Genomic DNA, 57671 nt, shown 5'->3' on the forward strand with positions numbered 1-57671 from the left:
GCGACCTGCTGGCGACCATCGACGACCGGTCGATCCGCGCCAGCCTGGACCAGGCCAGGGCGCAACTGGGCGAAAGTCAGGCGCAACTGCAAGTGGCCCAGGTCAACCTCAAGCGCTACAAGCTGTTGAGCGTCGACGACGGTGTTTCCAAACAGACCTACGACCAGCAACAGGCGTTGGTCAACCAGCTCAAGGCCACCGCCCAGGGCAACCAGGCTTCGATCGACGCGGCCCAGGTGCAGTTGTCGTACACGCAAATTCGCTCCCCGGTCAGTGGCCGCGTCGGAATTCGTACAGTGGATGAAGGAAACTTCCTGCGCATGACTGACACCCAGGGACTGTTCACGGTGACCCAGATCGACCCGATCGCCGTGGAGTTCTCCCTGCCGCAGCAGATGCTGCCGACCCTGCAAGGCCTGATCAGCGATCCACAACGCGCCCAGGTCAAGGCCTACATCGGAGCCGACACCGACGGCGAAACCGGGAACCTGCTGGGCGACGGCCACTTGACCCTGATCGACAACCAGATCAACGCCAACACTGGCACCATCCGCGCCAAGGCCGAATTCAACAACGCCGGGCAAAAACTCTGGCCGGGCCTGTTGGTGACGGTAAAAATCCAGACTGCGCTGGATAAAGATGCATTGGTGGTACCTCCCACCGTCGTACAACGTGGCCTCGACCAGCACTTCGTCTATCGGGTAAAGGGCGACAAGGTTGAAACCGTGCCAGTGCAGATGGTTTACCAGGGCAGCGGCCAGAGCATCATCAAGGGGGTGAAAGCGGGTGACGTGCTGGTCAGCGACGGTCAGTCGCGACTCAAGCCCGGTGCCACCGTACAAGTGCTGACCGAACCGCCGCAGGTCGTGCAATCGGAGACGGCGCCATGAAAGGCCACGGTTCGATCTCCGCCTGGTGCATCGACCACCCGGTGGCCACGATTCTGCTGACGTTCGCCCTGGTGCTGCTGGGGGCCATCGCGTTTCCGCGCCTGCCCATCGCGCCGCTGCCGGAAGCAGAGTTTCCGACGATCCAGGTGGCAGCCCAACTGCCCGGTGCCAGCCCGGAAACCATGGCGTCATCGGTGGCCACGCCCCTTGAAGTGCAATTCAGCGCCATTCCCGGTGTAACCCAAATGACCTCGAGCAGCGCCCTGGGCTCGACCAACCTGACCCTGCAATTCACCCTCGACAAAAGCATCGATACTGCGGCCCAGGAAGTCCAGGCCGCTATCAACACCGCGGCAGGCAAATTGCCCAAGGACATGCCGAACCTGCCAACGTGGCGCAAGGTCAATCCGGCCGACAGTCCGGTGCTGATCCTCAGCGTCAACTCGTCGCTGATGCCAGGCCCTGAACTCAGCGACCTGACGGAAACCCTGCTGTCCCGTCAACTCAGTCAGGTCGACGGTGTCGGCCAGGTGTCCATCACTGGCCAGCAACGTCCAGCGATCCGTGTCCAGGTGTCCGCCGATAAGCTCGCCGCCATCGGCCTGACCCTGGCGGACATTCGCCTGGCGATCCAGCAGACCAGCCTCAACCTGGCCAAAGGCGCGCTGTACGGCGAATCGAGCATTTCAACGCTTTCGACCAATGATCAACTGTTCCACCCCGACGAATACAGTCAGTTGATCGTTTCCTACAAGGACGGTGCACCGGTTCACCTCAAGGATGTCGCGAAAGTCGTCAACGGTTCGCAAGATGCTTACGTCCAGGCCTGGGCGGGTTCGCAACCGGGCGTAAACCTGGTGATTTTCCGTCAGCCAGGCGCCAACATCGTCGAGACCGTGGATCGCATTCAGGCCGCGCTGCCGGCGCTGCAAGCGATGTTGCCAGCCTCGGTGCAGGTCAAGGTGCTGATCGACCGCACCCAGACCATCCGCGCGTCGCTGCACGAGGTGGAAATCACACTGATGATCGCCGTGATGCTGGTGGTGGCGGTGATGGCGCTGTTCCTGCGCCAACTGTCGGCCACATTGATCGTCTCGGCAGTACTCGGTGTGTCGCTGATTGCCAGCTTTGCGCTGATGTACGTGATGGGCTTCAGCCTGAACAACCTGACGCTGGTGGCGATCGTGGTGGCCGTGGGGTTTGTGGTCGACGATGCGATCGTGGTGGTGGAGAACATCCACCGACATCTCGAGGCCGGTGACGGCATGCGCGAGGCGGCGATCAAGGGCGCCGGCGAGATCGGATTTACCGTGGTCTCGATCAGTTTCTCGCTGGTGGCGGCGTTCATTCCACTGCTGTTCATGGGCGGCGTGGTTGGCCGGCTGTTCAAGGAATTTGCCCTGACCGCCACCTCCACCATCATGATTTCGGTGGTGGTTTCCCTGACGTTGGCGCCCACCCTGGCAGCGCTGTTCATGCGCGCGCCTGAGCATCACGCCCAGGGTAAACCCGGCTTCGGCGAGCGCCTGCTGGCGTGGTACGAAAAAGGCCTGCGCCGTGCCCTCGCCCACCAGACATTGATGATCGGCGTGTTCGGTTTGTCACTGGGGTTGGCGGTGGCCGGCTACATCTTTATCCCTAAAGGCTTCTTCCCGGTCCAGGATACTGGCTTCGTCCTCGGTACCACCGAAGCGGCGGCCGATATTTCCTACGGCGACATGGTAAAAAAACACCTGGCGATGGCCGAAATCGTCGCCGCTGATCCTGCGGTTCAAGCGTTCTCTCACTCGGTGGGCGTGTCGGGCAGCAACCAGACCATCGCCAACGGCCGCTTCTGGATCGCCCTGAAAAAACGCGGCGACCGCGATGTTTCAGCCAGCGAGTTCATCGACCGTATCCGCCCCCAATTGATGAAGGTGCCGGGCATCGTCCTGTACCTGCGCGCCGGGCAAGACATCAACCTCAGCTCCGGCCCGAGCCGGGCCCAGTACCAATACGTGCTCAAGAGCAACGACGGGGCGGTGCTGAGCACCTGGACCCAGCGCCTGACGGAAAAACTGCGCGGCAACCCGGCCTTCCGCGACATTTCCAACGACCTGCAACTGGGCGGCAGCATCACCCATATCACCATTGACCGCAGTGCCGCCGCACGCTTTGGCCTGACCGCCAGCGATGTGGATGAAGCGCTGTACGACGCTTTCGGCCAGCGCCAGATCAACGAATTCCAGACCCAGATCAACCAGTACAACGTGATCCTGGAGCTGGACACCCGGCAACGCGGCAAGGCCGAAAGCCTCAATTATTTCTACCTGCGCTCGCCCCTGAGCGGGGAAATGGTGCCGCTGTCGGCCCTGGCGAAATTCGATGCGCCCACGGTGGGGCCGCTGTCCATCGCCCATGACGGCATGTTCCCGGCCGCCAACCTGTCGTTCAACCTGGCACCCGGCGTGGCGCTCGGCGATGCGGTGATCATGCTCAACCAGGCCAAGGTCGACATCGGCATGCCCGCGGCCATCAACGGTAACTTCCAGGGTGCGGCCCAGGCGTTCCAGAGTTCGCTGGCCAGCCAGCCATGGTTGATCCTCGCGGCGCTGTTGGCGGTGTACATCATTCTCGGCGTGCTCTACGAGAGCTTCGTCCACCCGCTGACGATCATCTCGACGCTGCCCTCGGCCGGGCTGGGTGCGGTGATCATGCTGTGGATCTGCGGCCAGGACTTTTCGATCATGGCACTGATCGGGCTGGTGCTGCTGATCGGTATCGTCAAGAAAAACGGCATCCTGATGATCGACTTCGCCCTGGAAGCGCAGCGCAAGGGCGGCTTGTCACCGGAAGAAGCGATCTTCCAGGCGTGCATCACGCGGTTCCGGCCGATCATCATGACCACCCTCGCCGCCTTGCTCGGCGCCCTGCCGTTGATGCTCGGCTACGGCACCGGCGCCGAACTGCGCCAACCCCTGGGCATCGCCGTGGTCGGTGGCTTGCTGGTGAGCCAGGCACTGACGCTGTTCACCACGCCGGTCATATACTTGTGGCTGGAGCGTTTATTTCATAGGCACACTCTCCCACCAGCAGCTTCGCCCGTACCGGCGCTGGCGACCACAGACTGAGGCGGGGTCATGCGCGTCCTGATTATCGAAGACGAGGAAAAAACCGCGGATTATCTGCACCGCGGCCTGACGGAACAGGGTTACACCGTGGACCTGGCGCGGGATGGGGTCGAAGGCCTGCACCTGGCGCTGGAAAGCGACTACGCGGTGATCGTCCTCGACGTGATGTTGCCGGGCCTGGACGGCTTCGGCGTATTGCGCGCCTTGCGTGCGCGCAAGCAGACCCCGGTGATCATGCTCACCGCCCGCGAACGTGTGGAAGACCGCATCAAGGGCCTGCGCGACGGCGCCGACGATTACCTGGGTAAACCGTTTTCCTTCCTTGAGCTGGTGGCACGCCTGCAGGCACTGACCCGGCGCAGCGGTGGCCACGAACCGGTGCAGGTGAGCATCGCCGACCTGTGGATAGATCTGATCAGCCGCAAGGCGACCCGCGGTGGCACACGGCTGGACCTGACGGCCAAGGAGTTCTCGCTGCTGAGCGTGCTGGCCCGGCGCCAAGGTGAAATCCTCTCGAAAACCGCCATTGCCGAGATGGTCTGGGACATCAATTTCGACAGCGACGCCAACGTCGTCGAGGTCGCGATCAAACGCCTGCGGGCCAAGCTCGACGGGCCATTCGAAGAGAAATTGCTGCACACCATCCGCGGCATGGGTTATGTGCTGGAGAGCCGTGGTGTCCAGTAATTCAATTGCTCTGCGCCTGAGCGGGATGTTCACGCTGGTAGCGCTTCTGGTGTTCTTGTTGATCGGTTGGGCGCTCTACCAACAGGTCGACAAAGGCCTGGGATTGTTGCCCGAAGCCGAACTGGACGCGCGCTACAGCGTGCTCGAATCCACCGTCGGCCGCTACGGCACGCCTGAACACTGGGTGAAGATCAACAACAAGCTCAAGCTGCTCGGCGAAGAAGACAAGCGCATCAGTTTCTGGATCATCAGCGGCGATCCGAACTACGAATACGGCAATCCGACACCGAGCATCCGTGCGTTTGCCAAAGGGCCGCTGGGCATGCGCGACATGCAGCTGGCAGACCACCCCTACCCGCTGAAAGTGCTGGTCAGCGAATTCCCGGCCAAGGATCAGCGCCCGCCCCTGCGCTTCATGATCGGCATCGACACCGAGACGTTTTTCCATACCCAGCACCAATTGCTGATCGCCCTGGTCAGCCTGGCAGTTATCGGCGTACTGATGGCCTCGGCGCTGGGTTACTGGGTGGCGCGAATCGGGCTCAAGCCACTGATCAAGCTGTCTCAGGAAGCCCAGCGCCTGGCCCCGCCGTTGCGTTCAGGCCGCTTGCGGCTATCGTCGCTGCCCCCGGAACTGAACCAGTTCGTCGACTCGTTCAACTCGACGCTGGAGCGGGTCGAACAGGCCTACTCGCGACTGGAATCGTTCAACGCCGATGTCGCCCATGAACTGCGCTCGCCACTGACCAACCTGATCGGCCAGACCCAGGTTGCCCTGACTCGCGGGCGCTCGGCAGAGCATTATTTCGAGGTGCTGCAATCGAACCTTGAAGAGCTCGAGCGACTGCGCTCGATCATCAATGACATGCTGTTCCTTGCCAGCGCCGACCAAGGCAGCAAGGCGACCAAACTGACGTCCACCTCGCTGGCCGAGGAAGTGGCCACGACCCTGGAATACCTGGATTTCATTCTCGAGGATGCGCAGGTACGGGTCCAGGTCAGCGGCGATGCCCTGGTGCGAATCGAAATCGCCCACCTGCGCCGGGCCTTGATCAACCTGCTGAACAACGCCGTGCAGCACACCGGCCCCGGACAAGTCATCGAGGTGCGCATCGAAGCCGGCGAGCACCAGGTCAGCATCGGCGTGGCCAACCCGGGCATACCGATTTCCAACGAACATCTGCCGCGCCTGTTCGAGCGCTTCTACCGGGTCGATGCCTCGCGCAGCAACAGTGGCAACAATCACGGGCTGGGGCTGGCCATCGTCAAGGCGATTGCCCTGATGCATGGCGGGGATGTGTTCGTGCGCAGTGACCATGGGATGAATACCTTTGGTATGCATTTGCCGGTCTGAGGCCGCAAAAGACCGCTACCTTCGCCCCGACATCAGGCCGGCCGGTAGGCCGCTATCGCCGGCAGGCCCCACCGTAGATCGGGTTTGGCCGCGAGCGATCTTTGCTCTTTGCGTAACAGTCCTTTCATGAATCCGCTCTTTTTCCTTTCGCCCAAGCGCCTTATCTTTGCCCGCACCAAACAGCACTTGCCAAGCAAGAAGGTTTAAAAGATGTCCAACAGTATGGGTATTGCCAGCGCTTTCGTTCTGTCTTCTCTGTTCCTGTCGCCGTTCGCCATGGCCGAAGAGTCGCACGCCTTCGTCGCGCAGAATTCCGCCCGAGCCGCCGCGTACGAAGAGCACCAGATCGAGATGACCGCCAAAGCCCAGGAGGCCACCCAAGCCCCGCAAGCGTCGAGCACTCAAGCCAAACAGGCTGAAAAAGACAGCTGATTTTGCGCGCATCACTCCTGTTTCCCTCGACACTTTTCATCGGCTCTTCCCAATGAAAAGTTGTCTTCAAAGCCGCTGCCATCAGCGGCTTTTTTTCGTTGTGGTTTTACAACCCGCTGCGCCCTCCTCGCCAACCCGAAATCTTTGCGACTGCAAGAACAGTGATGTTCCCCGCTGACCCAGGAGCTTTACCCCACGTGCGTTTCCCAATCAGTCCCCCTGCGCTGTTCGTTGCAATCGCTGCAACGATGGCCTGCAATACTCACGCTGCCGATGCTGCCCAAGGTTTCACCGAAGACGCCAGCCTCACCATCAACGCACGCAACTACTACATGAACCGCAATCGCCTGCAGCAGGCAGACGACAACATTGAATGGGGTCAGGGTTTTCTGGGCATCTTCGAGTCGGGCTTCACCGAAGGCTCGGTCGGCTTCGGCATCGATGCCCATGCCATGCTCGGGCTCAAGCTCGACGGAGGCGGCGGCACGGACAATTCGAGCATCCTGCCGGCCAGCGACGGCAGCGGCAAAGCACCGGGCTCGTTCTCCACCGCAGGTGCCACCCTGAAGATGCGAGCCTTCAATAGCGAATTGAAGGCCGGCGACCTGTTTCTCGCCAACCCGGTGATTGCCGGCGGTGAAACCCGCATGCTGCCCCAGACCTTTCGCGGCGTCAGCCTGACCAACCACAGCTTCGACGGCTGGCTGATCGAAGGGGGTCAAGCGAGCTTCACCAAACCGTACAACCAGAGCGGTCATGTTCGCATCGGTACGTCCTACGGCAGTCTGGCCGAGGATGAAGAAAGCCAGCATCTCAATTGGGCCGGCGTGGCCTGGAGCGGTGTGCCAGGCTTGACCAGCAGCCTGTATGCCGCCGAGCTCAAGGACATCTGGAACCAGTACTACTACGACCTCGACTACACCTATGCGCTCAACGAGGTGGTCAGCCTCAACCCGGGCCTGCACTTCTATCACACGCAGGACACCGGTGATGCGCTGCTCGGCCACATCGACAACAACACCTTCAGCCTGCATTTCACTGTCGGCGTCGGTAATCACAGCATCACCACCGCTTACCAGCGGGTCAACGGCAACACCCCGTTCGACTACATCAGCCAGGGCGACAGCGTCTTCCTCGACAACTCCCAGCAATACTCGGACTTCAACGGTCCGAACGAGCGGTCCTGGAAACTCAAGTACGCCTATGACTTTGTCGGCCTTGGCCTGCCGGGACTGACTTCGGCGCTGTCCTGGTCCAGGGGCAAACTGGATCTGACCAAGGTCGACCCAGATAGCCCCGGGTATAGCGCGTGGTACAGCGCTGAGGGCATAAACGCCCGGCACTGGGAACGCGACATCGAGCTCAAGTACGTGGTCCAGGACGGCCAGGCCAGGGACCTGGCAGTGCGCCTGCAATGGGCTACCAACCGGGGCGGCAACGGTTATGGAGTACTTGATCAGGACACCGACGAGTACCGAGTGATTTTCGACTACCCGCTCAATGTCTTCTAAGCTTCAATAAACAAAAGGCCGGCACGTTTTGCTGGCCTTTTTTATCCGCAGTCTGTTGGGAATGCCGCGGATACAACGGGTGTCCGGGACGCTGCCCGATTCTTGCAAAAGAATGTCTCCGACGCCTAGACGACAGAAGCCAGAATAATGAGCGAGCGCACCACATCTCACCAATCAACGCGATCCGAGCGATCCGAGCGGCTGGTGATTCTCGGCAGCGTATTACTGGTGATTGCCATCCTGAGTATCGTGGCGTTTCTGCTGGTGCGTGAACGCGTCAATGCCGAACTGTCAGCCAGCCGCTCCGCCTCCAATATCGTGCAGTTGATCGAAGCCGATGTCCTGCGTAACGTCGAACTCTACGACGTGTCGTTGCTTGGCCTGATCGCGGCCTCCCGCCGTGATGACCTCATGCAGGTTTCCCCACAGATACGTCATCTGGCTTTGTTCGATCGTGCCACCGCCGCCCCCTACAAGGGTGACATCCTGTTGCTCGACCAACAGGGCAACGTGCTCGCCGACTCGGCTTCGCGAGAACCCAGGACAGGCAACTTTGCCGACCGCGAGTACTTCCTGTCCCACGTGAACAACAGCGACCCGGGCATGTTCATCAGTCGGCCTTTTCGCTCCCGAATGGCTAACAACGAATGGCGCATCAGCTTCAGTCGCCGGATCAGTGGCGCACAAGGCGAGTTTCTAGGGGTCGCCGAGGCGGCGATGCGCCTGAGCTACTTCGAACAGCTGTTCAACAGCCTGAACATCGGTCCCGGCAGTTCGATCAGCCTGATCAACAAGGATGGAATCCTGCTGGCCCAGGTCCCTCGCCTGAGCGAAGACCTGACCGGTACGGACTTCAGCCAGCTCCCCAACTTCCAGCGTATCGTCAACGAAGGCGACGGCAGTTTCAGCAGCGTTTCGAATCGTTATCAGGACCTGCGGCTCTACACCTTTTCCCAGGTTGGCAACTTGCCGCTGATTGTCATCGTGGCCTTGTCGGGTGAAGAAGTGTTTTCTTCATGGCAACGCACAGCGTTGGTGGTCAGCCTGGCAACGACCGCCCTGTGTGCGTGCCTGCTGTGGCTGACCTGGCTGCTCTGCCGCGAACTGCGCCTGCGTCACCATGCCGAACTGGAGCTGGCACAACTGGCCGCCACCGACGCACTGACCGGACTGGCCAACCGCCGGACGCTGGACCAGACGTTGCGTCATGAATGGTTTCGCGCCCAGCGTTCCGGCAAGCCATTGTCGTTACTGATGATCGATGCCGATCACTTCAAGGCCTTCAACGACCGCCATGGCCATCAAGCCGGTGATGAGGCCTTGCGCGCGGTTGCCCAGGTGTTACGCACCCACGTACGGCGGCCGGCCGACCTGGTTGCGCGCTACGGTGGCGAAGAGTTCTCGGTGGTCCTGGCGGAAACCGACATGGCGGGCGCACAACTGATCGCCGAGCACATTCGAGAGGCCGTCGAACAGCTACCGCCGATTGACGGCACCGACTCGCCGATTACCGTGAGCATTGGTATCAGTACCTGGAACGCCAGCTCCGACATCAACCTGGAGGTGCTGATGTTTGCCGCGGACAAGGCGCTGTATCAAGCCAAGGAGACGGGACGTAATCGGGTGGTGGCGCTCTAGCGACCACCAAGCAAAATCCGCACACATAAAAAAAGGCCACCCGAAGGCAGCCCTTAAAAAACTAGAGAGGTTTTTTACTTACACGGCCGCGACAGGACGCATGTAAGAGATCGGTGCGGTGCTGGCATCTTCGAACGTCACGACTTCCCAGGCATCTGTCTGCTCAATCAACTTGCGCAACAGCTGGTTGTTCAGTGCGTGGCCGGACTTGAAGCCCTTGAACTCACCAATCAGGCTGTTGCCCAGCAGGTAGAGGTCACCAATTGCATCGAGGATCTTGTGCTTCACGAATTCGTCTTCGTAGCGAAGGCCGTCTTCGTTCAGTACACCATCGGCGTCGACCACAATGGCGTTTTCAACGCTGCCGCCGAGTGCGAGGTTGTGCTTGCGCAGGTACTCGATGTCACTCATGAAACCAAAGGTACGGGCGCGGCTCACTTCTTTTACGAACGAAGTGCTGGAAAAATCCACGCTTGCACTTTGTGTGCGGTCACGGAAAACCGGGTGATCGAAGTCGATCTCGAAGCTCACCTTGAAACCTTCGAAAGGGACGAAAGTGGCGCGCTTGTCGCCGTCTTCCACAGTCACTTCCCGCAGGATGCGGATGAACTTCTTCGCGGCGTCCTGTTCTTCCAGGCCAGCCGACTGAATCAGGAATACGAAAGGTCCAGCGCTACCATCCATGATTGGCACTTCGGACGCGGAGAGCTCGACGTAGGCGTTATCGATGCCCAGGCCAGCCATGGCCGAGAGCAAGTGCTCCACCGTGTCCACTTTGACGTCACCGTTGACCAGCGTGGTCGACATGGTGGTTTCGCCAACGTTTTCCGCGCGTGCAGGGATCTGCACCACAGGATCGAGGTCGGCACGACAAAACACAATGCCGGTGTCGATCGGCGCAGGCTTGAGGGTCAGGTATACCTTCTCCCCGGAGTGCAGACCTACACCTGTGGCACGGATAATATTTTTCAGTGTGCGTTGTTTAATCATGGCTTGGGCCGCTTCAGCGCAAATTGCGAACTGGTATCAACAAAGGCTGGCGATGATAGCAGACCACGCCTTTGCTGAACACCAATCAACTTCATAGCCCTGATACATTTCATCAATCGGCCTGACGACGCAGGAAGGCCGGGATGTCCAGGTAGTCCAGGTCATCTTGCGGATTCATCTTCGCGGCAGTGGCAGCACCGGCCTGGGCCTGGTTGCGCATGACGGTCGGACGGTCCAGGTCACGGTAGTTAACCGCTGGCGCTTCCTGACGAACAGGGGCTTGTTGTTGCGGCTGGGAAGCCATCGACGTGTGCACGGTATTGTCGATGATCTTCACCGGCTTCTCGATTTTAGCGCCCAGACCGGTAGCAACGACAGTCACGTGCAGCTCGTCGCGCATGTCCGGATCGATAACGGTACCGACCTTGACCATGGCGTGCTCGGAAGCGAAGGCCTCGATGATGCTACCCACGTCGGAGTACTCACCCAGGGACAGGTCAGGACCGGCGGTGATGTTCACCAGGATGCCGCGTGCACCTTGCAGGTTCACGTCTTCGAGCAACGGGTTGCGAATGGCCGCTTCGGTGGCCTCGCGTGCACGGTTCGGACCGCTGGCGCAGCCAGTGCCCATCATCGCCATGCCCATTTCGCTCATCACGGTACGTACGTCGGCAAAGTCGACGTTGATCATGCCCGGACGCTTGATGATGTCGGAGATACCGCGAACGGCACCGGCCAGTACATCGTCAGCCTTGGCGAAAGCCGACAGCAGGCTGGCGTCCTTACCGAGGATGGTCAGCAGTTTCTCGTTGGGAATGGTGATCAACGAGTCGACGCTTTCCGACAGCAGGCGAATGCCTTCATCGGCGATCTGCATGCGCTTGCGGCCTTCGAACGGGAACGGACGAGTCACCACCGCAACGGTGAGAATCCCCATTTCCTTGGCCACTTCGGCAATGATCGGCGCAGCACCGGTACCGGTACCGCCGCCCATGCCAGTGGTGATGAACACCATGTTGGTGCCCTGCAGGACTTCGGCAATGCGCTCACGATCTTCGAGAGCGGCCTGACGACCTACTTCAGGGTTGGCACCAGCGCCCAGACCTTTGGTCACGCCGGTACCCAGTTGCAGGATGGTCCGCGCGCCAATGCTCTTGAGCGCCTGGGCATCAGTGTTGGCGCAGATGAATTCGACGCCTTCAATGTTGCTCTTGACCATGTGATTCACGGCGTTGCCGCCGCCACCGCCTACACCGATAACTTTAATAACCGGGCTTGCGGGGATGTTGTCTACGAGTTCGAACATTTTCCCTCTCCTTTACGTTCTCTAGTTTTTTCGCCTACTGCCTGTATCTACAACGGTGTCGCGGTGTTGCGGTAAATCTTAGAAATTGCCCTGGACCCAGCTCTTGATGCGATCGAGCAAGGCGCCTTTGGGTTCTTCGTTGCTGTAGCTGTCGCGGCTGCCGATACCCGAGAACGAGATGCCGTCGGATTGCTTCTGCAGGCCGTACATCAACAGGCCAACGCCGGTGGAATAAATCGGGTTGCGCACCACGTCATCCAGGCCTTTCACGCCGTGAGGCACGCCCAGGCGAACCGGCATGTGGAAGATTTCCTCAGCCAGCTCGGTAGCACCTTCCATCTTCGCCGTACCGCCGGTCAGCACGATGCCGGCCGGGATCAGGTCTTCGTAGCCGCTGCGACGCAGCTCGGCCTGGATCAGCGTGAACAGCTCGTCGTAACGTGGCTCGACCACTTCGGCCAGGGCCTGGCGCGACAGCTCGCGTGGTGGACGATCGCCAACGCTTGGGACCTTGATGGTTTCACCGGCGCCTGCCAGTTTGGCCAGGGCACAGGCGTAGCGAATCTTGATTTCTTCGGCGTACTGGGTCGGGGTACGCAACGCCATGGCGATGTCGTTGGTCACCTGGTCACCCGCGATCGGGATCACCGCGGTGTGGCGGATTGCGCCTTCAGTGAAGATCGCGATATCGGTGGTGCCGCCACCAATGTCCACCAGGCACACGCCCAGTTCTTTCTCGTCGTCGGTCAGCACCGAGTACGCGGACGCCAGTTGCTCAAGGATGATGTCGTCGATTTCCAGGCCGCAGCGACGCACGCATTTTTCAATGTTCTGTGCGGCGTTGACGGCGCAGGTGACCACGTGGACCTTGGCCTCCAGGCGCACGCCGGACATGCCCAGTGGCTCGCGGACGCCTTCCTGGTTATCGATCACGTAGTCCTGCGGCAGGGTGTGCAGCACGCGCTGGTCAGCCGGGATCGCCACGGCCTGGGCGGCGTCGAGTACGCGTTCAAGGTCGGCGGAGCTGACTTCGCGATCACGAATCGCCACGATGCCGTGGGAGTTCAGGCTGCGGATATGGTTGCCGGCCACGCCGACAAACGCCGAGTGGATGCGGCAGCCAGCCATCAGCTGCGCTTCTTCGATGGCGCGCTGGATCGACTGCACGGTGGACTCGATGTTCACCACCACGCCCTTCTTCAGGCCACGGGACGGATGGGTGCCGATCCCGACGATTTCCAGCGTGCCGTCGTCCGCGACCTCGCCGACCAGCGCCACCACCTTGGAGGTGCCGATATCGAGACCGACGATCATTTTGCCGCTTTGCACGTTTGCCATGGGTCCTGCCTCTTCTTAATTCTTTGCGACAGCGGGTTGGGCTGTCGTCGGCGCTACTGGTTCCCGCCAGCCAACAGCGAGGCCGTTGGCATAGCGCAGATCGATGCGCGCAATGTTCGTAATCTGTTCTTTTAGCGTCTTGTCATAGATGGCAATGAAACGGCGCATCTTTTCCACCAGGTTGCCGCGTCCCAGCAGCAGTTCGATCCCGGGCCCGGCACTGCCAGGGCCGGTCGTCAGGAACCAGCTGCCTCGTTCGCGCAACTCCAGGCGCGCAATCGAGAAGCCCAATGGCCTGAGCAACTGGCTCAGTACCTGGTATTGCTGCATCACTTGCTGCTGGGCCCGCTGCGGACCGAACAACTGCGGCAAGTGTTCGTAATTGGCCAGCTCGCGTGGGGTAAACGCCTGCCCCTGGTTGTTCAGCAGCGATTCGTCACCCCAACGGGCCACCGGCAGTTGTTCTTCCAGGCGAATTACCACCTGGTCCGGCCACACCCTGCGCACTTCGGCGTGGGCAATCCATGGCATGGTTTCAAGCTCGGTGCGCATGCTCGCCAGGTCGATGGTGAAGAAGCTCGACGCCACGTACGGGGCGATTCGCTGCTGCACCGCCTGCTGGCTGATGTAGCTCAGGTCACCCTGCACCGCGATCTTGGTGATCGGCCGGTCGGCGTAAGGCAACAAACGCTGCGCGCCTTCGTAAGTACCGAACCCCAACGCGACCAGCAGCACCGGCCAGAACAGGGCTTTGAGAAAACCGAAGTTGGCTTTCGGCAGGCGCGCGGACATCGGCTCTTTGGCCACCATTCGGCTGGCACCCCGCGGCACCGGCTTGCGGCCGGGTGCGGGTGGCTGATGTCTCAACTGTGCGCCTTGCATGGTCTTAACCTCGCGGCTCTTCGTTGCCGGCAGCTGAAACGCTGTCGGCCAGAATGGCCAGAACCAGTTGCTGGAAATCCAGGCCGGCAGCACGGGCCGCCATCGGCACCAGGCTGTGATCGGTCATGCCCGGTGCCGTGTTGACTTCCAGGAACCAGAATTGCCCCTCGGCGTCCTGCATCACATCCGCCCTGCCCCAACCGGCGATACCCAGCGCTTCACAGGCTTTCGCCGTGAGGTCCATGAGTTCCTTTTCCTTGGCGCTGTCCAGGCCGCACGGAATGCGGTACTGGGTATCGTTGGCGATGTACTTGGCGTCGTAGTCGTAGAAACTGTGCGTCGTGCCCAGGGCGATTGGAGGCAACACCTGGTCACGCAGGGTGGCGATGGTGAACTCCGGACCTTGAATCCATTGCTCGACCAACACTTGCGAATCGTAGGTACTGGCCGCTTTCCAGGCGTCGATCAATTCAGACGCGGAACTCACTTTGGCCATCCCGATACTTGAACCTTCATGGGCCGGTTTGACGATCAAAGGGAAGCCCAGTTCCGTCGCCGCCGAAATACAATCGGCTTCGCTGCTGAGCACCGCGTGACGTGGCGTCGGAATGCCCAGGCTGTGCCAGACCTGCTTGGTGCGCAGCTTGTCCATGGCCAGCGCCGAGGCGAGGATGCCGCTGCCGGTGTAGGGAATCCCCAGGCACTCGAGCAGGCCCTGCATGCTGCCGTCTTCACCACCACGGCCGTGGAGGATGATGAAGGCGCGGTCGATCTTTTCGTTCAGCAGACGCTGCAGCAGGTCATCGCCGACGTCGAGGCCGAACGCGTCCACGCCTGCGCTTTGCAGCGCATCGAGGACGGCATTGCCCGACTTCAGGGACACTTCGCGTTCGGCACTCTTGCCGCCGAACAGCACGGCAACACGGCCGAAGTCTTTCGGCGCGAGGGTGCTGACGAGGTTGGCATAGGCAGCAGTCATTTCAACTTCCCCTTCTCCGGCGCGGCAACGGCACCGGCGAACAACTCACTTTTCAACAGTTTTGGTGCAAGGCCGCCGATATCGCCGGCACCCTGGCACAGCAGGATGTCGCCAGCGCGCAACAGCGGCTTGACCAGCGGCGCGAGGTCGACACCACGCTCGATGTAGATCGGATCGAGCTGGCCACGCTGGCGGATGCTGTTGCACAGCTTGCGGCTGTCGGCGCCCGGGATTGGTTCTTCACCGGCCGGGTAGACTTCCATCAGCAGCAGGACGTTGGCGTCGGCCAGTACATTGACGAAGTCGTCGTACAGGTCGCGGGTACGGCTGTAACGGTGCGGCTGGTAGACCATCACCAGGCGGCGCTCCGGCCAGCCACCGCGTACGGCCTTGATCACAGCCGCGACTTCGGTCGGGTGGTGACCGTAATCATCGACCAGCATCACATTGCCGCCGTCCACCGGCAGTTCGCCGTAGACCTGGAAGCGTCGGCCGACACCCTGGAACCCGGACAGGCCCTGGACGATGGCTTCATCGCTGACGCCTTCGTCGGTGGCGATGCAAATGGTCGCCAGCGAGTTCAGCACGTTGTGGTTGCCCGGCATGTTCACCGAGACATCCAGCGGCTCGCGGTCAGGGCGCAGTACCGTGAAGAAGGTCTGCATGCCTTGCTGGCGCACATTGATGGCGCGCACGTCGCAGTCTTCGCCGAAGCCGTAGGTGACGGTCGGACGCTTGACCAGCGGCAGGATTTCACGCACCACCGGATCGTCCAGGCACACCACGGCCAGGCCGTAGAAAGGCAGGTTGTGGAGGAACTCGACGAAGGTTTTCTTCAGTTTGTTGAAGTCACCGTCGTAGGTCGCCATGTGATCGGCGTCGATGTTGGTGACCACGGCCACCAGCGGCTGCAGGTGCAGGAAACTGGCGTCGCTTTCGTCGGCTTCGGCGATCAGGTAGCGGCTGGTGCCGAGTTGGGCATTGGTGCCCGCGGCATTCAGGCGGCCACCGATGACGAACGTCGGGTCCAGGCCACCGGCGGCGAACACCGAGGCGATCAGGCTGGTGGTAGTGGTTTTGCCGTGGGTACCGGCAACGGCGATGCCGTGGCGGTAGCGCATCAGCTCAGCCAGCATTTCTGCACGGGGCACCACTGGAATACGACGTTCCAGCGCGGTGGCGACTTCCGGGTTGGAGGTGTTCACGGCACTCGACACCACCAGCACGTCGGCGGCGGCAGCGTTCTCGGCGCGGTGACCGATGAAAATCTGTGCGCCGAAGGATTCCAGGCGCTCGGTGACAGGCGAAGCCTTCAGGTCGGAACCGGACACTTCATAGCCCAGGTTCAGCAACACCTCGGCAATCCCGCACATGCCCACGCCGCCGATCCCGACGAAGTGGATGCGACGGATGCGGCGCATTTCCGGTTGTGGCATGGCTTTCTGATTCTCAACCATGGGCCACCTCCAGGCAGGTATCGACCACGTTACGGGTGGCATCGGGTTTGGCCAGGCGGCGGGCCGCAGTGGCCATATCGTTGAGTCGTTGTGGTTGCATCAGGACCTCTGTCAGGCGCGCGGCAAGATCCGCTGCACCGGTCGTTCTTTGCGGCATCAGGAAGGCAGCGCCTTCACGGGCCAAATAATCGGCGTTGCGGGTCTGGTGATCGTCGATCGCGTGGGGCAACGGCACCAGCATCGAGGGCAGACCGGCGGCGGCCAGTTCACTGATGGTCAGCGCACCTGCGCGACATACCACCAGGTCGGCCCAACCATAGGCTTGGGCCATGTCTTTGATGAACGGCTGCACTTGCGCCTCGACGCCAGCCGCGAGGTAGCGCTGCGCAGTCACTTCATCGTGGTTTTTGCCGGCCTGATGGAACACGTCCGGACGCAGGTCGACGGCGACTTGCGACAGGGCTTCAGGCAGCAGCTTGTTCAACGGTTCTGCGCCCAGGCTTCCGCCCAGGATCAGCAAACGCGCCTTGCGACCGGCCAGGGCCGGGCGCGGTGTTTCCAGGAACAGCTCGGTGCGCACCGGGTTACCGGTGGTCCGTCGGCTGCTCGACAGGGTAAAGGTGTCGGGGAACGCTTCACAGACTCGGGCGGCCAACGGCACCAGCAACCGATTGGCGGTACCGGCAACGGCGTTCTGTTCGTGAACGATCACCGGCACACCGGCCAGTTTGGCTGCGACACCACCAGGCCCGGTCACATAACCGCCAAAACCCACCACGCAAGCCGGCTGCAAACGACGAATGATCGCCCGCGCCTGCCAGACGGATTTGAGCAACATGAACGGCGCCTTGAGCAGCGACAGCTTGCCCTTGCCACGCAAACCGCTGGCGTTGATCCGATGCAGTTCGATACCGGCGGCCGGGACCAGCTCGTTCTCGATGCCACGCGGCGTGCCCAGCCAGTGCACGGTGTAGCCGCGGGCCTGGAATTCTCGGGCACAGGCCAACGCCGGGAACACATGGCCCCCGGTGCCGCCAGCCATGATCAATACATTAGCGCCCATGGTTCGGCTCCTCGGCGAAGTCGCTCTCATGGAACTCCATCTCTTCGCTGCCCAGGTGGGTTCGACTCTCCCACTCGATGCGCAGCAACAAGCCGAGACAGGCGCAGCAGATCACCAACGAACTGCCGCCATAGCTTAGAAACGGTAAAGTCAGGCCCTTGGTCGGCAGCAGGCCGACGTTCACACCGATGTTGATCAGGAATTGACCGATCCACAGGAACGACAAACCGTAGGCGACATAGGCGGCGAAGAACTGCTTGGCCTTCTCGGCCCACAAGCCGATGTACATGCCGCGAATACAGACGAATACGAACAGGGCCACCGTGCACAACGAGCCCACGGCACCCAGCTCTTCGGCCAGGACCGAGAACACGAAGTCGGTGTGGGCTTCCGGCAGGTAAAACTGTTTCTGCACGCTGTTGCCCAGGCCGACGCCCAGCCATTCACCGCGCCCGAAAGCAATCAACGCCTGGGACAACTGGTAGCCGGCACCGAACTGGTCGGCCCATGGATCGGCAAAGTTGGTCAGACGCGCCATTCGATACGGCTGCATCTGAATCAGCAACACCACCGCCCCGACCGCCAGCACTACCATCAGGGAAAACCGGAACAGTCCGACCCCTCCAAGGAACAGCATTGCCGCCGCGGCGCCCATCATCACGACGGTGGCACCGAAGTCCGGCTCCATCAGGAGCAGGCCCGCCATCGGCAGCAGCACGATGAACGGCTTGAAGAAACCCATCCAGCTTTCACGCACTTCTTTCTGGCGACGCACCAGATAACCGGCGAGGTAGATCACCACGAATACCTTGGCGATCTCGGAAGGCTGTACGTTGAAGAAACTGAAGCCGATCCAGCGCATCGAACCGTTCACCTCACGGCCGATCCCCGGAATGATCACCATCACCAGCAAACCGAATGCCCCCAGCAGCATCAACCAGCCCAGGCGTTGCCAGGTGGCGATCGGGATCATCATGGTGACGATGCAGGCACCCAGGCCCAGCACCACGTAGATCAGGTGGCGAATCATGTAGTACAGGGCGCTGCCCGATTGCACGGCCGCCACTTCGGTCGAGGCCGAGGCGATCATGATCAGGCCCAGGCCGAGCAACGCCAGGCAACCGGCGAGCATCGGGAAGTCGAGGTCGATACCGCGGCCGGTGATGAGCGGCGATGGATAGGGCTTGATGATGCCTTTGAGGCTCATGCCAGATCCTCCACGGCTTGGACGAACTGGTGACCACGGTCTTCGTAGTTCTTGAACATGTCGAAACTGGCGCAGGCCGGCGACAGCAGTACCACGTCGCCCGGTTGCGCAGCGGCGCGGCATTGCTCGACGGCTTCGACCAGGGAGCTTGCACGAATCAACGGAACGGCATCGCCGATAGCCTGGCCGATCTTGTCGGAGTCACGTCCCATGAGGATCACGGCGCGGCAGTTGGCCGCCACCGGGTCACGCAGGTCCTTGAATTCGGCACCCTTGCCGTCGCCACCGGCGATCAGCACGATCTTGCCGTCAATGTCCGCACCCAGGCCTTCGATGGCCGCCAGCGCGGCTCCGACGTTGGTGGCTTTGGAGTCGTTGTAGTACCCCACGCCATCCAGGTCGCGGACCCACTGGCAACGATGCTCGAGCCCGGCGAAGCTGCGCAGGGCCGAGAGCATGGCGTCGAACGGCAAGCCGACGGCGTGACCAAGTGCCAATGCCGCCAGGGCGTTGGACTGGTTATGGGCGCCGCGAACTTTCAATTCACGTACCGGCATGAGGTTCTGGAATTCGAAGGCCAGGTACTTCTCGCCGCCTTCTTCGCGGATACCAAAGGACTTGAAGTCCGGCTTGGTCAGGCCAAAGGTCCAGCACGGCTGGCCCTCGCCCATCAGTGGCCGGCTCAGGGCGTCCTGGCGATTGACCACGAACTGTTTTGCCCCACGGAAGATCCGGTGCTTGGCCAGGTGATAGGCCGGCAGGCCGCTGTAGCGGTCCATGTGGTCTTCGCTGATGTTGAGCACGGTCGCCACTTCGGCGTTGAGCTGATCGGTGGTTTCCAGCTGGAAACTCGACAGCTCCATCACGTACAGCTCGACGTCGTCGCGGAGCAGGTCAAGCGCCGGCGTACCGAGGTTGCCGCCAACAGCGACACGCTTGCCCGCCGCCGCCGCCATCTCGCCGACCAGGGTGGTCACGGTGCTCTTCGCGTTGGAACCGCTGATGGCCACGATCGGCGCCTTCGCGTTACGCGCGAACAGCTCGATGTCGCCGGACAATTTCACGCCACGGGCGGCGGCAGCCTGCAGGGCCGGGGTCGCCAGCGCCAGGCCGGGGCTCACGTAGAGCTCGTCGGCACGGCACAGGAACTCGACGTCCAGTTCGCCGCAACGCACTTCCACCTGCGGGTAGTCACGCTTGAGCGTGGCCAGTTCCGGCGGATTTTCCCGCGTATCGGCCACCGCAAAGGCCACGCCCCGGTTCGCCAGGAAGCGAACCAGGGACATGCCGCTCTTGCCGAGGCCGACAACGATGCGGAAGTGGTCAGACGCGATCAGGGACACGAGTTTCTACCTCAGTTTCAGGGTGGCAAGGCCGATCAGCACGAGAATCACGGTGATGATCCAGAAGCGGACAATCACGCGTGGCTCGGGCCAGCCCTTGAGTTCAAAGTGGTGGTGAATCGGTGCCATGCGGAACACACGGCGACCGGTCAGCTTAAAGGACGCAACCTGAATGACGACAGACAGTGTTTCCATCACGAACACGCCGCCCATGATGAACAGGACGATTTCCTGACGGACGATCACCGCGATGGTGCCCAGGGCCGCGCCCAGCGCCAGCGCGCCGACGTCACCCATGAAGACTTGCGCCGGGTAGGTGTTGAACCAGAGGAAGCCCAGGCCCGCACCGATCAGCGCGCCGCAGAACACGATCAGCTCACCCGCGCCCGGTACATAGGGGATCAGCAGGTATTCGGCGAATTTCACGTTACCCGACAGGTAGCAGAAGATCCCCAGGCCACCACCGACCATCACGGTTGGCATGATCGCCAGGCCGTCGAGGCCATCGGTCAGGTTGACCGCGTTGCTCGAACCGACGATCACGAAGTACGTCAGGACGATGAAGCCCGCGCCCAGCGGGATGCTGTAGTCCTTGAGCATCGGCAGGATCAGGGTGGTTTCCACCGGGGTCGCGGCGGTCATATAAAGGAAGATCGCCGCGCCGAGGCCGAACACCGACTGCCAGAAGTACTTCCAGCGGCTCGGCAAGCCACGGGAGTTCTTCTCGATCACCTTGCGGTAATCGTCGACCCAGCCGATGGCGCCGAACAACAGGGTCACCAACAGGACGACCCAGACATAGCGGTTGGTCAGGTCAGCCCACAGCAGGGTGCTGACGCCGATCGACGACAGAATCAGCGCGCCACCCATCGTCGGGGTGCCGGACTTGGACAGGTGCGATTGCGGGCCATCATTGCGAACGGACTGGCCGATCTGACGGTTCTGCAGGGTGCGGATCATCCACGGGCCATAGCACAGCGACAAGACCAGCGCGGTCAGCACACCGAGGATCCCGCGCAGGGTCAGGTACTGGAAGACCGCGAAGCCTTTGTAGAACTGTTGCAGATACTCCGCTAGCAGCAGCAGCATTAATGTTTCTCCAGGCTGGTCCCGCACAAGGCGGCAACGATGTTTTCCATCGCGGCGCTGCGCGAGCCCTTGATCAAAATGGTGGTGTTTGTGTCTTGCTCGGCCCCCAGGGCCTTGATCAGCTCAGCCTGCGTGCTGAAGTGAAAGCCTTGTGGACCGAAGGCATTGACGGCGTGAACCATCATCGGCCCGACGGCGTACAGCGCAGAAACCTTGCCGCGGGCGTATTCGCCCACGTCGTGGTGCCCCTGCTGCGCCCAGTCGCCCAACTCGCCGATATCCCCGAGCACCAGAACGGTGCGACCGGAAAAGCCGGCCAGTATATCAATGGCGGCGCACATGGAGGTGGGGTTCGCGTTGTAAGTGTCATCGATCACGCGCATGCCATTGCTGGCCAGTTGCGCAACAGTACGACCCTTGACCGGTTGCACCGCGCCGAGGCCGGTGGCGATGCCGAACAGCGACACCCCCAGGGCATGGGCGCCAGCCGCAGCAGCCATGGCATTGGCGACGTTATGGGTGCCGAGCAAGTTCAGTTGAACGCGCTCCTCACCTTCAGGACTGTGCAGGTTGAACGCCGGGCAACCACGGGCATCGGTGGACAGGTCGCTGGCGTAGAAATCGGCACTGACATTGCTCAGGGCGAAGGTCAGCACCTTGCGCTCGCCAGCGCGGGTCTTCCAGATGTCGAACGCCTTGTCGTCGAGATTGAGCACGGCGACGCCATTGGCATCCAGCCCGTCAATGATTTCGCCCTTGGCCTCGACGATTTTTTCCGGCCCGCCGAACTCGCCGACATGGGCGGTTCCGGCATTGTTGAGAATGGCCACATGGGGCTTGGTGAGGCCCACGGTGTAGGCGATTTCACCCAGGCGCGAAGCGCCGAGCTCAATCACGGCGGCGGTGTGTTCCGGTGCCAGCTCGAGCAGGGTCAACGGCGCGCCGAGGTCGTTGTTCAGATTGCCGCGGGTGGCCAGCACCGGACCGCGGGTGCGCAGGATGCTAGCGAGCATCTCCTTGACCGTGGTCTTGCCGCTGGAACCGGTGATGGCGGCGACGGGCTGGGTGAACGCCGCGCGATTGAGCGCCCCCAGTTGCCCCAAGGCATGACGGGTATCGGCGACCAGCAATTGCGGCAGCGTGCTGTCGGGAACTTCGCGCTCGACCAACGCCGCCACGGCACCTTTGGCCGCGACTTCATTGAGGTAGTCATGACCATCGAAACGCGGACCGACCAGGGCAATGAACAGCTGGCCCGGCTTGATGGCGCGACTGTCGATGCTGACGCCGTCGAAGCTCGCATCTGCAGCGATCAAGCGCGCATTCAGCGCGCCGGTCAGTTCGCTTAGCTTCAAGGCTTTAAGCATGGGCCACCTCCCACGCGGTCAAGGCATGATCGGCCTCGACCAGATCGGAAAAGGCATGGCGCTCGCCGTTGATTTCCTGATAGTCCTCATGACCCTTACCGGCCAGGACGATCACGTCATCCGCCGACGCACCCGCGATCAACTGGGCAATCGCCTGGCCACGGCCGGCAACGAAAGTCACTTTATCCACAGCGGTGAAACCGGCACGGATGTCATCGAAAATCACTGATGGGTCTTCGGTACGCGGGTTGTCGTCGGTGACCAGCACGCCATCAGCCAGACGCTCGACCACTTCGGCCATCAGCGGACGCTTGCCGCGATCGCGATCGCCGCCACAGCCAAACAGGCATAGCAGCCGGCCTTTGACGTGGGGGCGCAGGGCCGTCAGGACTTTTTCCAGGGCGTCCGGGGTGTGGGCGTAATCGACCACCACCAATGGCTGGGTACCACCGCCCAGGCGCTGCATGCGTCCGGCCGGGCCTTCGAGTTTGGGCAGTACCTTGAGAATTTCGTCGAGGGCGTAATCCAGGCCGAGCAAGGCGCCCACCGCCGCCAATACGTTGCTCAAGTTGAAACGACCCAGCAAGGTGCTGCGCAGGTGGTGTTCACCCTGCGGCGTGACCAAGGTGGCGCGCACGCCTTCGTCGTCGAACTGCGCTTCGCGGCAATAGAGGTAAGCACTGCTGTCGAGCAGGCTGTAGGTAATCAGCCGCGATTCACGCTTGTCGGCGGCCAGTTGCCGGCCGAACTCGTCGTCGAGGTTGACCACCCGGCATTTCAGTTCGTTCCAGGCGAACAGCCTGGCCTTGGCTTCGCCGTAGGCCTGCATGGTGCCGTGGTAGTCCAGGTGGTCACGGGACAGATTGGTCATCACGGCCACATCGAATGCCAGCGCGGTGACCCGGCCCTGGTCCAGGCCATGGGACGAAACTTCCATGGCAACCGCCTTGGCACCGGCCTTTTTCAGGTCGCCCAAGGTCGCTTGCACCGCAATCGGGTTTGGCGTGGTGTGCAGGCCGCTTTCGAGCGCGCCATAAAAGCCGCAGCCGAGGGTACCGACAATGCCGCAGTGCTGACCGAGCAGATCCAGCGCCTGGGCCACCAATTGGGTCACGCTGGTCTTGCCGTTGGTACCGGTCACGCCCACCAGTTTCAGGTGATGGCTCGGCTCGCCGTAAAAACGCCCGGCGATTTCCGACAGCTGCGCCGCCAGGCCCTTGACCGGAATCAGCGGCACGTCAGTGATCGGCAGCACAGTGGCGCCTTCCACTTCATACGCCACGGCTGCGGCGCCACGCGCAAGCGCATCGGCAATGTGCGCACGGCCATCGAATTTGCCGCCCGGCACCGCGAGGAACAAATCGCCCGCGCGTACGTTGCGACTGTCCAGTGCCAATTCACGGATCAACAGATCGTGGCCGGCGTGGGGGAAAATCTTGTTCAGGCTCAGAGACATCAGCCGCGCCCTCCATTGGCTTTCAGTGGAACGACCGGCGCTGCGTTCGCTTGTTGGGTAGGTGGCAGGTTGTCCGGGGTGACGTTCATCAGGCGCAGAGTGCCGGACATCACGCGGCTGAACACCGGTGCAGATACCAGGCCGCCGAAGTAACCGGCCTTGGTCGGCTCGTCGATGACGACCACGATGGCGTAACGCGGATCGCTCATCGGGCCGAAACCGGCGAACAGAGAGCGGTAGGAGTTCTCGGCATAACCTTTGGTGCCGACCGAAGTCTTACGTGCAGTACCGGACTTGCCGCCCACGTGATAGGCCGGCACCTGCGCGCGGAACACGCCGCGCGGGGCCTCGATCACTTGCTGCAGCATGCCCTGCATGGTTTTCGCAACAGCTTCCGGCAGCACCTGGGTGGTCTGTGGCGCCTTGTCGGTTTTGATCAGTGTCAGGGGCGCAAGGCGACCGTTGTTGGCCAGGGCCGAGAAGGCGTGCACCAACTGGATCGCCGTCACCGAAACACCGTAGCCGTAGGACAGGGTTGCGGTTTCAGCCTTGCGCCATTCGCGGTAGTTCGGCAGGTTGCCGACACGTTCGCCCGGGAAGCCGAGGCCGGTATCCTGGCCGAGACCCACTTTCTGGGCGAGACGGAAAATCGTCTCGCCACCGATATCGAACGCGATCTTGCTCATGCCGACGTTACTGGAATTGATCAGGATCCCGGCCAGGTCAAGCACCGGACCTTCGCTCTTGGAGACGTCCTTGATGGTGTACTTGCCGATCTGCAGGGAGCCCGGGTACACCTCGACGGTGTCGCTCGGCTTCCAGCGTCCGGTTTCGATGGCGGCGCTCATCGAGATCGCCTTCATGGTCGAACCCGGTTCGAACACGTCGATCATCGCGCGGTTACGCATCATCGCCGGTTGCAGGTTGCGGCGGTTGTTCGGGTTGTAGGTCGGCTGGTTGACCATGGCGAGGATTTCGCCGGTCTTCACGTCCATGATCACCAGGCTGCCGGCCTTGGCGCCGTTCTCGATGATCGCGTTGCGCAATTCGCGGTTGGCGAGGTATTGCAGGCGCAGGTCAATGGACAACGCCAAGGGCTTTCCGGCCTTGGCGTTTTTGGTGACCTGGACATCCTTGATCAACCGGCCGCGCCGGTCCTTGATCACTTGCCGTTTGCCGGGGACCCCGGCCAGCCATTCATCGTAGGCGAGCTCGACCCCTTCTCGACCATGGTCGTCGATGTCGGTAAAGCCGACCATATGGGCGGTGACCTCACCGGCCGGGTAGAAACGGCGGAACTCTTCGATGCCGTAGACACCCGGCACTTTCAGGTCGAGTACGGCCTGGCCCTGCTCAGGCGTCAGCCCGCGCACCAGATAAATGAATTCCTTGTTGGCTTGTGCTTCAAGGCGCTCGGCCAGTGCCTTGGAGTCCTGCCCCAGCGCGGCAGCGAGTGCTGGCCACTTCTCTTTGGCCAGTTGCATTTCCTTGGCATTGGCCCACAGGGTGGTGACCGGGGTACTGACCGCCAGAGGCTCACCATTACGGTCTGTGATCAGGCCGCGGTGGGCCGGAATCGGAATATGTCGAACACTGCGCGCGTCGCCCTGACCTTTAAGGAAGGCACGATCGACCACTTGCAGGTCAATGATGCGCCAGGCAATCGCTGCCACCATGACGCCGAGCAGACCCAGCACCAGGCGGAAGCGCCATGGAAACAGTGCGCCTTCGAGTTTCATCATGGCGCCACCATCTGCACTTCGGCGGCGCCGGGAATGCGCATCTTCAGTTGTTCGGTGGCCAGCACTTCGATACGGCTATGGGCGGTCCAGGTGCTTTGTTCAAGAATCAAGCGACCCCATTCGGCCTGCGCCTTGTCGCGCACGCTCAACTCGCCGTAGAGCGTGTTCAGCAACTGGCGGTTCCAGTGGGCGCTGTAGGACACGCCAATGGCTGACACGAGCACGCCAACGTACAACAACAGCATGAAAAAGCTTCCGCCGGGCAGTGGCTTGGCAAAAAGCTTGCTCACCGCAGTTTCTCCGCCACGCGCATGACAGCACTACGGGAACGTGGGTTGGCCTTCAGCTCGGCATCGGAGGCCGTCTGTGCTTTGCCATGGATTTTGATTTTCGGTTCGAAGGCGACGTGCCGAACCGGCAGGTTGCGTGGCAGGTTGTCGGCTTCACCTTTGACCAGCTTGCGCATGAACAGCTTGACGATGCGATCCTCAAGCGAATGGAAGCTGATGACCACCAGGCGACCGCCCACTTCCAGGCTCTCCAGCGCCGCTTCGAGACCGGCTTCCAGATCGCCCAGCTCGTTGTTGACGTGAATGCGCAGCCCCTGGAACGCACGGGTTGCCGGATTCTTGCCCTTCTCCCAGGCCGGGTTCGCGACTTTCAAGACTTCAGCCAGATCGGCGGTGCGCTCGAACGGCTTGATATCGCGGCGTTCGGCTACGGCACGGGCCATGCGCCCGGAAAAACGCTCTTCGCCGTATTCCTTGAACACCCGGGCAATTTCTTCCACGGGCGCAGTGTTGACGAATTCGGCAGCGCTGATCCCGCGGGACGGGTCCATGCGCATGTCCAATGGACCATCGTTGAGGAAGCTGAAACCGCGCTCAGGGTCGTCCAGCTGCGGCGAAGAGACGCCCAGGTCGAGCAGGACACCGCTGACCTTGCCGTTCATGCCGCGCGCAGCAACTTCCGCACCCAGCTCGGCAAAGCTGCGCTGCACAACGACAAAGCGGCCGTCTTCGGCCGCTAGCGTCTGCCCAGTGGCAATCGCTTGAGGGTCTTTGTCGAACCCGAGCAACCGACCATCGGGACCGAGCTGGCTGAGGATCAACCGGCTGTGTCCGCCGCGTCCGAACGTTCCGTCCAGATAGCAGCCATCAGGACGTACAGCGAGAGCCTCGACGGCTTCGTCAAGCAGTACGGTGATGTGGTTAAAGCCGCTATCTATAGTCACAGGATCAATTCACGCAGTTCGTCAGGCATCGCGCCCGGTTCTTGAATAGCAGCCAGGTCAGCGGCAGCAACCGCATCCCAGGCATCTTCGTCCCACAATTGGAACTTGTTCAGTTGGCCTACCAGCATCGCGCGCTTATCCAACTTGGCATATTCACGAAGACGCGGTGGAACCAGAAAACGACCACTGCCATCGAGCTCGAGGTCGACGGCATTACCAATCAATAAGCGTTGCAGACGGCGGTTCGCTTCGTGAAGCGAAGGAAGTGCACGCAGTTTGGTTTCAATAATTTCCCACTCATCGAGGGGGTAAACGCACAAACACGGATCAACGGCATCAATGGTGACGATCAACTGACCGGAACTGCGCGAAACCAGCTCGTCACGGTACCGGCTCGGCATAGCGAGACGGCCCTTTGCATCGAGACTGATAGCGTTGGCTCCGCGAAACACGTCAGCGTTTCTCCAAATTCTAGCGTTTTTTGCTCAAAAAACCCACTTCATGCCACTTTCCGCCACTTGCGCACACTATAGGAATGCGCCCACCACACCGTCAAGGCGCGGATTAAAGGAAAACCCTTACAGAACTGAGATTTAGGAACATTAGGAGAGGAGTAACCAGAATCAGGCGGATGAAACCGCCCAACAACTTGAATCAGCACAAGCGGCTGCGTTCAGAAGTTAAAGTGATTTATTAAGAGTAAGATTTTTTCGATATTACGAAAGTGATAATGAAGACGATTCTGAAAGGAGGGAAATTGCCATCATCGAACCCCTGCTCAATGATTTAAGCAGAGGGGAGAAAAAAGGTGGAGAGTCGATCTGTAAGCCGGGTTCTGTCTTGAACAGTCATTCGTCTACGATGGCCATCACTGGACATCTTTAGCAACCTACCCGGTCCCAGCGCGGGCCACGCCTTGGGACCCTATTTGGTCTTGCTCCAAGTGGGGTTTACCTAGCCACGAACTGTTGCCAGACGTGCGGTGCGCTCTTACCGCACCTTTTCACCCTTACCGGCGCCGAAGCGCTTAGGCGGTTATTTTCTGTGGCACTTTCCGTAGGCTCACGCCTCCCAGGCATTACCTGGCACTTCGCCCTATGGAGCCCGGACTTTCCTCCCCCCCCTAATTTTCATAGAGGGCAGCGACTGTCCGATCGACTCTCCGCCGCGAAGGTTACCGGCAGAGCGCCCGAAGAACAAGCGCTAAGCGCCGTTGTGCACGCCTGCGCGTCGGGTTTTCACTCACCCTTCTGTTTATCCAGCGCGATCTGATACAGCACATTCTTTCGTTCGCCGGTAATTTGCGCAGCCAGCGCGGCGGCACGCTTGAGCGGCATTTCTTCGAGCAACAGATCGAGGATACGCATCGCCTCACTGCTGACAGCGCCCTCCTCCTCGGGAGCCGTCCAGCCCGCCACCAGCACCACGCACTCCCCGCGCTGCTGATTACTGTCCGACTCGACGAACTCGCGCAACTCGGCCAGCGGCAAGCCCTTGAGCGTTTCAAACGTCTTGGTCAGTTCCCGCGCCAGCAATGCCGGGCGCTCGGCGCCGAACACCAGCTCCATGTCCTGCAGGCATTCGAGGATACGGTGCGGCGCCTCATAGAAAATCAGCGTACGCGGCTCCTCCTTCACGAGCTCCAGACGCGCACGTCGTCCTACCGCCTTGGCTGGCAGAAAGCCTTCGAAGATGAAACGGTCCGAAGGCAAACCCGCCGCCGACAGGGCCGCAATCAATGCACAGGCCCCTGGCACCGGCACCACATTGATGCCTGCTGCACGTGCCTGGCGGACCAGGTGATAGCCCGGATCGGAAATCAGTGGCGTGCCGGCATCGGAGATCAATGCGACATCATCGCCCGCGAGGAGGCGGGTAATAAAACGGCTACCTTCGTCACGCTCGTTGTGTTCATGACAGGCCGCCAAAGGCGTGGGAATGCCGAAATGCTGCATCAGGCGCTGGGAGTGGCGGGTGTCTTCAGCGGCAATCAAGGCCACCTCACGCAGAATCTTCAGCGCCCGGGCACTGATATCGTCCAGGTTGCCGATGGGCGTCGCCACCACATATAGCGAGCCAGCAGCGGAATTCAAAGCACCTGGAGCAGTCAAAGCGCACACCTCATGTTCGATAAAACGGGCATTGTAGCGCGTAGCGACACTCGCGATACGAGCAAGCAGCACACGCTTTTGCAGGCTTTTGTGCCGCACGGCAACATTTACACCAGCTAAATTGATCGTTTCGCACCACCAACATCGCGCCCCGGCCAGCGCTTGGGTACAATTCCACGCTAATTTGATCGAGTATCAGGAACACTACATGATCGCTTGCCTGCGGCTGTTCTCTGCCCTATGCCTCGCTGCCTTGCTGGCGGCTTGCGCCAGCTCGCCCTCCTCCAGCCTTGGCGAACTTCCACGGACCCCGGATGCCAGCATCGAGCAACTGCTCGAAAAGGCTGCCCAAAGCAAAACGCCGGAAGATGCGGCGCTGTTGCGACTGAGTGCAGCCGACCTGGCCTATCGCCAGGGCAATGCCGGCCAATCCGCCCAGATCCTGCAACAGGTTCCGGTTGAAACACTCAAGCCCGGCCAGCAGATCTTCGCCAACACCCTGGCGGCTGAACTGGCCATGACCCGCAACCAGCCGAAAGCCGCGCTGACCGCTTTGAGTCACCCAAGCTTCCAGCGCCTCGGCGAAATGCCGGAAGAGCAACAGGTTCGCACCGGCACCGTCCGCGCCCGCGCCCTTGAAGCCGATGGCCAGACCTTGGCCGCGGCAAAAGAACGCATCTTCATCGCGCCCATGCTGAGCGGTGAAGCGGCGAGCAAAAACCACGAGGCGATCTGGACCCTGATCGCTTCGCTGCCGACCGAGCAATTGCAGCCGACCACCACCGACGACCTTGGCGGTTGGATGGCCCTGGCGCTGGCCGTGAAGTCTGCTGGCACCCTCGAACAGCAGCAGGCGGCAATCGACAACTGGCGCGCCCAGAACCCGAAACACCCGGCCGCCCGCCAACTGCCTCTGCCACTGACCAACCTCAAGGAGCTGGCCAGTCAACCCCTGAGCAAAATCGCCCTGCTGCTACCACAGGACGGCCCACTGGCGTCGGTCGGCAAAGCATTGCGCGAAGGCTTCATGGCCGCGCATTACCAGGCGCAACAAGCTGGGCAGAAACCGCCAGCCATCGAATTCTACGACAGCTCGCGCCTGACCTCGCTCGACGAGTTCTATCGCAAAGCCCAGGCTGACGGCGTGCAACTGGTGGTAGGCCCACTGGAAAAACCGCTGGTCAAACAGCTCAGCGCCCTCCCGCAACTGCCGATCACCACGCTGGCCCTGAACTACAGCGAAGGCGCCCAAGGTCCAGCCCAGCTGTTCCAGTTTGGCCTGGCCGCTGAAGACGAAGCCCGCGAAGTATCCCGCCGCGCACGCGCTGACGGCCTGCATCGCGCCGCTATCATGGTACCGAAAGGCGAATGGGGCGACCGCGTACTCAAGGCGTTCAGCCAGGACTGGCAAGCCAACGGCGGCAGCATCGTCGCCACCGAGCGTGTCGACCAGCCAGTGCAACTGGCCCAGCAGATTGCCGACATGTTCCAGCTGCGCCAGAGCGAAGGTCGCGCCAAGAGCCTGCAAAGCACCGTTGGCTCGCAGGTAGCCGCCCAGCCGTCGCGTCGCCAGGACATCGAGTTCATCTTCCTCGCTGCCACGCCACAGCAGGCCCAGCAGATCAAACCGACCCTGAACTTCCAGTACGCCGGTGACGTTCCGGTCTATGCCACGTCCCACGTCTTCAGTGCCAGCGGCGACGTCAACCAGTACAACGACATGAACGGCGTGCGCTTCTGCGAAACCCCATGGCTGCTGGATGCCAATGACCCGTTGCGCCGCCAGGTCACCGCGCAGTGGCCGCAAGCGGGCGGCAGCCTGGGCCGCCTGTACGCCATGGGCGTGGACGCCTACAGCCTGGCGCCACGCCTTGGCCAGTTGAAAGCCCTGCCGGACAGCCGCATCGAAGGTCAATCGGGCAGCCTGAGCATGACCCAGAACCAGCGCGTCGTGCGCGAGCTGCCATGGGCGGAGTTCGTCAATGGCCAGGTTCAACGCCTGCCGAACACCCCACGCTGATGCCCGAAAGGTCACGCCAGCAATGCGGTAAAGATGCCGAGCGCCATGCGCTCGAGCATCTTCAGCAACAAGGCCTGCAACTTCTGGCGCAGAACTGGCTGTGTAAACGCGGCGAGCTTGATCTGGTCATGCTGGAGGGCGATACAGTAGTATTCGTTGAAGTTCGCTACAGAAAAAACACTCAATGGGGTGGCGCGCTCGATAGTATCGATGAGCGCAAACGGCAAAAATTGATTTTTGCCGCGCAGTATTTTCTTCAGCGGGAGTCGCGCTGGGCCAACTCCCCTTGCCGCTTCGACGTGGTTGCGATCGACAGCCACCTCGATCAGTTGAACTGGTTGCAAAATGCCTTCGACAGCTGATTGCCTGCGCCCCGAACCGGACACTACCACTCAACACTTTTGCTCTTTGCTTTGCGGGCTGCACATTCACGTGCCGGACAGCCGCGCTCATTAAGGTCACACAGATGGACATGCAATCCCGAATTCGCCAGCTTTTTCAGGCCAGTATCGACACCAAGCAACAGGCGATGGAAGTACTTGCACCGCACATCGAGCAAGCCAGCCAGGTGATGGTCAACGCCTTGCTCAACGAGGGCAAGATGCTTTCCTGCGGCAACGGCGGCTCTGCTGGCGACGCACAGCATTTCTCGTCCGAGCTGCTCAATCGCTTCGAGCGCGAGCGCCCGAGCCTGCCAGCCATTGCGCTGACCACCGACACCTCGACGATCACCTCGATCGCCAACGACTACAGCTACAACGAAATCTTCTCCAAACAGATCCGCGCGCTCGGCCAGCCGGGCGATGTACTGCTGGCGATTTCCACCAGTGGTAACTCGGCAAACATAATTCAAGCGATCCAGGCCGCACATGATCGCGAAATGATTGTCGTAGCATTGACCGGTCGCGATGGCGGCGGCATGGCGTCACTGCTTTTGCCCGAGGACGTCGAGATTCGCGTACCGGCCAACGTCACCGCACGTATCCAGGAAGTCCACCTGCTGGCGATCCATTGCCTTTGCGACTTGATCGACAGCCAACTGTTCGGGAGTGAAGAATGACCCCTAATCGCCTCGGCCTACTGGCCCTGACCCTGTGCCTCGGCATCAGCGGCTGCACCTCGGTGGTTAATGCCAGCCGCGAAGCACCGATCGAAGATGACCGCGGCACCCGCACTTTCGGCAGCAAGATCGACGACTCATTGATCGACACAAAGGTCGGCGTGAACATTGCCAAGGCCGATCCGGCCCTGGACAACGACTCGCACATTGTCGTCACCAGCTTCAACGGCGTCGTACTGCTCGCCGGGCAAACCCCGCGCGCCGACCTCAAGGCCAAGGCCGAACAGGCCGCTGCGGCTGTTCAGCGGGTGAAGACGGTGCATAACGAACTGCAGGTGCTGCCACCTTCCGGTTTCCTTGCCCGCCAGAACGACACCTGGCTGACCTCCAAGATCAAGACCCAGATGCTCACCGACCCGAACATCCCGGGCTCGCGCATCAAGGTGGTCACCGAGAACGGCATCGTCTACCTGCTGGGCTTGCTGACCAAGCAGGAAGCCGCCCAGGCGACCAACCTGGTGCAAGGGGTGTCCGGGGTGCAGAAGATCGTGAAGCTGTTTGAATACATCGACTGATCCTTGTTTGGCGGGGATGGCGACCTTGGAACGCCATCGACCCACGGAAATAAAAAAGGGCGATCCTTGCGGATCGCCCTTTTTTATTTCACCACCTTCAAGCTCGGCCTTCCGCTTGGTCGCGGTGGCTCGCTGTCCGGAGGCGGAATATCATCATCCGGCTCGATCTCTTCCTCGTCCTCCAGGGGCGACTCCAGATCGAACACCATACCCTGGCCATTCTCACGGGCGTAAATGCCCAGGATCGATGCAATAGGCACGTACAGGGTATGCGGCACCCCACCAAAGCGGCCTTCGAAGCTCACCGCCTCGTTGTCCATGTGCAAATGACGCACGGCCTGTGGCGACACGTTCAGGACGATCTGGCCATCACTGGCAAAACCTTGCGGCACCTGCACCGAGGGATACTCGGAATTGACCAGCATGTGCGGGGTGCAATCGTTATCCACAATCCACTCGTAGAGCGCACGGACCAGATAAGGTCGACTGGAGTTCATAGCGGCTCCTTAAGCCTTAGCGCATGTCGCGTTCGACACCAGACAGACTCGCCTGGAAAGCCTCACGCGCAAACTGGCGCTCCATGTAATCAAGCAGCGGCTTGGCTGGCCGCGGCAGTTCTATACCCAGAATCGGCAATCGCCAGAGTATTGGCAATAGGCAGCAATCCACCAGGCTTTGTTCCTCACTGAGGAAAAACGGCTTGTCGGCAAACAGCGGCGACACACCTGTGAGGCTCTCGCGCAGCTCCTTACGCGCCACCGCACGCGCTGCTTCCTTGGTCCGCGAATCCAGGATCAGATCCACCAGACCACACCAGTCTCGCTGAATACGATGAATCAGCAAACGACTGTTGGCCCGCGCTACCGGATAGACCGGCAACAACGGCGGATGTGGGTAACGCTCATCCAGATATTCCATCACCACCGTAGACTCCCACAACGCCAGGTCACGGTCGACCAGCGTCGGCAAGCTGCCGTAAGGGTTCACTTCGATCAGTTTAGGCGGCTGGCGACCAGCCTCAACGTAAATGATCTCGGCGCTGACACCCTTCTCTGCCAGTACGATTCGCACTCGGTGGGAATAGTGGTCGGCGGGGTCGGAGTAACAGGCCAACCGATTGGTCACGCCCATGGCGATCCTCCTCGCTTGTTGAAATTATCGGAAGCGGAAAAACGAGCGCGCCCAGAGGGCGCCTCCCGTAACGCCTGGTTCACCAGGCTCGTTACACCTTCAGAGGCGCCCTTGGGCGCGCGCGATTAACAGCAATTGCTTGAAGCTTTATCAGTGCACATCTTTCCAGTATTCGCGCTTGAGCAAATAAGCGAATACGAAGAAGAACGCCAGGTACAGCAATACGTACGTACCGATGCGCTGATGTTGCAGCTTAACCGGGTTAGCCGAGTAAGCCAGGAAGGTTACCAGATTCTTGACCTTCTCATCGAACTGCTCTTCGGTCAGGGCGCCACTTTTCGGCACGATGGTCAACTGATCGCACGCCTCATGGGTCAGCGGCGTACCGGTCAGCGGATCATATTGCTTCTTGCCGTCCTCGACGATCTGAACCTGTTTGCACCCGACGACCTGACGACCTTGCAGGCCGACCAGCACGTTAGGCATGCCCACGTTCGGGAAGACCTTGTTGTTCACACCCCATGGGCGCGACGGGTCTTCATAGAACGACTTCAGGTAACCGTAGAGCCAATCGGTGCCACGAACACGAGCGACCAGGGTCAGGTCGGGCGGGGCCGCACCGAACCAGGTCTTGGCGTCAGCCGGCTGCATGCCGATGTTCATGTGATCGCCGATCTTGGCACCGGTGAATACCAGCTTGTCGAGCATCAACTCGTGCGGGATGCCGAGGTCATCGGCAACACGCTCATAACGCTGGAACTTGGCGCTGTGGCAGCCCATGCAATAGTTGGCGAACGTACGCGCGCCATCCTGCATCGCAGCCTTGTCAGCAACGTCGATGTCGACTTTTTCCAGCTCGGGACCACCGTGTGGTGCCGCAAAGGACAACACTGGCAGGGCAGCAAGCATCAATACAGCAAATAGTTTTTTCATCAGCCAGTCACCCTTTCCGGAACCGGTTTGGTCTTCTCGAGCCTGGTGTAGAACGGCATCAGGATGAAGTAGGCGAAATACAGGAAGGTACACACCTGCGACAGCAACGTACGGCCTGGAGTCGGAGCCAGAACACCCAAAACGCCCAGGATCACGAAGGAGATGCAGAACACCCAGAGCCAGATCTTGCTCAGCCAGCCCTTGTAGCGCATCGACTTGACCGGGCTACGGTCCAGCCACGGCAGGACGAACAGCACGGCGATGGCCGCACCCATGGCGATAACACCGAGAAGCTTGTCGGGAACCGCACGCAAGATCGCGTAGAACGGCGTGAAGTACCAGACCGGAGCGATGTGCTCTGGGGTCTTGAAGGCGTTCGCCACTTCAAAGTTCGGCTTCTCGAGGAAGTAGCCACCCATTTCCGGGAAGAAGAACACGATCGAACAGAAGATGAACAGGAACACCACCACGCCGACGATATCTTTCACGGTGTAGTAAGGGTGGAACGCGATACCGTCCAGCGGCACGCCGTTTTCATCCTTGTGTTTCTTGATGTCGACGCCGTCCGGGTTGTTCGAACCGACTTCGTGCAGCGCCAGGACGTGCAGCACCACCAGGCCGAGAATCACGATCGGCAAGGCGACCACGTGCAGGGCGAAGAAGCGGTTCAGGGTGATGCCGGAGATCAGGTAGTCACCACGAATCCACTGGGTCAGGTCGTTGCCGATGACCGGGATCGCACCGAACAGCGAGATGATCACCTGGGCACCCCAGTAGGACATCTGGCCCCACGGCAGCAGGTAGCCCATGAAGGCCTCGGCCATCAGCGCCAGGTAGATCAGCATGCCGAAGACCCACACCAACTCGCGCGGCTTCTGGTACGAACCGTAGAGCAAACCACGGAACATGTGCAGATAGACCACGATGAAGAACGCCGAAGCGCCGGTGGAGTGCAGCAGGCGCAGGATCGAGCCGTACTCGACGTCGCGCATGATGTACTCGACGGAAGCAAAGGCTTCTTCTGCCGACGGGGTGTAGCTCATGGTCAGCCAGACACCGGTAACGATCTGGTTGACCAGGACGAGCAGCGCCAGGGAGCCAAAGAAATAGAAGAAGTTGAAGTTTTTCGGAGCGTAGTACTTGCTGAGATGGTCTTCCCACATCTTGGTGGCAGGAAAGCGCGCATCAACCCAATCCATGAACTTGCTCATCACGCTTTCTCCGTATCGACGCCAACGACGATGATGTCATCGGTCTCATAGGAATGCGGGGGAACTGGCAGGTTCAAAGGCGCAGGTTGCGACTTGTAGACGCGGCCAGCCAGGTCGTAGTGGGAGCCGTGGCAAGGACAGAAATAGCCACCTACCCAGTCCTTGCCCAAGTCAGCGGGAGCGACTTCGGGACGGAAGGTCGGCGAGCAACCCAGGTGCGTGCAGATACCGATCAGCAGCAGGACCTCAGGCTTGATCGAACGTGTTTCCGGATCAACATAGGTTGGTTGAGTCGAGTTCTTGGAGGTCGGGTCAGACAACTGGCCCTCGATCTTCTTCAGATTCCCCAGGATTTCCTGCGTACGGCGGACGATGAACACCGGCTGGCCGCGCCACTCAGCAATCATCTGCTGGCCTGGCTCGATTTTGCTGACATTCACTTTCACCGGTGCACCTGCGGCTTTCGCCTTGGCACTGGGAAACCATGACCCCACGAACGGGACCGCAGCCCCCACCGCTCCTGCAGCACCCACCACGGATGTGGCTGCTACCAAGAAGCGACGCCGGCCTGCATTCACGCCGTCATTGCTCATTCAGTCCTCTCCCATCAGCTTTGTGGCCTGTTAAATCAGGCATCTACTAAGTAAAACTCTGTACTTATAAAAATTTTGCCGAATGGTAATGAAAAGCCCCAATTCTGACAAGGTAATTACCCCGAGGCACCACTGCCAAGCCTTGTAGTATAGGGCGTCTGCCGATGTGGCAAGTTGTCACAGCGCAATTCTTTGAGAAAATCACGAGCACAAAAAAACGCCCAGCTCCGTGAGGAAACTGGGCGTTCTTTTTTGAACGTGGAAGCGAATTAACGCTTCGAGTACTGCGGACGCTTACGCGCTTTACGCAGACCAACTTTCTTACGTTCAACTTCACGTGCATCGCGGGTTACGAAGCCGGCTTTACGCAGGGCGCTGCGCAGAGTTTCGTCGTAGTCCATCAGAGCGCGGGTGATGCCGTGGCGGATTGCGCCAGCTTGACCACTCACACCACCGCCGATCACGGTGACGTAGATGTCGAACTTCTCGACAGTCTCAGTCAATTCCAGCGGCTGACGAACTACCATGCGGGCAGTTTCGCGGCCGAAGAAATTATCCAGCGAACGGTTGTTGATGGAGATGTTACCAGTACCCGGACGCAGGAAAACGCGTGCGGTTGCGGTCTTGCGACGGCCAGTGCCGTAATTTTGAGTCGCCGACATAATGAACTATTCCGTTAAATCTTCAGTTCTTGGGGCTGCTGAGCAGTATGAGGGTGTGCAGCGCCCGCATAGACTTTCAGCTTACGGTACATGTCGCGACCCAGCGGGTTCTTAGGCAGCATGCCTTTGACCGCGGTCTCGATCACGCGCTCAGGGGCCTTGGCGATCAGCTTTTCAAAGTTGATCGACTTGATGCCGCCCGGGAAACCGGAGTGGGAGTAGTACATTTTGTCAGTGGTTTTAGCGCCGGTAACACGGATCTGCTCGGCGTTGATTACGACGATGTAGTCGCCGGTGTCAACGTGAGGAGTGTACTCAGGCTTGTGCTTGCCACGCAGACGGCTCGCGATTTCGGTGGCCAGACGACCCAGGGTCTGACCAGCAGCGTCGACGACAAACCAGTCGCGCTTTACTGTTTCCGGTTTAGCAGTAAAAGTTTTCATTCTTTATAGCCTCAGGGGCCGCCCTGTAAATTAGACGGCGGATCTTACTGAATAGTGCGTACTTTGACAAGTCAAAGGCAGCCGGATACAGACGCTTTCGGGGGCTCGGGTCGGCGCGTCCGTTCAACGGCAAGATTCTTCGGCGGCGGCGCATCACTTCCACTGCAGAAAGAGGTGCGCAATTATGCAGATTGCGAAAAATAATTCAACCTGCTTTTATGATTGTTTTGCCCAGGGGAGCACCCGATGGACTATCGCCAGCTAGGCCGAACCAATCTGAATGTGAGCGCAATCTGCCTCGGCACCATGACCTGGGGCGAGCAAAACAGCGAGGCAGACGCCTTCGCCCAGATCGAGCGAGCCAAGGGCGCCGGGATCAACTTCATCGATACCGCCGAAATGTACCCGGTGCCGCCCAAGGCCGAAACCTATGCCACCACCGAGCGCTACATCGGCAATTACTTCAAAAGTCGCGGTGACCGTGCCGATTGGATCCTCGCCAGCAAGATCGCCGGCCCCGGCAACACCATCGACTACATCCGCGACAAAAACCTGCGGCACAATCGCCAGCACATCACCGCGGCGGTGGACGCCAGCCTCCAGCGCCTGCAGACCGACTACATCGACCTGTACCAGCTGCACTGGCCTGAGCGCAGCACCAACTTCTTCGGACAGCTGGGCTACAAGCACCAGACCGAGGCCAACCTGACGCCTCTGGAAGACACCCTCGAAGCGCTGGACGAACAGGTCAGGGCCGGCAAGATCCGCCACATCGGCCTGTCCAACGAAACGCCGTGGGGCACCATGCGCTTCCTGGCCCTGGCCGAGCAACGCGGCTGGCCGCGCGCGGTGTCGATCCAGAACCCCTACAACCTGCTCAACCGCAGCTTCGAGGTCGGCCTGGCGGAAATCGCCATTCGCGAACAGTGCGGCCTGCTCGCCTATTCGCCGCTGGCGTTCGGTTTCCTGTCAGGCAAGTACGAAGGTGGGGCGCGCCCGCCAAAAGGTCGCCTGAGCCTCTACAGCCGCTTCAGCCGCTATTTCAACCCGCAGTCGGAAGCGGCCTGCAGCCGTTACGTCGCCCTGGCCCGTGAGCACGGCCTCGACCCAGCGCAAATGGCCCTGGCCTTCGTCACGCAACAGCCGTTCGTGACCAGCAACATCATTGGCGCCACGACACTGGAACAACTGGACAGCAACATTGCCAGTTTTGATCTGAAACTGTCGGAGGAAGTGCTGGAAGGGATCGAGGCGATCCACAAGGACCACCCGAACCCTGCACCTTGATCGAATGATCGTTCCCACGCTCTGTGTGGGAACGATCAACACTGCATTACAGTGACCGCGCAATAATCTCCTTCATGATTTCATTGGTCCCGGCATAGATCCGCTGCACCCGCGCATCCGCCCACGCCCGGGCAATCGGGTATTCCCACATGAATCCGTAGCCGCCATGCAACTGCACGCACTCGTCGAGCACTTTGCATTGCAGGTCCGTGCCCCAATACTTGGCCATCGCCGCCGTCGGCACGTCGAGCTTGCCTTGCAGGTGCAACTCCAGGCAGCGATCGACGAAGACCCGGCCGATCTGGATCTCGGTCGCCATCTCGGCGAGTTTGAACCGGGTGTTCTGGAAGTCGGCAATCGCCTTGCCAAAGGCCTTGCGCTCGCGCGTGTAGTCCAGGGTCCATTGCAACGCCGCTTCGGCTGAAGCCAGGCCGCCGATGGCCACGGTGAGGCGCTCCTGCGGCAACTCCTGCATCAGATACGCGAACCCCATGCCTGCCTGGCCCAGCAGGTTTTCCTTGGGCACCCGCACGTCCTGGAAGAACAGCTCCGAAGTGTCCTGGGCCTTCATGCCGACCTTTTCCAGGCGTCTGCCCTTGTCGAAGCCGGGCGTATCGGCCTCCACCAGAAACAGGCTGGTACCCTTCGCACCCGCCTTCGGATCGGTCTTGGCGACGACGATCACCAGGTCGGCGAGAAAGCCATTGGTGATGAAAGTCTTCGAACCATTGATCACATACTCGTCGCCATCGAGCACCGCGGTGGTCTTCACCCCTTGCAGGTCGGAACCGGCGCCGGGCTCGGTCATGGCGATGGCACTGACCATCTCGCCAGACACCAGTTTCGGCAGGTATTTGTGTTTCAGCATTTCACTGCCGTAATGCAGGATATAGGGTGCAACAATGTCCGAATGCAGGGAAAAACCGATACCGGTCAACCCCAGGCGCCCCACCTCTTCAATGACCACCGCGCTGTACAGGAAGTCCGCCCCCAGCCCGCCATATTGCTCCGGCAGATGCGAGCACAACATCCCCGCCTCCCCTGCCTTGTTCCAGAGTTGACGGTCGATATAGCCCTGCTTTTCCCATTGCCCATGGAACGGCACAGCCTCTTTTTCGAGGAACGTCCGCACACTGTCGCGAAAAAGTTCGTGCTCGGAACTGAACAAGGTTCTGGGAATCATGCGGCACCTTATCTTTGTTTTTAAAGGACTGGACCTTCAGAGACTATGCCTCGCGTCCGATACAGGACACTGGACACATCCGACAAAAAATAAGACGATCCAGCCGTCTGGTGACCACTTTCCCCTATAAGAATAAAGTTGAATTATGTCTAACCAAGCCTCCACGCCCTTGCGGCGCGTCAGCATCCTGGCCATTGACCGGGTTTTCGCTTCCACTCTCATGCAGGCCAAGGATTTCTTCCACCTCGCCAGCCTGCGCTACGGAAAACAACTGGGTCACGGCCTGACTCCCGCCTTCGAAACCCGGCTCGTCAGCCCCGATGGCAAACCGGTCAACACCTTCAGCGATGTGACAATACCGGTGGATGGCGGCCTGGAAAATGCCGACATCATCGTCATCCCCGCCTTCTGGGACGATTTCGATACCCTGAGCAAACGTTACCCACAGGTCCTGCCCTGGCTGCGCCAGCAACATGCGCGGGGCGCCGTATTGTGCGGCGAGGCCACCGGCGTGTTCTGGCTCGCCGAAGCCGGTCTGCTCGATGGCAAGGAGGCCACCACCTATTGGCGCTTCTTCAATGCCTTTGCGGAGCGTTTCCCGAGGGTCCAGCTCAATCAGGACAAGCACCTGACCGACGCCGACAACCTGTACTGCGCGGGCGGCACCACCTCGGCATGCGACCTGTACATCTACCTGATCGAGCGCTTCTGCGGCGCCAACGTGTCCCAGGCCGTAGCGCGGGACATCCTCTATGAAGTGCAACGCAGCTATTCACCGGGAAGAATCGGTTTCGGCGGGCAAAAACTGCACCAGGACGTGATCATCCTGCAGATCCAGCACTGGCTCGAAGAACACTTCGCCGACAAATTCCGCTTCGAAGACGTCGCCCGCGAACACGGCATGAGCATCCGCAACTTCATGCGCCGCTTCCAGACCGCCACCGGCGACAAGCCACTGCACTACCTGCAGAGACTGCGCATCGAAACCGCCAAGGGCCTGCTGTCCGGCAGCCGCAAGAGCATCAAGACCATCAGCTACGAAGTTGGCTACGACGACGCCAGCTTCTTCGCACGCCTGTTCCGCCAGCACACGGAGTTGTCGCCGAACCAGTATCGACAGCAGTTTCAGCAAGCAGCCTGATACAACAGAGATCCAATGTGGGAGCGAGCCTGCTCGCGATGGCGTCGGCATATTCAGCAAATGATGTCGCTGACACACCGCTATCGCGAGCAGGCTCGCTCCCACAAGGGATTGCGGTGACTTCGAGGTTTCTTCAGCGCAAAAAAAGGGCCTGCAAATGCAGGCCCTTTTTTTCGATTTCGAATCGTCTTACGGCTTATGCGCCCGGGACAGGAATTCGTGGGATTGCATTTCCAGCAGGCGGCTCAGGGTTCGCTGGAACTCGAAGTTCAGGCGACCGCCGGTGTAGAGGTCCTTGAGTTCGACTTCGGCAGAAATGATCAGCTTGACGTTGCGATCGTAGAATTCGTCGACCATGTTGATGAAGCGTCGGGCGATGTCGTCGGTAGTGACGCTCATCTGCTCGACACCGCTGAGCAGCACGGCGTGGAAGATCTTGCCCAGTTCGATGTAGTCGTTCTGGCTGCGCGGGCCATCGCACAGTTCGCGGAAGTCGAACCAGGCCACGTCGTCGCAGGTACGCAGGGCACGAATTTCGCGGTTCTCGATCATCAGCACGTCGTTTTCGATCGCAGCGGTGCATTCCGGCGTCAGCGCGCGGAAGCTTTTGCGCAGGCTTTCGTGGGAGGCTTCGTCGAGCGGGAAGTGGAACAGCTCCGCTTGTTCCAGGTGACGCAGGCGATAGTCGACGCCGCTGTCGACGTTGACGATCTCGGTGTTCTGCTTGATCAGCGCGATGGCCGGCAGGAAGCGCGCGCGTTGCAGGCCGTCCTTGTACAGGCCGTCCGGCACGATGTTCGAGGTTGCCACCAGGGTCACGCCGTTCTTGAACAGCTCTTCCATCAGGGTGCCGAGGATCATGGCGTCGGTGATGTCGGAGACGAAGAATTCATCGAAGCAGATCACCCGGGCTTCGGTGGCGAAACGCTTGGCAATGATGGTCAGCGGATTTTTCTCGCCGCCCAGGGTCTTCATCTCTTCGTGCACGCGCTTCATGAAGCGGTGGAAGTGAGTGCGGGACTTTTCCTTGAACGGCAGCGCTTCGAAGAAGGTGTCGACCAGGTAAGTCTTGCCGCGACCCACGCCACCCCAGAAGTACAGGCCCTTGACCGGTGCCTGATCCTTCTTGCCAAACAGTTTGCCCAGCAGGCCCGGCTTGTTCTGCTCGGCCGCGACCAGATCGTCGTACAGGCGCTGCAGATGACGCACGGCAGTTTCCTGCGCGGCATCATGGAAGAATTCCGGGCGTTTCAGATCAGCTTGATATCGTTCTAGGGGCGTCATAATTCGTTAGCAAGGCAACAAAAACGGGCCGTCACTGTAGCGATGGCCCGGGGGAATGGCAATCAGCCCTTGGTCGGGCCGAGCCGTTGATTATTCCTGAACGGGCGTCAGGGCGATCCGCAAAGCCTCGATGGCAGCATCGCGCGCGGCACTGTCAGCGAACGCCGGGCTGTCACCCACGCACTGACCTTCAAGCCAGACGCTGAAGGCCAGGTCTTCGCTGCGCACGTCCAAAGGCTGGCCCGATTGCAGTTGCTTGGTCACCTGACCGGCGGTTTTACCGTCGGCAAAGTTACGCGACAGCAATAGTTGCTCGCCATCGGCCGCCAGCAGACGGAAGCGGAAACTGCCGTCGTCTTCGCGGAAGCTGACAAAACGTGCAGCCTTCACGGCTTTCTTCTTGGTGGTCGCCGCCACTTGGGTCTGGGCAACGAACGAACGCAGGCCCACCGCTTCACGCAACTCGTTGAGGAAAGGGGTCGCGACCGCACGAGCCTTTTTCGCACCGTGTTGCAGGATGTCTTCAAGGTCCGCCGGACGCTCGATCAACTGGTTGTACCGCTCGCGGGATTCGCCCAGTTCGCTGTCCAGCAGCTGGAACAGGCGATTCTTCGCCTCGCCCCAACCCAGGCCCTGCAGCAGATCGCTGCGGAACTCGTCGGCTTGCGCTGGAGTGGCGAACGCCTGGAACAGGGTGAACAGGTGCGAGTTGTCCGGATCCTTTGCCTCGCCCGGTGCACGGGAGTCGGTGACGATACGGGAAATCGCGTCCTTCATTTCCTTGGCGCTGCTGAACAACGGGATGGTGTTGTCGTAGCTCTTCGACATCTTGCGGCCGTCCAGGCCCGGCAGCGTGGCCACGCTTTCCTCGATCAGCGCTTCGGGCATGGTGAAGAATTCCTTGCCCTGGCCGAACAGGTGGTTGAAGCGCTGACCGATGTCCCGGGCCATTTCCACGTGCTGGATCTGGTCGCGACCGACCGGCACCTTGTGTGCGTTGAACATCAGGATGTCCGCGGCCATCAGCACCGGATAGCTGTACAGGCCCATGGTGATACCGGCGTCCGGGTCTTCACCGGTCTCGACGTTCTTGTCCACCGAGGCCTTGTAGGCGTGGGCACGGTTGAGCAGGCCCTTGGCGGCGACGCAGGTGAGCAGCCAGGTCAGTTCAGGGATTTCCGGGATGTCGGACTGGCGATAGAAGGTCACGCGCTCCACATCCAGGCCACCGGCCAGCCAGGTCGCGGCGATTTCCAGACGCGAGCGCTGGATGCGCAGCGGGTCATCGCATTTGATCAGGGCGTGGTAGTCAGCCAGGAAGTAGAACGAATCGGCATTGCTGTCACGGCTGGCAAGGATCGCCGGGCGAATGGCGCCGGCGTAGTTGCCCAGGTGCGGCGTGCCGGTGGTGGTAATGCCGGTGAGGATACGGGTACGAGTCGTCATGGGTAATCGCTTGTCAGACTGCAATCAATTCGAAAGACGCGGCAGGATCAGATCCTTGAGATCAGTCAGCTTGCCATGAAAAAAGTGTCCGCATTCTGCCACTTTCAGCAGCTCATGGGGACGTTCGAGCTTGTCGGACCATTGGTAAACCAGCTGCGGATCGATGACTTCGTCGGTTTCCGGCTGGATCAAGGTCAATTCGCCGCGCTGTGGCAGTTGATCCTGGGCGCCCAGGCGCATGACGGCCGGTGCGACCATGAACAGATGCTTGAGCTGCTCGCCCTGCGCTTCCAGGCGGCCGCCGAGACTTGCTGCAACAAATCCGCCAAAGGAAAAACCGAACAGCGTGAGCGGTAGATCCGGGTGCCTGGCGCGAAACCATTGGGCTACGGCCTGGGCATCATCGACTTCGCCGGTGCCCATATCGTGGGAGCCTGCGCTGGCACCGACGCCGCGGTAGTTGAAACGCAAGGTAATCAAACCGGCGTCGCGCGCAGTGCGCTGCAGCGTCGAGACCACTTTGTTGAGCATGGTGCCGCCCTGCACCGGGTTCGGATGGCAGATGAGCGCCAGGCCTCGCGGCTGCTCGTTATCCAGGTAAAGTGCTTCAAGTTGCCCGACCGGGCCATCAATCACTACGGGGGTTTCACGCATAAGCAAGGAAGGAACTCCGTGACCTCGAATCGGGTCGACTCGTCTAGCAAATTGTCTGTGGCTGTCTATTACGAGTGAATCGCGGTATACAGCGCAGGTTCGAGCCGTTAACGTAAAGCAAAGCCGTTTATAGAGGAAGGACTCGTGGAACACTCGCTCTTAGTTTGGTTGTTGCCGACTCTTGCCCTGGTTGTGGGTGTCGCCATTGGTTTCCTGATCGCTCGCCTGGCGCCGAATGCCGCGCCTAGCAGCACGCAACGTCAGCTGGACGATATTCAGGAACGTTTCGACAATTATCAGAATGAGGTGGTGACCCACTTCAACAGCACTGCAACACTGGTCAAGAAACTGACTCAGAGCTATCAGGAAGTGCAGGATCATCTCGCCGAGGGTGCCAATCGCCTGGCCCTGGACGAACAGACCCGCCAACGCTTGCTAGCCTCCCTGCACGCCGATGCGGCGCAGGCTCCACGGGAACGCCTGACGCCGCCGCGCAATCAGGAGCCGCCGCGCGACTACGCACCGAAAGCCCCGAACGCACCGGGCATGCTGGACGAGCATTACGGCCTGAAGAAGTAATCAGGTTTAAGGTGTGAAAAAGCCCTCGGACGTTTGATTGCCCGGGGGCTTTTTCATTTATGACATTTTCTTTGCCTGTTGCGGCCCCATCGCGGGCAAGCCCGCGATGGGGCCGGCACCGACACAAAAAAACGCCCGATCTGTCGAGGATCGGGCGTTTTTTTATGCCTGGTGTTCAGTCAGTGCCGAACGGTGCCTTACTGCTGGGCACCATACTGCTGGCCTGGAATCGCCTTCAGGTTGACTTCTACCCGGCGGTTCTGCGCCCGACCATTGGCGTCGGCGTTGCTGGCCACCGGATTATCCGGGCCGGCGCCACGGGCGCTGAGGTTGGTACCGCTCACGCCTTGCGAGGTCAGGTAGGTCGCCACGCTCTGGGCGCGACGCTGGGACAGGTCCATGTTGTGCTGGCGAGCGCCGGTGCTGTCGGTGTAGCCAACGATTTCGATCTGGTTCTGATTGAACTCTTTCAGCGAGCCGGCCAGGTTGTTCAGCGGCTGATAGAAGCTCGGTGCGATGTTCGCCGAATCGGTGGCGAACGTGATGTTGCCAGGCATGATCAGCTTGATCTGATCACCTTGACGCTGCACTTCGACACCGGTGTTGGCCATGCTGGCACGCAGTTTTTTCTCCTGCTGGTCAGCGTAGTAACCGTAACCGGCGGCGGAAGCACCCACGACAGCGGCACCAATCAGCGCGCCCTTACCACGGTTGTCGTGGTTGATGGCAGCACCGGCCAGTGCCCCGGCCAGAGCCCCAAGACCACCGTACTTGGCGGTTTTGCTCATGCCCGTGGAGCCGCTATCGGCCTGGCCCTGGCCCTGGCTGTCGTAGGGGTTGGGCGATGCGCAGCCGGCCAACAGTGCCACGGCAGTAGCGACGATAATCAAACGAGGCGTGGTGAACATGTAGAGCTCCTACTTTTTTGCATTCTGTGGTGCAACGGACTTAGCATCGGACCCTTGCGGGCGTTGGATCATTTCGACCCGTGAAAATTCCACTTGTTACACATCAGGCCCGAACAAAAGGGTTCTCGCGCATTTCATCGCCCAACCGGGTGTCCGGACCATGCCCGGCCACGACCGTCGCCCCTTCGTCGAGGGTATACAGGCGCTGCTTGATCGAACGCACGATGGTCGCCTGATCGCCTCCCCACAGGTCCGTGCGCCCTACCCCGCGCCTGAACAAGGTGTCCCCGGCAATCAGCAACTTCGCATCGGCAAACCAGAAGCTCATGGAGCCCGGCGTATGACCTGGTGTGTGCAAGGCCACGCCACAGCCACACGCCAGTTCTTCATCGTCGGCCAGCCAGCGGTCCGGCGAGGGTACCGGCGTATAGGGCACACCGAACATCTGGCATTGCATCTCCAGGTTGTCCCAAAGAAATTGATCTTCCTTGTGCAAATGCAGGGTCGCGCCGGTTTTTTCCTTCAACTGGCCCGAGGCCAGGAAGTGATCGAGGTGCGCATGGGTGTGAATGATGCTGACCACCTTCAGGCCCAGGGCATCGAGCCGAGCGAGGATCAGTTCGTGATTGCCACCCGGGTCGACCACGATGGCCTTTTTGGTGATCGGGTCGCCGATGATCGTGCAGTTGCACTGCAACGGGCCGACAGGGAAGGTTTCGCGGATCAGCGCAGGTTTGGCAGCGTCCATGGGTGTTCCTGGAAAAAATGGATGGCCTATTCTCGCACAGCTCGACGACATCGCCGATGCCGTCCACTGCCCCTCCCCCTTCCAGATTGCGGAACAGGACTACAGCAAACAAGGAAACGTCTGATTTACGCCTGACCGCCCCATATTGAACCCTTGCGCTGCACTTTGCCCTGCCTCCAATCCTTCGGAGGCAGGCGCAATTTGCTCGTCAACGGACAAGGAGTTGCAGCCATGGCCAAGGGATATTTCATTCGCAAGGGCGACAAGACCAGTTGCGGTGGCGAGGTGCTCGAGGCCGATACCCGCGTGATGATGTTTGGCATCGCCCACGCTCGCGCAGGGGATCGGGTTTCCTGTGGCAAAAACGACGAAACCTACCAAATCGTCGGTGGCATCTCGTACATGGACAGTCACGGCAGACTGGTAGCTGGCTCGCTGGATAGCCGCAGCAGCTGCCCCTGCAAGGCCAGTCTCCTCCACTCCTTCACCAACGCCACCTATGAGTCCAAACAAAGTGGTGCGCCGCAATCCGTGAGGAGTGTCCCTCAACAGGAAGCGGCGCCAGTTGCCCCCAACTACCCGGTCGCCCCGCGACAGTCCGGCTCCACTTCAGCACGGGCGCCCACACCGACGCTCAGCGAACGGCCAGGGACGGTCTGTGAAAACCTTTGGCGCGGGTACCAGCAAAGGGTTGAAAACGTCGTGGCACCGGGCGGCAAACTGATTGCCGATCCCAAGGCGCGTAACAAGGCGATCAATGCCGCCTACGCCCAGCTATGGCGCCATGACCCGCGTTTTCAGTGGGCCGGGCTGGCGGCCTTCGCTTCGAAACAGGTGGGCTGTGGATTGCTGCACGCGGCGGATTCGGTCGAGAAGATTCAGGCGGAAGAAGAGGCGATACAGCAATTGAGGGACAGTGCCAGACAAGGACTGAGAGGCTTGCTCAGTCCCAGTGAGCGGGAAAAGCGCGCGACCATTCGGGCGTTTGAGCAGCGCCAACGCGAGTACGAGGAGACCAACCGGGACAACCCGGTGTGGGGCTTCACCCATTGGGGGGCCGAGAGTCCGTTGTATTACTCGCAACGGATGTACCGGTTTGTGTACGAGATGCTGGCGATGGGTAATACCACGCTATTCCTGGATGTGTATCCGTTGCATGTGTTCTATCAGGAACGGGGGCTAGAAGCGCTGAAGGATTGCCTGGCTTCACGCAGCAGCATTTACGGGCATGGCCAACATCCGGTGCTGTGGCCGGTTGGGCAAAAAACGCTGGAATTCGGAACTGACCACAAGGAAATCCTATTGGCTTTCGAGGCGATTGAGGCGGGTAACATTGCCAAAAGTGTTGAGCATCTAGCCAGACACGAACAGGTCAACATCCTGCAACCGGCGATGTACGACGACAGCGGTCTGAAATGGTTATTACGCGGTAACCATGCCTCCTACGTCACCAACATCCCCTCCGGTGCCGCTCAGGCCATCGAGCTGACGCTGGCCAGCCAGTGCCGTCCAATTGAGGACGGACGCACCATTGGTTTTGGCAGCAATCCCTTTGCCAACTTGGCTGACATCGAACGCCGCATGACCTTTGTGCTCAAAGCCGCGGCGCAGTTTGACGATTTGCTGCATAGCGACCAACGCGACCAGATTGAGCAATCGATTCGGGATATCGCCTGGGGTGGAGGCGTGCGGTGAGCCTGCTGCAGCGCGTGGGCTGGCGACGTGGTGCGTTGGCACTGGCAGTCGCAGCCCTCCTGATAGTGGTGGCGACTCAAACACTGTCGGATGAGCCCGAAATCGCCTTGTTGATTGGTGAGCCTTGGGAGGATATGCGAGGTCGCTCCAGTGCGGCCATTGATCCAGCCATTCCCGGACACTATTGGGGGCGGTTACCCAAGTCCGATGCTCGCCTGCGCTTTGCAGACCCCAAATACGGCTTCGTAACCCCATTGGCCCGTTTCTTCAGTGTGAGCTTCGAAGATGAGCGGGTCAGCAATGTCCGTATGTCCCCGCAAATCGAGCCACTGTTGCTCGACGACACCCTCAAGGTCGTGCTGGATCTGCAGGAGCAATGGCGCAACGCTGGTTGGGTACCCATCCGGGTCAAAGATTTCCCATCGTTCGCCGACACCCCGCAATGGCGAGCCCAATTGCGGGATGAGAATAAGGGCGGCAAAGCATACTGGCACGCGGGCACCCAGTATCAAGTGATGCTGGTGGTCAATCGCTTCACGGATTACAGGCACCCCACCGAGGAGCGCTACCTCATCAAGCTGTCACTGGCCACGCCATGGACGAACCCTTGACCACACGTCATAAAGACCTGGCGAAGCGGCCAAGGCTGGTTCTTGGCCGCGCCAGCGAGAAAACTCGCCCAACGCTACACCAACACCCCCAACTCCTTCGCCCTGGCCACCGCCTGCGTGCGCCGCTCTACCCCCAGCTTGCTGTTGATATGGCTGGCATGGGTTTTCACCGTGTGCAGGGAAATGAACAGCTGGTCGCTGATCTCCTGATTCGAGCAGCCTTGGGCAATCAGGCGCAGGACGGCCATTTCCCGGGTGCTGAGTTGCTCCGACGCCGGCGTCGACTCCGGTGCCGGGCGGGCGGCCGCGGCGGGAAGTTTTTCGGCAAGGTCCTGGGAAATCGTGGTCGATGCGCAGAGTTGCAGCTGTGCCCGCAGCCAGTCCGGATGCTCGGCCAACAACCCTTCAAAGGGTTGCAACACGCCCCCGGCGGCGGCATCCAAGGCCTGGACCAGCGCCTTGCGGGCCTCGGGCTCGCGTCCGCTGCCCAGCAACAACGAAACCTTTTGCGTCAGCGCCATTGCGCTGAGCATCTGCCGACCGGTTTGCTGGCCATTTTCGAGTAGCGTATTCAAGCGCCCTTCGGCCAGCATCGGCTGGTGCTGGATGACCTCCAGCAAGGCTTGCTGCAATTCGATATGCAGCGGCAATTGCGGGTGGAATTCCGGTGGTGCGGCCGGCTGCTCACCGTTGTAGGTCTGGCCCAATCGCGTCAACCAGGCTTGCGCCAGATCGATACGCCCCTGGGCCAGCCAGAGTTCGCATTTAACCAGGGTAATCATTGCCAGATAGTAGATCGGCGGCACGTCCCAGATGTGCATCAGCCGTTCGGCTTCGGCGAGTTCGGCAAAGGCCTTGGCGAACTCGCCACTGCTGCCTTCAAGCCGGGCAATCACGCAATGGCCGATCAGCACGCTGATGTCGCGACAGGCACGGGCCTCGCTCAAGCCGGCCTGCAAGCGCAGCCGCGCCGCTTGGGGTTGCAGGCGCACCGCCAACAGAAAACCCTCGTACAACGTCAGTCGTGCACGTACGGCAAAGAGCCGCTGCGCCGATAGTCCATGCAAGCGTTGCAGCCCTTGCCGGACTTCATCCAGCGAACGCAGCACTTCGCCCCGGGCCTGCAATACTCGAGCGCGGTCGTAGTGGGCCAACGCCTCGAACAGCGGGTTGCCCACCCGTTGCGCCAGCTCCAGGGAGTCGCGGTTCAATTCCCTGGCACGCCACATGTTGCCATCGGCAATCGCCAGGTTGGACAGGGTCGAGAGGCACATCAACCGCTGGCCATAACGCTTGCACGGAAGGCTCTCCAGCGCTTCGGTGCAATAACGTATGGTCAGTTCGCGGTTACCGCGCCCGCGCGCGATGATCCCGCTCAGGGCCAGCCATTGCGCCAGCATCGACTTTTGCGCGGTGGCCGACGGTGCCGGCAGGAAGCGGCTCAGGTGACTGGCCAGCTCCTCGGCGGCGTCCAGCTGGCAGGCCAGGCCCAACGCCCAGCTGTAGAGCACAATCAAGCGCGGCGTGCTGATCAACAGGCTATCGGGCAAGTCCATTTTCCAGCGCAGCAACATGCCGACGTTCTGTTCGGCCAGCAGTTGTTCTTCGGAAAGGTTTTGCACCAGGTTGGCCGCAACGTCCAAATGACCGGCCCGCAACGCCTGCTCTACCGCCTCATCGAGCAGGCCCTGGGCATTGAACCAGCGGCAGGCGCGCAAGTGCAGGCTGGCGGCCGGCACCATCGATTGCGCGCCAGGCCGGGTACGCAGCAGATCGGAAAACAGATGGTGATAGCGATACCAATGGCCGTGTTCGTCCAGCGGCACCAGGAACACCTGGTGGGCAGCCAGGAAACTGAGGATGGCGGCGCTGTCATGGGCGTCGCGTACGGCGTCGCACAGCTCGCTGCAAAAGCGCTCCTGGGGAGCGGTGTCGTAGAGAAAGGCTTGTACTTCGGCGGGCAGGCAATCAATCACCTCTTCGAGCAGGTAATCGCGGATCAGCCCTTCTCCGCCATGCAGCGCCTGCGGCAACGCGCCCTGGGTGCCTGCCTCGGAGGCGGCCAGCAACCAGAAGCGCAACCCGGCCACCCAGCCTTCGCTACGCTGGATCAGGTTTTCCAGCGCCTCGCCACGCAAGGAACTGCTGTGCCGATCGAGCAGGCTCAAGGCTTCATCGTGGGTCAGGCGCAGGTCCTGCTCATGCAGTTCCAGCAACTGGCGCGACAGGCGCAATCGCGCCAGGTGCCAGTCCGGACGCTGGCGACTGGTGACCATCACCAGCAAGCCATCGGGGAGGTGATTGAGGAAAAATTGCAGGCAGCGATCGAGCACCGGCCCCTGGGCCAGATGATAGTCATCGAGCACCAGCAGGAGCGGGGTCGCTGTCGACAGGTGCACGGCCAGCTCGTCGAGCAGTCCGTCCAGCCATTCTTCAAAGGCAAACGGCTGATGCCGCTGGCGCATCTTCAGCAAGCCGAGGGACTGCCTGCCCAGTTGCGGAAAAAAATCCTGCAGGCCTTCGAGCAAGCGCTCGAGAAACCGGCCAGGGTCGCTGTCTCGCGGGCTCAACCCCAGCCACAGGCTTTGCCAGTGAGCCGGCAGCGCCTGACAGAACTCCACCGCCAGCGAACTCTTGCCGAACCCGGCCGGTGCGCTGACCAGCAGCAACCTGCCCCCTAAACCTGCGCTCAGGCGCTCGCACAGGCGTGGGCGCAGCACATGGCCGTCGGGCAATGGCGGTCGGAAAAAGCGCCCCAGCGCAGCGACAGCGACGCTTGCAGGACCTGGTGGTGGGGACAGATCAGTCATGGCCGGCTCTTGTTTGAATTGCGGGTGGCGGCGTTGCAGATGTCCGCAGACTAGCGGTAAACGAGGAGGGAATGAAGGTTATTGCTACAAATGGCTACAAAAAGTCTACACACATGAAAACGCCCCGAACCAGTCGGGGCGTTTGCAGAGGATGCGGCCTCTATTTCCGTGCCGGTTAGCGAACACCCTCCTGGCGCAATGCCGCCGGAGTGAAGTCGCTGGTGGTGGCGGTGAAGCCGAAGTCATACGCCGACTTCTCTTCGTTCTTCATGCCCAGCGCCAGGTAACGACCCGATTGCAGGTCATACAGGGTTTCCAGGGCGTACCACGGTACTTGCTTGTCGTAGTAGTTCTCGGCATGCGCCTCGGCAACGCGCCACAGTTGATTGCGACCGTCGTAATGGTCGATCACTGCCGCCTGCCAGGTGTCTTCATCGATGTAGAAGTCACGTTTGGCGTAGATATGACGCTGGCCTTCCTTCAGGGTTGCAACCACATGCCAGACCCGGCGCAGCTCGTAGCGAGCCAGGTCCTGGTTGATGTGGCCGGCCTTGATGATGTCGGTGTACTTGAGCTTCGGATCGTCGAGCTTGTAGGCATCGGAGGCGATGTACATCTCTTTCTTGCCTTCGAGCTTCCAGTCGTAACGATCCGGCGCACCGTTGTACATGTCCAGGTTGTCGGAGGTACGCAGGCCGTCAGCAGCGGTACCCGGGCCGTCATAGGACACTTGTGGCGCACGACGCACACGACGCTGGCCGGCGTTGTAGACCCACGCCGAACGCGGCTCCTTGACCTGGTCGAGGGTTTCGTGGACCAGCAGCACACCACCGGCCAGACGTGCTGGCGCGGTCACTTTCTGCTTGAAGTAGAACAGGATGTTGCCCGGGTTCGCCGGATCGTAGTCCTTCATCTTGTCGCGGAACACGAACTGGTCCTGGAAGTACACCAGGCTGAACGAGCCATTCGGTTGTGGCGTGGCCTGGGTCACCAGACGGGTCACACTGCCGCCACGATAGCGGGTGATGTGGTTCCAGATGACTTCAACACCGCTTTTCGGAATCGGGAACGGAATGGCGGTTTCAAAGTTTTCCAGGCCGTTGCCGCCGGACACCAGCTTGGTATTGGTGGCGTTCTTCTTGATGGCGGCGAACACGTCATCCGGCACGGTAGCGCCGCGATGGGACGGATAAACCGGCATCTTGAAGGTTTCCGGATAGCGCTTGAACATCGCGTACTGACCCGGGGCGAGCTTTTCCTTGTACTGGTCGACGTTCTGCGCCGTGATGGTGAACAGCGGCTTTTCACCCGGATACGGATCGGACAGGAAGCCCTTGCTGTCGACGCTGCCGGCATTTTTCGGCAGTGGTTTCCAGGCAGGGATCGAGCCGTCGGCATTGCCGGCCATTTCGGCGCCCATCGGGGTCAGGCTCTTGCCCAGCTTGTCCGCTTCGGCCGCAGGAACTGCAGCCATTACACCGGTCGCCAGCAGCGAAAGCCCCAGGACACCGGCATGGAACAGATTCTTGGTTATTTTCATGTGTGTGCTCGTCCTGAAAATACAGTGCTTAGAAGTTCACGCCGAAGCTGAGCGCAACGAAGTCGCGGTCATCCACGGTGGTGTACTTGCCGTCGAAGAAGTTGGTGTACGCCAGGCTTGCGGTGTAGGTGTTCTGGTACTCGGCGTCGACACCCAGGCTGACCGCTTTGCGACCTTCCTCGAAGTTGGCGCCAGGGCCAGGGGAGTAACCTTCCACGTCGTGGGACCAGGCCACGTTGGGCTTGAGGTTCACGCCGGCGAATACGTCGTTGTATTCCCAGATGGCACGACCGCGGTAACCCCAGGAGTTGGCCGTGGTGAAGCCGTCGTTTTCGCAATAGCGACTGACGTTGTTTTGCGGCCCGCCTGCCAAAGTGCCGGTGTTCAAGGTCACGCACTGGTTGTTTGGCAATGGGCCAGGGCCATAGCTCGGGTCACGGCCGTAACGTGCCTTGGAATTGCTTTCCAGGCCGCCAACGTGGGTCCAGCCAACCTCACCCACCAGGGTCAGACGCTCGGCGCCCATTACCTGGTCGAAGAAGTGGGTCAAGGTCGTTTGCAGCTGGCTCACTTCCTTGCGGCGATAACCTTGCTGATCCTGCCCTGGCGTGCCCTGGAGCACAGACACGTTAGGGTTCAGCGGCGTCAGGCCGGAAAACAGGATGTCGGTGGTATTGAGCTGCACCGGAGCGTTCGGCCGGTAGCTGAGTTCACCGCTCCACGCGGTGCCTGTCGGCAAGGTGGTGGAGAAGCTCAAGCCATACAGGCGGATATCTTCAGGGTACTCGACGTAGTAGCTGGAGTTGCCCGCCACCACCAATGGCAGCAAGGTCGGGGCCAGGCCCGCCGCGACACCCAGGGGTACCCCGTTGCCTACCAGACCGCCCACCAGGCCCGCACCACTGTAGGCGCTCGCCGGGGCGCCATGGCCGCTGAAAATCGGTGCACGGCTGTGGTAGTTCATGAAGTAGGCACCGAATTCGGTGTCCAGCGGATCGAACATGTACTTGAAGGACACACCGAACTGGCCGCTGTCACGGGCGTCGCGGTCCGGGCCACGACGAACGATCACGCCTTCGTCCGGGTTACCCCAGGTCACGCCCCTCGCGCCAAGTGTATTGATCGCGGCATTACGCAGTCCGGCCGGCAGCCCCGCCGCCGCCAGGGCGTTGTTGAGCCCGTTCTGGGTGCGCAATACTGCCAGGTTGTTGTCGCAACCATCGCTGATCACGTCCGGCTGCGAGAAGAAAGTGCCGCAGTTGTCGGCAACCGTCTGGTCCCATTCGATCTGATAGAAGGCTTCGGTGGAGAGATTTTCGGTCAGGCTCTGGGACACATAAAACATGTTGACCGGAATCAGGCCTTCCTTGATCTCGGCACCGGGACGACGGAATGCGGACACATCGATCGGGTTGATCGAGTTGATGCCGCCGCCGATGAAGGTACTTTCACCCCAGCTCACTACCTGCTTACCCAAGCGTACCGAGCCTGGCTGATCGGCAATGGCGTAGTTGTGATAGACGAAGGCGTCGAGGATCTGGCCGCCAGCGGATTTGGCGCCTTCCTTGCGATTGTCGTCGCTGATGTCCTTGAACGGGCGGCTCTCGTCCTCGAGCTCGAAGTCGTACCAGTATTTGCCACGGACGAAGATGCCGGTGTCACCATACTTCAACTCAAGGTCATGGATACCCTTGAAGATCTTCGAGAAGGTTTCACCGCTTTTGAAGTTCAGGTGACCGTCATCGGAAGTCTGGGACAGGCCGCGACCGCCGTTGTTGACGCCGATGAGGTTCTTGTTGGCGCTTTCAGTAGACCAACTCGCGCCGATCGACAGGGAAGAGTCGAACTGACCTTCGATTTCACCGATGTTGAAACTGACGCCGAATGCAGGCCCGGCGAGCGTAGAGGCAAGGCTGACGGCCAGAGGCAGTTTAGCCCGGCGCCAGAACTGGTTTACTGATGTCATCGACGCTACTCCATGTGCATTTTATTGTTATGGCAAATAGCACTTCTAAAAACGCTTGGATAACAGGGAGCCATGGCTTCCCAAAGTCATTCCAAAGTTGCATCGCCCCGGTTTGTGCGTTTGCTCCGTTCTTAAAAATCCTTGAGCGGACTATAGCCAGCAGGTAGTACTGCTTGATCCCTCTAAAGTGTGATTTGCGCCTGCCGACCACTCTGGAACAGTCCTTTGCCATGCCGACACCTGTCGGCACGGCAAGGATGGCTGAAAATACGGATTTGACAAGCCAAGCGCTTGCTTGGTGGGGCTGGCGTGCCCTTTTGGGCACGCCAGGGAACGCTTAAAGCGTCGAGAGGAAGGTACTGTTGTTGGCCTGCCATTCGGTGATGTCGACGCGAATTCGCTTCTTGTCGAGCTTCCCGACACTGGTCTTGGGAATTTCAGTAACAAGGGCGATCTGACTCGGAATGGCCCACTTGCTCAAGTGCCCCAGCTCCACGAACGGCTTGAGATGCTCCTTGAGTTCGCGGGCACCAATGGCATGGCCCTCGCGCAGTACCAGCAAGGCAAACGGCCGCTCGCCCCACTGCGGATCGGCAATCCCCACCACTGCTACTTCGCGTACCGCCACGTGGCGACTGATCAGGTCTTCGAGGTCCAGGGAGGAGATCCACTCGCCGCCGGTCTTGATCACGTCCTTGATCCGGTCGCGAATGTCGATCACCCCCATGCTGTCCAGGGTCGCCACGTCCCCCGTGTGCAGCCAGCCACCGGCCCAGAGTTCGGCGCCCTTCTGCGGCTCGTTGAAATAACCCTCGGTCAGCCATGGCGCGCGCAACACCAGCTCGCCCTGGGTTTCGCCATCGGCGGGCAGGAAGTTGCCTTCGGTATCGACGATCGCCGCCTCCACCAATGGCCCAGGCACACCGGCCTTGATCCGGTAGGTGGTGCGCTCGTCCTCGGAACCGGCCATCAGTTCGTCATTGAGGTGCGCGCAGGACACCAGCGGCCCGGTCTCCGACATGCCGTAGGCGGCGGTCAACTGGATGCCCTTGGCCTTCGCGGCTTCGTACAGCGTGCGGTTGAGCGCACTGCCGCCGATGACGATTTTCCAGCCACCGAAGTCGATGTCCTGGGCCGCCTTGGCGTTGAGGACCATCTGCAGGATGGTCGGCACGCAGTGCGAGAACGTGACCTTTTCCTTGCGCCACAACTCCACCAGGTACTCCGGATCGTAGCGCCCCGGATACACCTGCTTGAGCCCAAGCATGGTCGCCACATAGGGCAAGCCCCAGGCATGCACGTGGAACATCGGCGTGATGGGCATGTACACGTCGTTGGTGCCCAGCAGCCGCACGCTGTCGATCGCGCCCATGATCGTGGATACGCCCATGGTGTGCAGCACCAGCTGCCGATGGGTGAAGTACACGCCCTTGGGGTTGCCGGTGGTGCCCGTGGTGTAGAACGTGGTTGCCACCGAGTTTTCGTCGAAGTCCTGGAAGTCGTACTGCGGGCTTGCCGCGGCGAGCAATTGCTCGTACTCACCGATGAGGTTCGGCAGGTCGGCGGTCTTTTCCGGCAGGTCGGTCAACAGCAGGGTTTTCTCGACCGTGGTCAGGTGCCCGGCGATCGCGTTGTACAGTCCGACGAATTCACTGTTGACCAGGACAAAGCGGTCCACGGCGTGATTCATGGTGTAGAGGATCTGCTCTGGCGACAGGCGCACGTTGATGGTGTGGATCACCGCACCGATCATCGGAATGGCAAACATGCATTCCAGGTAGCGGTGGCTGTCCCAATCCATTACCGCCACGGTATCCCCGGGCTTGACCCCGGCAGCCGTCAGCACATTGGCCAGGCGTGCGACCCGTTCGATCAGGGTCGGATAGCTATAGCGCAACTGGTCGCGGTAAACGATCTCGCGGGTTTTCTCATAACGCGCGCCGGACATCAGCAGCCGTTTGATCAGCAGCGGAAACTGGTAAGCGCCTTCGGCTGGGGGGATAAC

Annotated in this window: 50 protein-coding genes and 1 other RNA gene (2 of these 51 running past the window's edge); 16 read left to right on the top strand and 35 right to left on the bottom strand. The window is 60.6% G+C overall.

Annotated features, from left to right (window positions below):
• From NQL71_RS16700 to NQL71_RS16730, 7 genes are all read left to right on the top strand, one after another.
• A protein-coding gene (locus tag NQL71_RS16700) for an efflux RND transporter periplasmic adaptor subunit (RefSeq protein ID WP_274643038.1) crosses the window boundary here: on the top strand, positions 1-890 show its 3' portion. 271 nt of this gene lie to the left of the window's left edge; 890 of the gene's 1161 nt are visible here — the last part of the coding sequence; its start codon lies beyond the left edge, outside the window; it ends in the stop codon at positions 888-890.
• Positions 887-4000 carry a multidrug efflux RND transporter permease subunit gene (locus NQL71_RS16705; protein WP_274643039.1) on the top strand — a complete coding sequence of 1038 codons (3114 nt, stop codon included), beginning with the start codon at positions 887-889 and terminating at the stop codon, positions 3998-4000. Before NQL71_RS16700 ends, NQL71_RS16705 begins: the two co-directional genes overlap by 4 nt.
• Before the next feature lie 9 nt (positions 4001-4009).
• A complete protein-coding gene (locus tag NQL71_RS16710; RefSeq protein WP_007998286.1) occupies positions 4010-4687 on the top strand; it encodes a heavy metal response regulator transcription factor in 678 nt (225 codons plus the stop codon).
• Positions 4677-6041 (top strand): heavy metal sensor histidine kinase, encoded by a 1365-nt coding sequence (locus tag NQL71_RS16715; protein ID WP_046819021.1) that lies wholly within the window; start codon positions 4677-4679, stop codon positions 6039-6041. Before NQL71_RS16710 ends, NQL71_RS16715 begins: the two co-directional genes overlap by 11 nt.
• Before the next feature lie 210 nt (positions 6042-6251).
• Positions 6252-6473, top strand: a complete 222-nt coding sequence (locus NQL71_RS16720) for a hypothetical protein (RefSeq protein ID WP_046819020.1) — start codon at positions 6252-6254, stop codon at positions 6471-6473.
• 248 nt (positions 6474-6721) lie between these two features.
• Complete coding sequence (locus NQL71_RS16725) at positions 6722-7984, top strand: OprD family porin (protein WP_425520687.1); 1263 nt, start codon at positions 6722-6724, stop codon at positions 7982-7984.
• Between the two features lie 147 nt (positions 7985-8131).
• A complete protein-coding gene (locus tag NQL71_RS16730; protein ID WP_046819018.1) occupies positions 8132-9622 on the top strand; it encodes a GGDEF domain-containing protein in 1491 nt (496 codons plus the stop codon).
• 78 nt (positions 9623-9700) lie between these two features.
• On the opposite strand, the gene lpxC is transcribed toward NQL71_RS16730, so the two are convergent.
• From lpxC to rsmI, 18 genes are all read right to left on the bottom strand, one after another.
• Positions 9701-10612, bottom strand: coding sequence for a UDP-3-O-acyl-N-acetylglucosamine deacetylase (gene lpxC / locus NQL71_RS16735; protein ID WP_008060300.1), 912 nt, complete (start codon positions 10610-10612; stop codon positions 9701-9703).
• Between the two features lie 112 nt (positions 10613-10724).
• Positions 10725-11918, bottom strand: a complete 1194-nt coding sequence (gene ftsZ, locus NQL71_RS16740) for a cell division protein FtsZ (protein ID WP_046819017.1) — start codon at positions 11916-11918, stop codon at positions 10725-10727.
• Between the two features lie 78 nt (positions 11919-11996).
• Complete coding sequence (gene ftsA, locus NQL71_RS16745; RefSeq protein ID WP_034149519.1) at positions 11997-13256, bottom strand: cell division protein FtsA; 1260 nt, start codon at positions 13254-13256, stop codon at positions 11997-11999.
• Positions 13257-13271: 15 nt separating this feature from the next.
• A complete protein-coding gene (locus NQL71_RS16750) occupies positions 13272-14138 on the bottom strand; it encodes a cell division protein FtsQ/DivIB (protein WP_046819016.1) in 867 nt (288 codons plus the stop codon).
• Between the two features lie 4 nt (positions 14139-14142).
• A complete protein-coding gene (locus NQL71_RS16755) occupies positions 14143-15117 on the bottom strand; it encodes a D-alanine--D-alanine ligase (RefSeq protein ID WP_046819015.1) in 975 nt (324 codons plus the stop codon).
• Entirely contained in the window at positions 15114-16574 is a 1461-nt protein-coding gene (gene murC / locus NQL71_RS16760; protein WP_046819014.1) for a UDP-N-acetylmuramate--L-alanine ligase, read from the bottom strand. The genes NQL71_RS16755 and murC overlap by 4 nt, the downstream gene beginning before the upstream one ends.
• Positions 16567-17637, bottom strand: a complete 1071-nt coding sequence (murG, locus tag NQL71_RS16765; protein WP_077185205.1) for an undecaprenyldiphospho-muramoylpentapeptide beta-N-acetylglucosaminyltransferase — start codon at positions 17635-17637, stop codon at positions 16567-16569. Before murG ends, murC begins: the two co-directional genes overlap by 8 nt.
• Positions 17627-18844 carry a putative lipid II flippase FtsW gene (gene ftsW, locus NQL71_RS16770; RefSeq protein WP_046819012.1) on the bottom strand — a complete coding sequence of 406 codons (1218 nt, stop codon included), beginning with the start codon at positions 18842-18844 and terminating at the stop codon, positions 17627-17629. Before ftsW ends, murG begins: the two co-directional genes overlap by 11 nt.
• Entirely contained in the window at positions 18841-20187 is a 1347-nt protein-coding gene (gene murD / locus NQL71_RS16775) for a UDP-N-acetylmuramoyl-L-alanine--D-glutamate ligase (protein ID WP_248687464.1), read from the bottom strand. The genes ftsW and murD overlap by 4 nt, the downstream gene beginning before the upstream one ends.
• 6 nt (positions 20188-20193) lie before the next feature.
• Positions 20194-21276 carry a phospho-N-acetylmuramoyl-pentapeptide-transferase gene (mraY, locus tag NQL71_RS16780; protein ID WP_008016698.1) on the bottom strand — a complete coding sequence of 361 codons (1083 nt, stop codon included), beginning with the start codon at positions 21274-21276 and terminating at the stop codon, positions 20194-20196.
• On the bottom strand, positions 21276-22643 hold the full coding sequence (locus NQL71_RS16785; RefSeq protein WP_077185204.1) for a UDP-N-acetylmuramoyl-tripeptide--D-alanyl-D-alanine ligase: 1368 nt from the start codon (positions 22641-22643) through the stop codon (positions 21276-21278). The genes mraY and NQL71_RS16785 overlap by 1 nt, the downstream gene beginning before the upstream one ends.
• Positions 22636-24099 carry a UDP-N-acetylmuramoyl-L-alanyl-D-glutamate--2,6-diaminopimelate ligase gene (locus tag NQL71_RS16790; protein ID WP_046819009.1) on the bottom strand — a complete coding sequence of 488 codons (1464 nt, stop codon included), beginning with the start codon at positions 24097-24099 and terminating at the stop codon, positions 22636-22638. The genes NQL71_RS16785 and NQL71_RS16790 overlap by 8 nt, the downstream gene beginning before the upstream one ends.
• Positions 24099-25838, bottom strand: a complete 1740-nt coding sequence (locus NQL71_RS16795; RefSeq protein ID WP_274643057.1) for a peptidoglycan D,D-transpeptidase FtsI family protein — start codon at positions 25836-25838, stop codon at positions 24099-24101. Before NQL71_RS16795 ends, NQL71_RS16790 begins: the two co-directional genes overlap by 1 nt.
• Positions 25838-26131 (bottom strand): cell division protein FtsL, encoded by a 294-nt coding sequence (gene ftsL / locus NQL71_RS16800; protein ID WP_046819007.1) that lies wholly within the window; start codon positions 26129-26131, stop codon positions 25838-25840. Before ftsL ends, NQL71_RS16795 begins: the two co-directional genes overlap by 1 nt.
• The gene (rsmH, locus tag NQL71_RS16805) at positions 26128-27075 is read right to left on the bottom strand and encodes a 16S rRNA (cytosine(1402)-N(4))-methyltransferase RsmH (protein ID WP_046819006.1); all 948 of its coding nucleotides are present in this window, start codon (positions 27073-27075) and stop codon (positions 26128-26130) included. Before rsmH ends, ftsL begins: the two co-directional genes overlap by 4 nt.
• Positions 27072-27527, bottom strand: a complete 456-nt coding sequence (gene mraZ, locus NQL71_RS16810) for a division/cell wall cluster transcriptional repressor MraZ (RefSeq protein WP_033040298.1) — start codon at positions 27525-27527, stop codon at positions 27072-27074. The genes rsmH and mraZ overlap by 4 nt, the downstream gene beginning before the upstream one ends.
• A 356-nt stretch (positions 27528-27883) precedes the next feature.
• Positions 27884-28237, bottom strand: an RNA gene (rnpB, locus tag NQL71_RS16815) — RNase P RNA component class A.
• Positions 28238-28313: 76 nt separating this feature from the next.
• Positions 28314-29186, bottom strand: a complete 873-nt coding sequence (rsmI, locus tag NQL71_RS16820; RefSeq protein WP_274643041.1) for a 16S rRNA (cytidine(1402)-2'-O)-methyltransferase — start codon at positions 29184-29186, stop codon at positions 28314-28316.
• A gap of 208 nt (positions 29187-29394) precedes the next feature.
• Here rsmI and NQL71_RS16825 point away from each other — a divergent pair, with 208 nt between their 5' ends.
• From NQL71_RS16825 to NQL71_RS16840, 4 genes are all read left to right on the top strand, one after another.
• Complete coding sequence (locus NQL71_RS16825) at positions 29395-31206, top strand: penicillin-binding protein activator (RefSeq protein ID WP_046819005.1); 1812 nt, start codon at positions 29395-29397, stop codon at positions 31204-31206.
• Entirely contained in the window at positions 31206-31568 is a 363-nt protein-coding gene (locus NQL71_RS16830) for a YraN family protein (protein ID WP_077185203.1), read from the top strand. Before NQL71_RS16825 ends, NQL71_RS16830 begins: the two co-directional genes overlap by 1 nt.
• A 104-nt stretch (positions 31569-31672) precedes the next feature.
• Positions 31673-32266: a phosphoheptose isomerase gene (locus NQL71_RS16835; protein ID WP_046819003.1), complete on the top strand. Its 594-nt coding sequence runs from the start codon at positions 31673-31675 to the stop codon at positions 32264-32266.
• Positions 32263-32841 carry a BON domain-containing protein gene (locus NQL71_RS16840; protein ID WP_008147477.1) on the top strand — a complete coding sequence of 193 codons (579 nt, stop codon included), beginning with the start codon at positions 32263-32265 and terminating at the stop codon, positions 32839-32841. Before NQL71_RS16835 ends, NQL71_RS16840 begins: the two co-directional genes overlap by 4 nt.
• An 83-nt stretch (positions 32842-32924) precedes the next feature.
• On the opposite strand, the gene NQL71_RS16845 is transcribed toward NQL71_RS16840, so the two are convergent.
• The 7 genes from NQL71_RS16845 to rplM all read right to left on the bottom strand — a co-directional run bounded on the left by NQL71_RS16845 (position 32925) and on the right by rplM (position 37814).
• Positions 32925-33338 (bottom strand): ClpXP protease specificity-enhancing factor, encoded by a 414-nt coding sequence (locus NQL71_RS16845; protein WP_046819002.1) that lies wholly within the window; start codon positions 33336-33338, stop codon positions 32925-32927.
• Between the two features lie 16 nt (positions 33339-33354).
• Positions 33355-33972: a glutathione S-transferase N-terminal domain-containing protein gene (locus NQL71_RS16850; protein ID WP_007972581.1), complete on the bottom strand. Its 618-nt coding sequence runs from the start codon at positions 33970-33972 to the stop codon at positions 33355-33357.
• A gap of 150 nt (positions 33973-34122) precedes the next feature.
• Positions 34123-34905: a cytochrome c1 gene (locus NQL71_RS16855; protein WP_077185202.1), complete on the bottom strand. Its 783-nt coding sequence runs from the start codon at positions 34903-34905 to the stop codon at positions 34123-34125.
• A complete protein-coding gene (locus tag NQL71_RS16860; protein WP_046819000.1) occupies positions 34905-36116 on the bottom strand; it encodes a cytochrome b in 1212 nt (403 codons plus the stop codon). Before NQL71_RS16860 ends, NQL71_RS16855 begins: the two co-directional genes overlap by 1 nt.
• Entirely contained in the window at positions 36116-36709 is a 594-nt protein-coding gene (gene petA, locus NQL71_RS16865; RefSeq protein WP_034149537.1) for a ubiquinol-cytochrome c reductase iron-sulfur subunit, read from the bottom strand. Before petA ends, NQL71_RS16860 begins: the two co-directional genes overlap by 1 nt.
• 269 nt (positions 36710-36978) lie before the next feature.
• A complete protein-coding gene (rpsI, locus tag NQL71_RS16870; RefSeq protein WP_003228056.1) occupies positions 36979-37371 on the bottom strand; it encodes a 30S ribosomal protein S9 in 393 nt (130 codons plus the stop codon).
• A gap of 14 nt (positions 37372-37385) precedes the next feature.
• Positions 37386-37814: a 50S ribosomal protein L13 gene (gene rplM, locus NQL71_RS16875; RefSeq protein ID WP_003228062.1), complete on the bottom strand. Its 429-nt coding sequence runs from the start codon at positions 37812-37814 to the stop codon at positions 37386-37388.
• A 246-nt stretch (positions 37815-38060) separates the two neighbouring features.
• Between rplM and NQL71_RS16880 the strand changes: the two genes are divergently transcribed.
• The gene (locus NQL71_RS16880; protein WP_046818999.1) at positions 38061-39101 is read left to right on the top strand and encodes an NADP(H)-dependent aldo-keto reductase; all 1041 of its coding nucleotides are present in this window, start codon (positions 38061-38063) and stop codon (positions 39099-39101) included.
• A 46-nt stretch (positions 39102-39147) separates the two neighbouring features.
• Here the strand turns inward: NQL71_RS16880 and NQL71_RS16885 are convergent, their stop codons facing one another.
• Entirely contained in the window at positions 39148-40284 is a 1137-nt protein-coding gene (locus tag NQL71_RS16885) for an acyl-CoA dehydrogenase family protein (protein WP_274643042.1), read from the bottom strand.
• 220 nt (positions 40285-40504) lie between these two features.
• Between NQL71_RS16885 and NQL71_RS16890 the strand changes: the two genes are divergently transcribed.
• Positions 40505-41425, top strand: a complete 921-nt coding sequence (locus NQL71_RS16890; RefSeq protein WP_178134363.1) for a GlxA family transcriptional regulator — start codon at positions 40505-40507, stop codon at positions 41423-41425.
• 189 nt (positions 41426-41614) lie between these two features.
• Here NQL71_RS16890 and zapE read toward each other — a convergent pair whose 3' ends face one another.
• The 3 genes from zapE to NQL71_RS16905 form a co-directional block, all read right to left on the bottom strand.
• Entirely contained in the window at positions 41615-42709 is a 1095-nt protein-coding gene (gene zapE, locus NQL71_RS16895) for a cell division protein ZapE (RefSeq protein ID WP_043302216.1), read from the bottom strand.
• A gap of 90 nt (positions 42710-42799) precedes the next feature.
• A complete protein-coding gene (locus NQL71_RS16900; protein WP_046818996.1) occupies positions 42800-44155 on the bottom strand; it encodes a tryptophan--tRNA ligase in 1356 nt (451 codons plus the stop codon).
• 24 nt (positions 44156-44179) lie between these two features.
• Positions 44180-44809, bottom strand: coding sequence for an alpha/beta hydrolase (locus tag NQL71_RS16905; RefSeq protein ID WP_046818995.1), 630 nt, complete (start codon positions 44807-44809; stop codon positions 44180-44182).
• A 144-nt stretch (positions 44810-44953) separates the two neighbouring features.
• Here NQL71_RS16905 and NQL71_RS16910 point away from each other — a divergent pair, with 144 nt between their 5' ends.
• Positions 44954-45388: a Z-ring associated ZapG family protein gene (locus tag NQL71_RS16910; protein WP_046818994.1), complete on the top strand. Its 435-nt coding sequence runs from the start codon at positions 44954-44956 to the stop codon at positions 45386-45388.
• 197 nt (positions 45389-45585) lie between these two features.
• Here the strand turns inward: NQL71_RS16910 and NQL71_RS16915 are convergent, their stop codons facing one another.
• Both NQL71_RS16915 and NQL71_RS16920 read right to left on the bottom strand, forming a co-directional pair.
• On the bottom strand, positions 45586-46296 hold the full coding sequence (locus tag NQL71_RS16915) for a YiaD family glycine zipper/OmpA-like lipoprotein (protein WP_077185199.1): 711 nt from the start codon (positions 46294-46296) through the stop codon (positions 45586-45588).
• Between the two features lie 103 nt (positions 46297-46399).
• The gene (locus tag NQL71_RS16920) at positions 46400-47044 is read right to left on the bottom strand and encodes an MBL fold metallo-hydrolase (RefSeq protein ID WP_046818992.1); all 645 of its coding nucleotides are present in this window, start codon (positions 47042-47044) and stop codon (positions 46400-46402) included.
• A 231-nt stretch (positions 47045-47275) separates the two neighbouring features.
• On the opposite strand from NQL71_RS16920, the gene NQL71_RS16925 reads away from it, so the two are divergent.
• Together NQL71_RS16925 and NQL71_RS16930 are read left to right on the top strand one after the other, a co-directional pair.
• On the top strand, positions 47276-48739 hold the full coding sequence (locus NQL71_RS16925) for a PAAR domain-containing protein (protein WP_274643043.1): 1464 nt from the start codon (positions 47276-47278) through the stop codon (positions 48737-48739).
• Positions 48736-49350, top strand: coding sequence for a hypothetical protein (locus tag NQL71_RS16930; RefSeq protein WP_077185197.1), 615 nt, complete (start codon positions 48736-48738; stop codon positions 49348-49350). Before NQL71_RS16925 ends, NQL71_RS16930 begins: the two co-directional genes overlap by 4 nt.
• A gap of 74 nt (positions 49351-49424) precedes the next feature.
• On the opposite strand, the gene NQL71_RS16935 is transcribed toward NQL71_RS16930, so the two are convergent.
• From NQL71_RS16935 to NQL71_RS16950, 4 genes are all read right to left on the bottom strand, one after another.
• Positions 49425-52160, bottom strand: a complete 2736-nt coding sequence (locus NQL71_RS16935; protein WP_046818990.1) for a winged helix-turn-helix domain-containing protein — start codon at positions 52158-52160, stop codon at positions 49425-49427.
• 175 nt (positions 52161-52335) lie between these two features.
• Entirely contained in the window at positions 52336-53700 is a 1365-nt protein-coding gene (locus NQL71_RS16940) for a DUF1329 domain-containing protein (RefSeq protein WP_046818989.1), read from the bottom strand.
• A 28-nt stretch (positions 53701-53728) separates the two neighbouring features.
• Complete coding sequence (locus NQL71_RS16945; protein WP_046818988.1) at positions 53729-55666, bottom strand: DUF1302 domain-containing protein; 1938 nt, start codon at positions 55664-55666, stop codon at positions 53729-53731.
• Positions 55667-56003: 337 nt separating this feature from the next.
• Positions 56004-57671: the 3' portion of a fatty acid--CoA ligase gene (locus NQL71_RS16950; protein ID WP_046818987.1), read on the bottom strand. Its footprint extends 15 nt past the window's final position; only the last 1668 of its 1683 coding nucleotides appear in the window; its start codon lies off the right edge, out of view; it ends in the stop codon at positions 56004-56006.

It is taken from the genome of Pseudomonas serbica (genome assembly GCF_028823535.1).
Classification (GTDB): Bacteria; Pseudomonadota; Gammaproteobacteria; order Pseudomonadales; family Pseudomonadaceae; genus Aquipseudomonas; species Aquipseudomonas serbica.

Bases quoted from the DNA above. Each gene is read 5' to 3' on its own strand.
- NQL71_RS16705 (WP_274643039.1), top strand. From the start codon at position 887: ATGAAAGGCCACGGTTCGATCTCCGCCTGGTGCATCGACCACCCGGTG.
- NQL71_RS16710 (WP_007998286.1), top strand. From the start codon at position 4,010: ATGCGCGTCCTGATTATCGAAGACGAGGAAAAAACCGCGGATTATCTG.
- NQL71_RS16720 (WP_046819020.1), top strand. From the start codon at position 6,252: ATGTCCAACAGTATGGGTATTGCCAGCGCTTTCGTTCTGTCTTCTCTG.
- NQL71_RS16725 (WP_425520687.1), top strand. From the start codon at position 6,722: ATGGCCTGCAATACTCACGCTGCCGATGCTGCCCAAGGTTTCACCGAA.
- NQL71_RS16730 (WP_046819018.1), top strand. From the start codon at position 8,132: ATGAGCGAGCGCACCACATCTCACCAATCAACGCGATCCGAGCGATCC.
- lpxC (WP_008060300.1), bottom strand. From the start codon at position 10,612: ATGATTAAACAACGCACACTGAAAAATATTATCCGTGCCACAGGTGTA.
- ftsZ (WP_046819017.1), bottom strand. From the start codon at position 11,918: ATGTTCGAACTCGTAGACAACATCCCCGCAAGCCCGGTTATTAAAGTT.
- ftsA (WP_034149519.1), bottom strand. From the start codon at position 13,256: ATGGCAAACGTGCAAAGCGGCAAAATGATCGTCGGTCTCGATATCGGC.
- NQL71_RS16750 (WP_046819016.1), bottom strand. From the start codon at position 14,138: ATGCAAGGCGCACAGTTGAGACATCAGCCACCCGCACCCGGCCGCAAG.
- NQL71_RS16755 (WP_046819015.1), bottom strand. From the start codon at position 15,117: ATGACTGCTGCCTATGCCAACCTCGTCAGCACCCTCGCGCCGAAAGAC.
- murC (WP_046819014.1), bottom strand. From the start codon at position 16,574: ATGGTTGAGAATCAGAAAGCCATGCCACAACCGGAAATGCGCCGCATC.
- murG (WP_077185205.1), bottom strand. From the start codon at position 17,637: ATGGGCGCTAATGTATTGATCATGGCTGGCGGCACCGGGGGCCATGTG.
- ftsW (WP_046819012.1), bottom strand. From the start codon at position 18,844: ATGAGCCTCAAAGGCATCATCAAGCCCTATCCATCGCCGCTCATCACC.
- mraY (WP_008016698.1), bottom strand. From the start codon at position 21,276: ATGCTGCTGCTGCTAGCGGAGTATCTGCAACAGTTCTACAAAGGCTTC.
- NQL71_RS16785 (WP_077185204.1), bottom strand. From the start codon at position 22,643: ATGCTTAAAGCCTTGAAGCTAAGCGAACTGACCGGCGCGCTGAATGCG.
- NQL71_RS16790 (WP_046819009.1), bottom strand. From the start codon at position 24,099: ATGTCTCTGAGCCTGAACAAGATTTTCCCCCACGCCGGCCACGATCTG.
- NQL71_RS16795 (WP_274643057.1), bottom strand. From the start codon at position 25,838: ATGAAACTCGAAGGCGCACTGTTTCCATGGCGCTTCCGCCTGGTGCTG.
- NQL71_RS16825 (WP_046819005.1), top strand. From the start codon at position 29,395: ATGATCGCTTGCCTGCGGCTGTTCTCTGCCCTATGCCTCGCTGCCTTG.
- NQL71_RS16830 (WP_077185203.1), top strand. From the start codon at position 31,206: ATGCCCGAAAGGTCACGCCAGCAATGCGGTAAAGATGCCGAGCGCCAT.
- NQL71_RS16835 (WP_046819003.1), top strand. From the start codon at position 31,673: ATGGACATGCAATCCCGAATTCGCCAGCTTTTTCAGGCCAGTATCGAC.
- NQL71_RS16840 (WP_008147477.1), top strand. From the start codon at position 32,263: ATGACCCCTAATCGCCTCGGCCTACTGGCCCTGACCCTGTGCCTCGGC.
- NQL71_RS16845 (WP_046819002.1), bottom strand. From the start codon at position 33,338: ATGAACTCCAGTCGACCTTATCTGGTCCGTGCGCTCTACGAGTGGATT.
- NQL71_RS16850 (WP_007972581.1), bottom strand. From the start codon at position 33,972: ATGGGCGTGACCAATCGGTTGGCCTGTTACTCCGACCCCGCCGACCAC.
- NQL71_RS16855 (WP_077185202.1), bottom strand. From the start codon at position 34,905: ATGAAAAAACTATTTGCTGTATTGATGCTTGCTGCCCTGCCAGTGTTG.
- NQL71_RS16860 (WP_046819000.1), bottom strand. From the start codon at position 36,116: ATGAGCAAGTTCATGGATTGGGTTGATGCGCGCTTTCCTGCCACCAAG.
- petA (WP_034149537.1), bottom strand. From the start codon at position 36,709: ATGAGCAATGACGGCGTGAATGCAGGCCGGCGTCGCTTCTTGGTAGCA.
- rpsI (WP_003228056.1), bottom strand. From the start codon at position 37,371: ATGTCGGCGACTCAAAATTACGGCACTGGCCGTCGCAAGACCGCAACC.
- rplM (WP_003228062.1), bottom strand. From the start codon at position 37,814: ATGAAAACTTTTACTGCTAAACCGGAAACAGTAAAGCGCGACTGGTTT.
- NQL71_RS16880 (WP_046818999.1), top strand. From the start codon at position 38,061: ATGGACTATCGCCAGCTAGGCCGAACCAATCTGAATGTGAGCGCAATC.
- NQL71_RS16885 (WP_274643042.1), bottom strand. From the start codon at position 40,284: ATGATTCCCAGAACCTTGTTCAGTTCCGAGCACGAACTTTTTCGCGAC.
- NQL71_RS16890 (WP_178134363.1), top strand. From the start codon at position 40,505: ATGCAGGCCAAGGATTTCTTCCACCTCGCCAGCCTGCGCTACGGAAAA.
- zapE (WP_043302216.1), bottom strand. From the start codon at position 42,709: ATGACGCCCCTAGAACGATATCAAGCTGATCTGAAACGCCCGGAATTC.
- NQL71_RS16900 (WP_046818996.1), bottom strand. From the start codon at position 44,155: ATGACGACTCGTACCCGTATCCTCACCGGCATTACCACCACCGGCACG.
- NQL71_RS16905 (WP_046818995.1), bottom strand. From the start codon at position 44,809: ATGCGTGAAACCCCCGTAGTGATTGATGGCCCGGTCGGGCAACTTGAA.
- NQL71_RS16915 (WP_077185199.1), bottom strand. From the start codon at position 46,296: ATGTTCACCACGCCTCGTTTGATTATCGTCGCTACTGCCGTGGCACTG.
- NQL71_RS16920 (WP_046818992.1), bottom strand. From the start codon at position 47,044: ATGGACGCTGCCAAACCTGCGCTGATCCGCGAAACCTTCCCTGTCGGC.
- NQL71_RS16925 (WP_274643043.1), top strand. From the start codon at position 47,276: ATGGCCAAGGGATATTTCATTCGCAAGGGCGACAAGACCAGTTGCGGT.
- NQL71_RS16935 (WP_046818990.1), bottom strand. From the start codon at position 52,160: ATGACTGATCTGTCCCCACCACCAGGTCCTGCAAGCGTCGCTGTCGCT.
- NQL71_RS16940 (WP_046818989.1), bottom strand. From the start codon at position 53,700: ATGAAAATAACCAAGAATCTGTTCCATGCCGGTGTCCTGGGGCTTTCG.
- NQL71_RS16945 (WP_046818988.1), bottom strand. From the start codon at position 55,666: ATGACATCAGTAAACCAGTTCTGGCGCCGGGCTAAACTGCCTCTGGCC.